Here is a 54,902-nt window from a genome sequence, read left to right as displayed (position 1 = left end):
ATGTGAGAAGTATTGATTGTAATACCACGCTCACGCTCTTCAGGAGCATTATCGATTTGTGCGAAATCTTTAACTTCACCACCGTGTACTTTAGTTAATACTGCAGAGATAGCAGCTGTTAAAGTTGTTTTACCGTGATCGACGTGACCGATAGTACCAACGTTAACATGCGGTTTTAAACGTTCAAATTTTGCTTTAGCCATTTTTCAATTACCTTAAAGTTTATTAAAAGCGCAGCCAAGATGACCGAGCTAGACTTTCACTAACTATAAGTGAGTGTCTTACGAGATTCCAAGAGATTCTGTTATTGCCGCAACTACATTCTTAGGAGCTTCACTGTATTGTAAAAATTCCATCGAATAAGAGGCGCGGCCCTGTGTTGCACTGCGTAATGCAGTAGCATAACCAAACATTTCAGACAGTGGTACTATTGCATTCACTATCTTAGAGCCAGCAGGACCTTCGTCCATGCCATCGATCATACCGCGACGACGATTTAAATCGCCAACGACATCACCCATGTTTTCTTCTGGCGTAGTTACTTCTACTTTCATCATAGGTTCTAGAAGTGTCGGCGTAGCTTTTAACGCCCCTTCTCTAAAGCCCATTGAAGCAGCAACTTTAAACGCCATTTCATTAGAGTCAACGTCATGAAAAGAACCGTCATAAAGTGTTACTTTAACATCAAGCATTGGATAACCGGCTAATACACCGCTATCCATTTGCTCAAAACAGCCTTTTTCAATGGCAGGTATATATTCTTTAGGAACAGTACCGCCAACAATTTCGTTAACAAATTCGAAACCACCACCTTCTGGTAAGGGTTCCATTTTCAACCAAACGTGACCAAATTGGCCTTTACCACCTGATTGTCGAATAAATTTACCTTCTACTTCAACCGTAGAACGAATAGTTTCACGATAAGCAACTTGTGGCTTACCGACATTACATTCGACGCCAAACTCACGTTTCATGCGCTCGACAATAATGTCTAAGTGTAGCTCACCCATACCGGAAATGATCGTTTGACCCGTTTCATCATCAGTAGCGACCTTAAACGAAGGATCTTCAGCTGATAATTTACTTAAGGCTAGGGCTAACTTGTCTTGAGAAGCAATGGTTTTTGGCTCAACGGCTATTGAAATTACCGGATCAGGGAATTCCATTTTCTCAAGTGTTATTACGTGATTGGCATCACACAGTGTTTCACCCGTAGTAACATCTTTTAAACCGATGGCTGCTGCAATATCACCAGCACGAACTTCTTTAATTTCTTGACGGTCATTAGCATGCATTTGCACTAGACGACCGAGACGTTCTTTCTTGCCTTTAATCGGATTAAAGACACTATCGCCTGTTTTTACTACTCCGGAATAGACGCGGAAGAAGGTTAACGTACCGACAAAAGGGTCAGTGGCAATTTTAAAGGCTAACGCGGAAAATGGTGCACTATCATCTGCGGCACGCGTTGCAGGTGTTTCATTTTTGTCATCACTAATACCCGTAATAGCAGCAACTTCCGTTGGTGAGGGTAAATAATCAATAACCGCATCTAAAACAGCTTGTACGCCTTTGTTTTTAAAAGCAGAGCCACAAGTACAAAGAATGATTTCATTATTAAGGGTACGTTGTCGAAGTGCTGACTTGATTTCGTCTTCTGTCAAATCGCCATCTTCAAGGTATTTATCCATTAGCTCGTCTGACACTTCAGCCGCTTCCGATATCATATTCTCACGCCATTCATCGGCAAGGTCTTGCATATCGGTAGGTATTGCTGAATAAGTAAAAGTCATCCCGTGATCGTCTTCACTCCAGTTGATCACTTTCATTTTAACAAGGTCTATAACACCTTTAAAATCTTCTTCTGAACCAATAGGTAACTGAATAGGAACTGCATTTGCTTTTAGACGTGCTTTTAGCTGACCAACAACAGAAAGAAAGTCTGCGCCAGTGCGGTCCATTTTGTTAACAAAAACAATGCGTGGAACGGCATACTTTTCCATTTGACGCCAAACAGTTTCTGTTTGCGGTTGAACACCTGAAGAGGCACATAAAACTAATACAGCACCATCGAGGACACGCAAAGAGCGTTCAACTTCAATGGTAAAATCAACGTGACCAGGAGTATCGATAATATTAATACGGTGGTCAACAAATTGACCGTCCATGCCTTTCCAGAAACAAGTTGTCGCGGCTGAGGTAATGGTAATACCACGCTCTTGCTCTTGTTCCATCCAGTCCATGGTTGCAGCGCCATCGTGCACTTCACCAATTCTGTGAGAAAGACCCGTGTAAAACAAAACACGTTCTGTGGTTGTCGTTTTGCCAGCATCTACGTGCGCACAGATACCAATGTTACGGTAGCGCTCAATAGGGGTGATACGTGCCAAAATGAAATCCTCTAATTCTTAGTCACTAATAATTAGTACTATTAAATAAATATTCGCGTAAGCGGTGAGTATTTGTTTAATACTACTGTTTAATACTTTTTGAACTGCGCAAAGCATCAGTCCGTAAAAGTTAGTATGGCTAGCAAGAGAAACTCTTGCTAGCCATGTATTTACCCTAAGCATACGCAAAGGGTAAATCATACATCCATTCAAAACTGCTAGCTTACCAGCGGTAGTGAGCGAACGCTTTGTTAGCATCAGCCATACGGTGAACGTCTTCACGTTTCTTAACCGCTGAACCTTTGCTGTCAGACGCATCTAACATTTCGTTAGCTAGGCGCTGAGCCATTGATTTTTCACCACGTTTACGAGCTGCTTCAACTAACCAACGCATGGCTAGAGCATTACGACGAACTGGACGAACTTCAACTGGTACTTGATAAGTAGAACCACCAACACGACGAGATTTAACTTCGACAGATGGGCGGATATTATCTAAAGCAGTTTCGAAAAGCTCTAAGTGAGTTTTCTCGCTGTTTTTTTCAGTTAAAATGTCTAATGCACCGTAAACAATTTTTTCTGCAGTAGATTTTTTACCATCAACCATAAGGATGTTGATGAATTTTGCTAAAAGTTCATTATGGAACTTAGGATCTGGCAATATTTTACGTTGCCCTACGACGCGTCTTCTTGGCATCTTAATTCTCCGTAGTATTCAGGATTAATCCAAAATATATAAATTTAAAAATTTCTTATTTGGCCTTACTTAACGTTTTTTTCTCTTCCTATCTATAAGGAGTTAGAGAGGAAAACTTAAGATTTAGGTCGTTTAGCACCGTATTTAGAACGGCCTTGTCTTCTGTCGCTTACACCTGAACAATCAAGCGCGCCACGAACGGTGTGATAACGCACACCCGGTAAATCTTTTACACGGCCACCGCGTATTAAAATAACGCTATGCTCTTGTAAATTATGTCCTTCACCACCGATGTATGAAGTTACTTCGAAGCCGTTAGTTAAACGAACACGAGCAACTTTACGAAGTGCTGAGTTAGGTTTTTTCGGTGTAGTTGTATACACACGAGTACATACGCCACGACGTTGTGGACAAGCTTGTAACGCTGGAACGTTACTTTTAGTTACTTGTCTTACACGTGGTTTACGTACTAATTGGTTAATAGTTGCCATTAAATAGCTCCCGATTAGTTAAACTTGTGTAAATTCCAATCAATGAGAAATTTACACCCTTATAAACGTGAAAATCCGCGACCTTAAATGCTATACATAAACAGTACAGGATATAGGGTCGCGGAATTCTATAGGTCAAGCTATGGCCTGTCAAGTAGCACAGGCCATTAACGCTATATTTTTTACTTAATCACTAGCATTTAGTGCGTCAGTTAATGCTTGTGCTGCATCGTCAGCTGAAACAGCGACTTCTTCAACAGCAGGCATTTTTGCTTGTAGTTTACGTTTAGCACGTTCCTGATGGTACGAATAACCTGTACCCGCTGGGATCAAACGACCAACGATAACGTTTTCTTTCAAGCCACGTAACTTATCTTTCTTACCTGCAACAGCAGCTTCAGTAAGTACACGTGTTGTTTCTTGGAAAGATGCCGCTGAAATAAACGATTCAGTTGCTAATGATGCTTTAGTAATACCCATCATTTGCATTTCGTATTCAGCAGGTTGCTTACCAGCAGATTCAAGCTCGCGGTTTGAAATATTAACACGCGCTACTTCTACTTGTTCGCCTTTCAAGAAATCACTATCACCCGCGTCTAAGATTTCACACTTGCGAATCATTTGACGGACGATAACTTCGATGTGCTTGTCGTTAATTTTTACACCTTGTAAACGATATACTTCTTGTACTTCGTTAACAATGTAATTAGCAACAGGTGCAACACCACGTAAACGCAAGATATCATGCGGAGACTCAGGACCATCGGCAATAACTTCACCTTTGATTACTGGCTCACCCTCATAGATATTCAAAAGACGCGTTTTAGGGATCATCTCTTCGTATACTTCACCGCTAGGTTGAGTGATTAATAAGCGCACTTTACCTTTGGTTTCTTTACCGAAAGCAACAACACCTGTTTTCTCAGCAAGAATTGCAGGAAGTTTAGGCTTACGTGCTTCAAATAAATCAGCAACACGTGGAAGACCACCGGTTATATCACGAGTTTTAGAACTTGCTTGTGGTATACGAGCAAGTGCATCACCAATGTTTACATCCGCGCCATCTTCTAGGTTAACAATTGCATTACCCGGTAAGTAGTAAAGTGCTGGGATTTCAGTCCCGGCAATCATAACTTCTTCACCGTTAGCATCAACAAGTTTCAATGCTGGGCGCATTTCTTTACCCGTTGCATTACGTTGACCTGCGTCAGTAACAATAATACTTGAAAGACCAGTCAGATCATCAGTTTGACGAACCATAGTCACGCCATCAGAAAGATCAACGAACTGAACTTTACCTGCTACTTCCGTAATAATAGGGTGAGTATGCGGGTCCCAGTTAGCGATGATTTCACCGGCAACAATTGAACCACCATCTTTCTTAGAAAGCACAGTACCGTAAGGCACTTTATAACGTTCTTTCTCACGACCTAGCTCATCAATTACCGTCATTTCAGATGAACGTGAGGTAATAACAAGATGATCTTCAGAGTTAGTTACAAACTTAGCATTTTGAAGTTTCAAAGTACCTGTGTTTTTAACTTGTACGTTGTTTTCAGCAGAAGCACGCGATGCGGCACCACCGATGTGGAACGTACGCATGGTAAGCTGTGTACCAGGTTCACCGATTGATTGTGCTGCAACAACACCAATAGCTTCACCTTGGTTGATCATATGGCCACGAGCCAAATCACGACCGTAACAATGAGCACAAATACCAAAATCGGTTTTACAGGTAATAATTGAACGTACTTTCATTTGATCAATTGAGTTTTCTTCAATGAAATCACATAAAGCTTCGTCAATTAGCGTGTTACGAGGTAATAAAACTTCGTCAGTACCCGGCTTGATAACATCTTCAGCAACAACACGACCAAGAACACGTTCTCTTAATGGTTCAACAACATCGCCACCTTCGATTAGTGGTGTCATTTGTAGACCGTCGAAAGTACCACAATCATGTTCAGTCACAACCAAATCTTGTGCAACATCAACTAAACGACGAGTTAAGTAACCCGAGTTAGCTGTTTTAAGTGCAGTATCGGCAAGACCTTTACGCGCACCGTGAGTTGAGATGAAGTATTCAGATACGTTCAAACCTTCACGGAAGTTAGCTTTGATTGGCGTTTCGATGATAGAACCATCTGGTTTAGCCATCAAGCCACGCATACCCGCTAACTGACGGATCTGAGCAGCACTACCACGAGCACCCGAGTCAGCCATCATGTAGATAGAGTTAAATGAATCTTGTTCTTCTGGCACGCCGTCACGGTTAATAACAGTTTCTTTTGATAAATTGTCCATCATCGCTTTAGAGATTTTCTCGTTGGCAGATGACCAAATATCAATAACTTTGTTATATTTTTCGCCCTGAGTAACTAAACCTTGCTCGAATTGAGTTTGGATTTCAGCAACTTCTTCTTCCGACTCTTCGATAATAGTGTATTTAGCCGCAGGAATAACCATATCATCAATACCAACAGAACAACCCGCGATCATCGCGTAATGGAAACCTGTGTACATGATTTGGTCAGCAAAAATAACCGTTTCTTTCAAACCTAAGTTACGGTAAGCGTGGTTAATTAATTTCGAAATTGGTTTTTTGCCAAGCGGTTGATCGATTAAATCGTAAGGCATACCTTTTGGACAAACCTGCCACATAATGGCTCGACCTACCGTGGTATCACGTAAAGTCGTTTTAGGAACAGTAAAGTTACCTTCTTCGTCTTTAAAGTATTCTGTGATACGAATTTTTACACGGGCGTGAAGTTCTGCAACACCTGTGCGGTAAGCTTTTTCAGCTTCTTTAGTGTCAGCAAAAACCATGCCTTCACCTAAACCATTAACACGGTCACGTGTTAAGTAGTACAAGCCTAAAACAACATCTTGTGATGGTACAATAATCGGCTCACCGTTTGCTGGTGATAACACGTTATTGGTAGACATCATTAAGGTACGAGCTTCCATTTGCGCTTCGATAGTTAACGGTACGTGTACCGCCATTTGGTCACCATCGAAATCGGCGTTGTATGCCGCACAAACTAGAGGATGCAAGTGAATTGCTTTACCTTCAATTAGAACAGGTTCAAACGCTTGGATACCTAGTCTGTGAAGTGTTGGTGCACGGTTAAGCATAACTGGATGTTCACGAATAACTTCGTCAAGTACATCCCAAACTTCAGCGCCTTCACGTTCAACTAATTTTTTAGCCGCTTTAATCGTAGTCGCTAAACCACGAGCTTCTAATTTACCGTAAATAAATGGTTTGAATAATTCAAGTGCCATTTTTTTCGGTAAACCACACTGGTGTAAACGCAGTGTAGGACCAACAGTAATTACAGAACGACCAGAGTAATCAACACGTTTACCCAATAGATTCTGACGGAAACGACCTTGCTTACCTTTAATCATATCGGCAAGAGATTTAAGAGGACGTTTGTTAGAACCGGTAATTGCGCGACCACGACGACCGTTATCAAGAAGTGCATCAACAGATTCTTGTAACATACGTTTTTCGTTACGTACGATAATATCTGGAGCAACTAAGTCAAGAAGACGTTTTAAACGGTTGTTACGGTTAATAACACGACGGTATAAATCGTTCAAATCAGACGTAGCAAAACGGCCACCATCCAAAGGTACTAACGGACGTAAATCCGGCGGTAAAATGGGTAGTACGTTCATAATCATCCACTCAGGCTTATTACCTGAAGCGGCGAATGCTTCCATTAATTTTAAACGCTTAGTGACTTTTTTACGCTTAGTTTCACTACCAATTTCAGGAAGCTCTTCACGCATTTGCGCTACTTCGCCTTCTAAATCGATTTGTTGTAGTAAAGCTAAAACAGCTTCAGCACCCATTAATGCGTCAAATTCATCACCATGCTCTTCTAAAGCATCAAGATATTCTTCTTCAGTTAGAATTTGGCTTTTTTCTAATGTTGTCATACCAGGTTCAGTAACAACATAAGATTCAAAATAAAGAACACGTTCGATATCACGAAGTGTCATATCAAGTAATAAACCAATACGCGAAGGTAATGATTTTAAGAACCAGATATGTGCAACTGGGCTTGCTAATTCGATATGACCCATACGGTCACGACGAACTTTTGTTAATGTAACTTCAACGCCACATTTTTCACAAATAACACCACGATGCTTTAAACGCTTGTATTTGCCACAAAGACATTCGTAATCTTTTACTGGACCAAAAATACGCGCACAAAATAGACCGTCACGTTCTGGTTTGAACGTACGGTAGTTAATCGTTTCAGGTTTTTTTACTTCACCAAATGACCAAGAACGAATCTGATCTGGTGAGGCTAGTCCGATACGTATACCATCGAACTCTTCTGTTTGATTTTGTTGCTTAAGAAACTTAAGTAAATCTTTCACACTTCTTCTCCTGTCGGAGTTAAACCTTAAAGAGAAAGCAGTTGCCTGCTTTCTCCGTGTACTGACTCATCAATTTGATAGTCAGCATGCAGCTTTGGAAGCTAGTCCTGATCTAATTCGATGTTAATACCTAACGAACGAATTTCTTTCAACAATACGTTGAATGATTCAGGAATGCCTGGCTCCATTCTGTGATCACCGTCTACTAAGTTTTTATACATCTTAGTACGACCGTTAACATCATCAGATTTAACCGTTAACATTTCTTGTAGCGTATAAGCAGCACCGTATGCTTCTAGTGCCCATACTTCCATCTCACCGAAACGTTGACCACCAAATTGCGCTTTACCGCCAAGAGGTTGTTGCGTTACTAATGAGTAAGAGCCAGTAGAACGTGCATGCATTTTGTCATCAACTAAATGGTTAAGTTTTAACATATACATATAGCCAACCGTTACAGGACGTTCAAATTCACGACCAGTACGACCGTCAGTTAAGATAAACTGACCGCTTTCAGGCATATCTGCAAGTCTAAACATCTCTTTGATTTCTTTCTCTGCTGCACCATCAAATGCTGGAGTAGCAATAGGAAGACCGGCACGCAAGTTATTAGCTAAACGCATCACTTCATCATCAGAGAAGCTCGCGATGTCAACAACTTGACGAGATTCACCAACATTGTAAACTTCTTGAATGAAGTTACGTAGTTTATGAATTTCTTGTTGCGCTTCCAACATACGGTTGATTTTTTCGCCAATACCACGACACGCCATACCTAGATGAGTCTCTAAGATCTGACCAATGTTCATTCGTGATGGTACACCTAACGGGTTAAGTACCACATCAACAGGAACACCATATTGATCGTAAGGCATATCTTCTACTGGAACGACGTTTGAAATAACACCTTTGTTACCATGACGACCGGCCATTTTATCACCCGGTTGGATGTGGCGTTTTATCGCTAAGTAAACTTTGATAATTTTAAGAACACCTGGAGCTAAATCAGCACCTTGTGTGATCTTACGACGTTTAATTTCAAACTTCTTATCGAAATCAGCTTTAATATTGTCGTATTGCTCAGCAATTTGTTCAAGCTCAGATTGTTGACCTTCGTCAGACAAGTTTTGAACTAACCAATTTGCACGAGACATACTATTAATGTCTGATTCGTTTAAGCCAGCAGATAAAAGAAGGTTTTTAGCACGAGCATAAATACCATCTTCTAAGATGCTAAATTCATCGCCTAAATCTTTCTTAACTTCTTTAAGTTGTAATTCTTCAATTTCAACAGCGCGCTTATCTTTTTCTACACCGTCACGGGTGAAGATTTGAACGTCGATGATAGTACCTTTAACTGAATTAGGTACACGTAAAGAGCTGTCTTTAACGTCAGCTGCTTTTTCACCGAAAATAGCACGTAATAGTTTTTCTTCTGGTGTTAATTGTGTTTCACCTTTAGGAGTAACTTTACCCACTAAGATGTCGCCACCATTAACTTCAGCACCGATGTAAACAACACCCGCTTCATCTAATTTAGATAGAGCTGATTCACCAACATTAGGAATATCAGAAGTAATTTCTTCACTACCTAATTTAGTGTCTCGTGCTATACAGGTTAATTCTTGAATATGAACAGTAGTGAAACGATCTTCTGTAGCAACACGTTCAGATAACAACATTGAATCTTCGAAGTTGTAACCATTCCAAGGCATAAACGCTATACGCATGTTTTGACCTAGGGCTAATTCACCCATGTCCGTTGAAGGACCATCAGCTAAAACATCACCACGTGTAACAGGTTCACCCATACGACACTGTGGACGTTGGTTGATACATGTATTTTGGTTAGAACGCGTATATTTAGTTAAGTTATAAATATCAATACCGGCTTCACCAGCATGCATTTCGTCTTCATTAACTTTAACAACAATACGAGAAGCGTCAACATAGCTGACTACACCACCACGTTTTGCAACAGCAGTTACACCTGAATCAACAGCTACAACTTTTTCCATACCTGTACCAACTAACGGCTTATCAACGATAAGAGTTGGTACGGCTTGACGTTGCATGTTTGAACCCATCAGGGCTCTGTTAGCATCATCGTGCTCAAGGAACGGAATTAAACTTGCTGCAACTGAAATAATCTGTTGTGGCGAAACATCCATGTATTGGACTTGTTCTGCCGAGATTAATGTAAATTCGTTTTTGTGACGACATTGTACTAAGCCGTCTACTAACTTACCTTCACTATCAACCGGAGCTGTAGTTTGGGCAATAACAAAGTTACCTTCTTCAATTGCTGATAAATAATCGATATCATCAGTGACTAAGCCATCAACTACTTTACGATATGGAGTTTCTAAGAAACCGTAATCGTTAGTACGTGCATAACACGACAGTGAGTTAATCAAACCAATGTTTGGACCTTCCGGCGTTTCGATAGGACATACACGACCATAATGGGTCGGATGTACATCTCGAACTTCAAAACCAGCACGTTCACGCGTCAAACCACCTGGGCCTAATGCGGAGATACGACGTTTATGCGTCACTTCTGATAACGGGTTGTTTTGATCCATAAACTGTGACAATTGTGAAGAACCGAAAAATTCTTTCACAGCCGCAGAGATAGGCTTAGCGTTGATTAGGTCTTGTGGCATGATAGCATCTAAGTCACCAAGACTTAAACGTTCACGTACAGCACGTTCAACACGTACTAGACCAACACGGAATTGGTTTTCTGCCATTTCGCCAACAGAGCGAATACGACGGTTACCTAAGTGATCGATATCATCAGTCTCGCCTTTACCGTCACGAATGGCGATTAAGGTTCTCATTACTGAAATAATGTCATCGTTAGATAAAATGCCACTTCCAACATCGTCTGAATTGCCAACACGACGGTTGAACTTCATTCGACCAACGGTTGATAAATCATAGCGTTCTGGAGCAAAAAACAAGTTAGTAAATAACGTTTCTGCTGCATCTTTCGTTGGTGGCTCGCCTGGGCGCATCATGCGGTATATTTCAACTAAAGCTTCTAGCTTGTTTGAAGTACCATCAACACGAATAGTGTCAGACATGTATGAACCAACATCGAATTCATTCATATATAAGGTAGAAAGAACTTTATGACCAGCTTGGCTTAGCTCTGCTAATAACTCTAATGTTATTTCAGCATTGGCTTCAGCAATAACTTCACCAGTAGACTCATCGATGTAAGCTTTAGATAAAACTTTACCTACGATGTACTCAGCTGGGACTTCTAGCTTTTCAAGATTTTCTTTCGACAATGAACGAATATGACGTGCAGTAATGCGACGACCTTGTTCTACTAATACATCACCATTTTTCAAACAAATGTCAAACGTTGCCGTTTCACCGCGTAAGCGCTCAGGGATTAAATCCATGATCAACTTATCGCCTTTGATTGAAAAGTCAGTGGTGTCATAGAACATGTCTAGAATTTCTTCAGTAGAATACTCTAAGGCACGTAAAATGATTGACGCCGGTAATTTACGACGACGGTCAATACGTACAAATAAATTATCTTTAGGATCAAACTCAAAATCTAACCAAGAACCACGGTAAGGAATAACGCGTGCGTTATATAATACTTTACCAGATGAGTGTGTTTTACCTTTATCATGATCGAAAAACACACCTGGAGAACGATGTAATTGCGAAACAATAACACGCTCAGTACCATTAATAACAAACGTACCGTTGTCTGTCATTAATGGGATTTCACCCATGTATACTTCTTGTTCTTTGATATCTTTAACTGTGCCTGCTGGCGCTTCTTTATCGTAAACTACTAAACGTAATTTAACGCGAAGCGGCGCAGAATAGGTTACACCGCGGATTTGACATTCTTTGACATCAAATAACGGTTCGCCAAGTCTGTAGCTCACATATTGTAACTCTGAGCTACCAGAGTAAGCTTTAATTGGGAAAATAGAATGAAACGCAGCCTCTAGGCCTGTTTCACCTGTTGGATCAATATCAATAAACTTACGGAAAGATTCGAGTTGGATTGATAACAAGAATGGATAATCCATTACTTGTATGCTTTTACCAAAGTCCTTGCGAATACGTTTCTTTTCGGAGTAAGAGTAAACCATGGGGTTCCTCAGCTTGCTGGTTATGGCCGATCTGCCTTTAAAATACCAATTGGACTAGACAACTTCAGTATAGCTTCATACTTTGTGTTAGCTAATCCAATTGGTATCAGACAGGATATTGCAATGATACTTAATACATTTAGTACCAATTATGCACTTTTTGGTTTAAAAAAAACCACTTTCTTTAGCGCAAAAAGGCCGGTGACTTTAAAGTCACCAGCCATTGCCTTTTCAGGCAAATAATCTGTTTAAAAACAGATTATTTGATCTCAACAGAAGCGCCAGCTTCTTCAAGAAGAGTCTTAAGAGCTTCAGCTTCAGCTTTGTCAACGCCTTCTTTAACAACGCCAAGAGCTTCAACTAAGTCTTTAGCTTCTTTAAGGCCTAAACCTGTAGCGCCACGAACTGCTTTGATTACTGCAACTTTCTTCTCACCGAAGCTAGTCATAACAACGTTGAATTCGCTTTGCTCTTCAACAGCTTCAGCTGGTCCAGCAGCGGCAACAGCAGCTGATGCAGATACGCCAAATTTTTCTTCCATTGCTTCGATTAAAGCAACAACGTCCATTACTGACATGTCAGCAACTGCGTTTAGGATATCGTCTTTAGAAATAGACATTTTAAATTTCCTGTTTTTTAATAAACAGCCTTTGGCTGTTTGAAATAACTATAAATACAAAAAGTGCGAATTGTGCTCTGCCTATGTTTAAGTAATAGCAGAGGTAAACAATTATTAAGCGGCTTCTTGTTCTTTCTGATCGCGTACTGCAGCAATCGTGCGGACTAATTTGCCTGCAGATGCTTCTTTCATTGCGCTCATTAAACGTGCAATCGCTTCGTCGTAAGTAGGTAGCTTAGCTAACACATTTACGTCTACTGAATTACCTTCAAATGCAGCTGCTTTTAAATCAAAGGCTTCGTTAGATTTAGCGAAGGCTGTGAATAAACGTGCAGCGGCACCTGGGTGATCAGATGAAAAAGCAATTAATGAAGGTCCTTTGAATACGTCAGAAACACATTCAAATTGAGTACCTTTTACTGCACGACGTGCTAATGTGTTACGGACAACTTTCATCCATACACCACTTTCACGTGCTTGCTTACGCAATGCAGTAATTGCTTCCACTCCAACACCACGGGCATCCGCGATTACAACTGAGTGAGCGCCACTAGCAGCTTCTTGAACTTCAGCAACAATTGCCTTTTTGTCATCAAGATTGATAGCCATTGGCTTTAACTCCTGGTTCACCGGTTAAATAAACCGGTATTTACTATCCCTAGTTTATATTCTTTCAAAGAAAGTAAACTAGGCCGTTACGGCGAGGACCAGAATTAGGAAATACTGGGTAATCACCATCTACGTAGGAAAAATTAAGTCTATTAAAGTAAATAATTACCTCATAAACTCCTACGGTCTTTGACGGGGTTGTTTAAACTTCTAAAAGAATAAAACAACACCTACCAAAATTTTTAAGGGCGAAATTATAGTCTATAATTTAACCCTTGTAAAGTGCAAAAAATGTGACTTTACTTAGAAACTGCTGTCAAACTAGCTTGGTTTACCGATACACCGGCGCCCATAGTAGTTGAGATAGAAAGTTTCTTAATGTACTGACCTTTAGCATTTGCTGGTTTAGCTTTCTTTAAAGCTTCCAATAAAAACTCTAGGTTTTCTTGTAATTTAGCATCGTCGAAATCAGCCTTACCAATAGTAGTATGGATGATACCGTTTTTATCATTGCGGTAACGGATCTGGCCCGATTTTGCATTGTTAATAGCGGTTACAACGTCTGGTGTTACAGTACCAACTTTAGGGTTAGGCATTAAACCACGTGGGCCTAAAATCTGACCAAGTTGACCAACAACACGCATAGCATCTGGAGAAGCGATTACAACATCAAAGTTCATCTCGCCTTTTTTAACTAATTCAGCTAAATCTTCCATACCTACGATGTCAGCACCAGCTTCTTTCGCTTTCTCAGCATTTGCGCCCTGTGTAAATACAGCAACACGAACATCACGGCCAGTACCATTTGGTAATACAGCTGCGCCACGTACGTTTTGGTCTGATTTACGAGCATCGATGCCAAGATTTACAGCAACATCTACACTTTCACGGAAGTTTGCAGTAGCAAGTTCTTTTAATAAAGAAATGGCTTCAGCAATATCATAATCTTTTAATACGTCTACTTTTTCACGGATTAGACGAGCGCGTTTCGTTAATTTAGTCATTGATTAGTCCTCTACCACTAAACCCATTGAACGAGCAGAACCCGCAATGGTACGCACTGCAGCTTCCATAGAACCAGCAGTTAAGTCAGCTTCTTTTGTCTTAACAATTTCTTCAAGTTGAGCTGTAGTAACAGTACCCACTTTGTCAGTGTTAGGACGGCCAGAACCGCTTTTGATGCCAGCTGCTTTTTTCAATAAGTAAGAAGCAGGTGGTGTTTTTGTTTCAAATGTAAAAGAACGATCGCTGTATACAGTAATAACTACTGGTACTGGAGCGCCTTTTTCTAAAGATTCTGTTTTTGCGTTGAACGCCTTACAAAATTCCATGATATTCACACCGTGTTGACCTAAAGCAGGACCAACTGGCGGTGACGGGTTTGCTGCACCAGCAGCAACTTGTAGCTTGATTAGAGCTTGGACTTTCTTAGCCATTTTTCAATACCTTTAGTTTGGGTGTTAACGCTAAAATTTAAATCAGCTCCCCGTTGTTCGATTATCCTTACTTTTTCCTAAACGACGAAGTCACTTAAAAAAAATAGGCAGCGGATTATATATTAAAAAAGCCCTTTTACACAAGACTTTAATGAAATTCTTATTTATATGACTTCTGGGGTAGTTCAACGGATTATATTGATATAACAAAAAAGGCTAGAGATTCACATCTCTAGCCTTTTCGAATTATTATTTATTACTGAGTGGTTAGCCTTTTTCGACTTGTCCGAACTCTAAATCTACTGGGGTTGAACGACCAAAGATTAATACCGATACTTTAATACGGTTTTTATCGTAATCTAATTCTTCAACAACACCGTTAAAGTCAGCAAATGGGCCATCAATAACACGAACCACTTCGCCGGGCTCAAACAATGTTTTAGGACGAGGCTTGTCGGTATCTTCTAGTCTTTGTAAAATACGGTCAGCTTCTTTTTGTGAAATAGGTGCTGGGCGATCACTGGTACCACCGATAAAACCTAAAACTCGTGGCACACTTTTAACTAAATGCCAGGCTTCAACATCCATTTCCATTTGTACTAATACATAGCCAGGGAAAAACTTACGTGAACTCTTACGCTTTTGACCAGCACGCATTTCAACGACTTCTTCGGTAGGCACAAGAATTTGACCAAACTTTTCATGCAATCCTTGAATTTCGATATGCTCAACCAATGTTTTTTGCACGCGTCCTTCATAGCCAGAAAAAGCTTGTACAACATACCAACGTAATTTCGGGTTTGTGTTAATTGCTTTTTCTTCGTTTTGTTCATTCTCTTCAGGAGATAAAATTTCTTCAGTCATGATTACACCTTCAAACCTGTAATAAAGCCAACTACCCAAAATAGCGTAGAATCAAGTCCCCACATCACTAAAGACATAATAAAAGTAGCGAACAATACGATACCTGTAGTTTGTATCGCTTCTTGGCGTGTTGGCCAAACAACTTTACGAATTTCAGTACGTGATTCTTTCGCAAATGCAACGGCGTTGTGACCTTTAACAGTTTGCATGGCGATTACACCAGCAATAACGATACCGACAACGGCACCTATCGCACGGTATAAAACGGATTCATCACCGTAAAAATAATTGGCGAAAACGACTCCGGCTAAAAGCAGGATAACGATCATCCATTTTAGCGAATCAAGAGATCCGTTTGGCTGGCTTTCTGTACTTGCATTCATAATATTGACCTGTAAATATTTGCCTATGGCATGTTAACTTCATCACTGAAGTTACTTCAAAAGTATTAAAAAATACTTTATAAAATATGGCAGGGGTAGAGAGATTCGAACTCCCAACCGTCGGTTTTGGAGACCGCTGTTCTACCAATTGGAACTATACCCCTAGTTTACTTTCCATCTAAGATGAAGAGTTACACTTTTCTGGTGAATCTTAGTTTGTTTGGGAATTTAAAGAGACTCAAGAAGTGAGGCGCCATTATACTAATGATATTACTTTTCTCAAGTGATATTTTCTTTTGTCTGCTGTTTGTTGGCTTGAAGGTTCTTTTTCTGATTATCTAGGTGAAGCACTAGTAAATTTCAGCCGATGCACGTTAATATATTACCCATTAATAAGTAGATATAAGGTCTAACAATGAAAGCAAGTGTAAAATGGATGGGTGAAGAATTATTTATGGGTACTTCGCAAAGTGGTCATACGATTGTTTTGGACGCTAACGCCGGTGCATCTGCCCCTAGCCCGCTAGAGAATGTATTGATTTCATTGGGGGCTTGTTCCTCAGTAGATGTTGTCAGTATTCTTGATAAATCTAGGCAAAACGTCAGTGGTTGTAAAGTGGATATTGAAGCTAAGCGTGTAGACTCAGTGCCGAAACTGTTTTCTGATATTCATCTGCACTTTGTGATAACAGGTCAGGAAGTTTCAGCAAAACACGTCGAGCGCGCCGTTAAGCTTTCTGCTGACAAATACTGCTCAGTGGCATTAATGTTAAATAAAACTGTAAAAATCACCCATGACTTTGAAATAGTCGAAGAGTAAATGCACGATGTGCTGTAATTTACGTTACAGCACAATTTACTACAAATCAGTCATCCAATCTAATTGCTTATTGGCGCGGTGCTTTTTCTCCATTAAATCTCTGATCAATGGTGTTAACAGTAATTCCATGGCAAGCCCCATTTTCCCACCCGGCACAACTAAGGTATTGATACGTGACATAAAGGCACCGTCAATCATCGATAAATAGTAAGGAAAGTCAACCCCGGTAGCTTCGCGAAAGCGTATTACCACAAAACTCTCATCAAGGCTTGGTATCGCTTTAGCACTAAAAGGGTTCGAGGTATCTACTGTCGGAACGCGCTGGAAGTTGATATGTGTCTTTGAAAACTGTGGTGTTATGTAAGAGATATAGTCTTCCATACTACGCACTATACTTGCTGTTACCGCTTCTCGGCTATGTCCACGTTGATTAGTATCGCGTATTATTTTCTGTATCCACTCTAAGTTAACTATCGGTACCATACCAATTAACAAGTCGACATGTTTTGCTACGTCATTTTTTTCAGTGACCACGCCGCCATGTAACCCTTCATAGAAGAGTAAGTCAGTGCCATCACCGAGTTTTTCCCAGGGTGTAAACGTACCCGGCATTTGGTTGTAGGGAACGGCTTCATCAAAAGTGTGAAGGTATCGACGCATCTGGCCTTTACCCGTTTCAGAATAAGTGCTGAAAAGTTTTTCTAAGGCGTCGAAATCGTTAGCTTCATCACCAAAATAACTAATGTTTCTTCTGTCTTCTCTCGCCTTACGCTTTTCGAGGTCCATTTCTTGTCGAGAGTACCGATGAAAACTATCTCCTTCAACCGTAGCTGGAGTGATACCCAATGAACGAAATATATGTGCAAACGACTCTATCGTTGTCGATGTACCTGCTCCTGATGATCCGGTTACAGCAATGATAGGATTACGTGATGACATAATTGATTCTCTTAAGAGTGGGGGTAAATGTTATACGGAGAATTTGAAGGTTGGTCAAGTTTACACTAGGGTTGATTATCATTATTTTTAAAAACAAAAACGGAGCCGAAGCTCCGTTTTTAATTTTAAAGCAAATTTAGCTAGGCTAAATTAAGCTTCTGCTGACTCTTCAACTTCTTCTGCAACAACATCTGATGCAGGACGGTCTACTAATTCAACATAAGCCATAGGCGCTTTATCACCAGTACGGAAACCACATTTTAAAATGCGAGTATATCCACCTGGACGTTCTTGGTAACGTGCACCAAGTTCGTTAAATAAAATACCTACTACTTCTTTATCTTGTGTACGAGCAAACGCTAAACGGCGATTTGCAACACTGTCGGTCTTGGCCAATGTAATCAGTGGCTCTACAACGCGACGTAGTTCTTTAGCTTTAGCTACAGTCGTTTTAATAACGCCGTGCTTAACTAGTGAACTTGCCATATTACGGAACATCGCTTGACGATGACTGCTATTACGGTTTAACTGGCGACCGCTTTGACGATGGCGCATAAGTTAATCCTTCTCTCAAACTATTAAAAAACGATAAACGAATTAGTCGTTATCAGCGATGCTTTCAGGCGGCCAATTTTCAAGGCGCATACCTAAAGATAAACCACGAGACGCTAAAACGTCTTTGATTTCTGTTAAAGACTTCTTACCTAAATTAGGTGTTTTAAGAAGCTCAACTTCTGCACGCTGTACTAAATCGCCAATGTATTGAATTGCTTCTGCTTTTAAGCAGTTTGCTGAACGAACTGTTAATTCAAGATCATCAACTGGACGAAGCAAAATAGGGTCAAATAAAGGTTTCTCTTCTTTTGGCTCTACTTCTTTAATATCACGCAATTCTACAAACGCATCTAGCTGTTCAGCTAAAATTGTTGAAGCACGACGAATAGCTTCTTCTGGATCCAATGTACCATTGGTTTCCATATCAAGTACAAGTTTGTCTAAATCAGTACGCTGTTCTACTCGGGCAGAGTCAACATCGTAGGCAATTCTTACAACTGGACTGAACGAAGCATCAACTAACAAACGTCCGATTGCACGATCTTCATCCTCGGCATCGCGTCTAACTGAAGCAGGAACATAACCACGTCCCATTTCAATTTTGATGCGCATGCTGATAGAACCTTCACCTGTTAAATTACAGATTACATGATTAGGATTTGCGATTGTTACATCTCCGTCATGCTGGATATCAGCTGCCGTTACAGGGCCTTCACCGGATTTAGTTAAAGTAATAACAGCTTCGTTTTTACCTTCTAAACTTATAGCTAATCCCTTAAGGTTCAACAATATTTCGATGATGTCTTCTTGCACACCCTCTTTACTACTGTATTCGTGTAGAACGCCGTCAATCTCAACTTCAGTTACAGCACAACCTGGCATTGAAGATAGAAGAATGCGACGTAAAGCATTACCTAAAGTATGACCAAAACCACGCTCTAATGGCTCTAAAGTTACCTTAGCACGAGTCGCGCTAATGGTTTCAATACCAACCAATCGCGGTCTAAGGAATTCGGTTACAGAACCCTGCATATATTTCCTCTCTTAAGTGCTACTTTACTTAGAGTAAAGTTCAACAATTAACTGTTCATTAATTTCGGCAGACAAGTCAGAACGATCAGGAACACGTTTGAAAACGCCTTCAAGTTTCTTGTTATCTACTTCAACCCAGACTGGCTTCTCACGTTGCTCAGCTAATTCTAAAGCAGCGATGATACGCGCTTGAGTTTTAGATTTCTCACGAATAGAAACTGCATCTTCAGCTTTAACATTGAAAGATGGAATATTAACAACTACGCCGTTTACTACGATAGCTTTATGGCTAACTAGTTGACGAGCTTCAGCACGAGTGCTTGCATAGCCCATACGGTATACTACGTTATCAAGACGAATCTCTAAAAGTTGTAACAAGTTTTCACCTGTATTACCTTTCAAACGAGCCGCTTCTTTGTAGTAATTACGGAATTGCTTTTCTAGTACGCCATAAATACGACGAACTTTTTGTTTTTCACGAAGTTGAATACCGTAATCAGACAAACGACCGCGACGTGCGCCGTGCTGACCTGGTATTGTTTCGATTTTACATTTAGTGTCAATTGCTCTAACACCGCTTTTAAGGAACAAATCTGTTCCTTCGCGACGACTAAGCTTTAACTTAGGACCTAAATATCTAGCCATTTTCTTTCTCCAACTATCCTAAAAAAAGTACGATTAAACGCGACGTTTCTTAGGAGGACGACAACCATTATGAGGAATAGGCGTAACGTCAGTAATGTTGGTGATTTTAAAACCAGCAGCATTTAGGGCACGGATTGCAGACTCACGTCCTGGTCCAGGGCCTTTAACGAAAACTTCAATATTCTTCAAACCAAACTCTTTTGCAGCGGCGCCAGCGCGGTCTGCAGCTACCTGAGCAGCAAATGGGGTAGATTTACGTGAACCACGGAAACCTGAACCACCTGCAGTTGCCCAAGATAAAGCATTACCTTGACGATCTGTAAGAGTTACGATTGTGTTGTTGAAAGAGGCGTGGATATGAGCCATGCCATCAGCAACTTGTTTTTTAACGCGTTTACGCGTACGTACAGGTGTTTTAGCCATTGTCTAGTTCCTCTTACTTCTTAATTGGCTTACGAGGACCTTTACGGGTGCGCGCATTAGTTTTAGTGCGTTGACCACGTAATGGAAGACTGCGACGATGGCGTATGCCACGGTAACAACCTAAATCCATAAGACGTTTAATATTCATTGAAACTTCACGGCGTAAATCACCTTCTACGGTGTATTTATCCACTTCAGCACGTAGCAAATCTATTTTTGCTTCGTCTAATTCACTGATCTTCGTTGATTCTGCGATACCTGCTGCTGCACAAATTGCTTTTGCGCGAGTCGCTCCGATACCGAAAATCGCAGTAATGGCGATTACTGCATGCTTACGATCAGGGATGTTAATGCCAGCGATACGGGCCACTAACACATCTCCTATTTAAGGTTAAAATTATCAGGTTGGAAAGCCCGTTAGGATACCCAACCCGTCTTCTTTTCTGCAAATCGAAGCGGCATTATACAGAAATCTCTGCACAATGCTACTTCTAAAAGATATTGCTGTCAGCTTAGATGAATCTAAGCTTAACCTTGTCTTTGTTTGTGCTTTGGTTCTACACAAAGAATGCGTACTACGCCTTTGCGTTTAACCACTTTACAATTACGACAAATCTTTTTTACGGATGCACGTACTTTCATTTTATACTCCGTTTACCTATTGAGTTAAGTCTAACGACCTAACCTTTTAAGTTAGCTTTCTTAAGCACATTGTCATATTGATGAGACATCATATGCGTTTGTACTTGTGCCATAAAGTCCATAATAACCACTACAATAATTAGTAATGATGTACCACCGAAGTAGAACTGAACGTCCCATGCGATGATCATGAACTGAGGTACCAAACAGATAAAGGTAATATACAACGCACCCGCTAAGGTTAAGCGTGTCATCACTTTATCTATATATTTAGACGTTTGCTCACCAGGACGAATCCCAGGAATAAACGCACCTGATTTTTTTAGGTTATCTGCTGTTTCACGCGGATTGAAAACAAGAGCCGTGTAGAAGAAACAGAAAAATATTATCGCTGCGGCAAGTAACATAACGTACAACGGCTGACCTGGAGAAATAGCAATAGATACTTCTTGTAGAAAGTCAGCAACTGCACCTTCACCTTGTCCAAACCAACTCGCTAGAGTGCCGGGGAACAAGATAATACTTGATGCAAAGATAGGTGGTATAACACCAGCCATATTAACTTTAAGCGGTAAATGCGTGCTTTGCGCGGCGAAAACCTTACGGCCTTGCTGACGCTTAGCATAGTTAACAACAATACGTCGTTGACCACGTTCTACAAATACTACAAAAAAGGTTACAGCGAATACTATGACACACATCAGCAATAATACTAATAAGTGCAATTCACCTTGACGCGCCATCTCTGCTGTTTGTGCAACAGCTGAAGGCATGCCAGCAACAATACCTGCAAATATTAAGATAGATATACCGTTACCAATACCACGTTCAGTAATTTGTTCACCTAACCACATTAAAAACATGGTACCGGTTACTAAACTTACTACAGCGGCAAAGTAGAAACCAAAACCTGCGTCCATTACTAGACCCGGCATCATTCCTGGTAAACTTCTTGCAATTGCAATTGATTGTACTGTCGCTAGAACTAACGTGCCGTAGCGGGTGTATTGACTGATCTTACGACGTCCAGCTTCACCTTCTTTTTTCAGCTCTGCCATTGCGGGATGAACCACAGTAAGCAATTGCATGATAATTGAAGCTGAGATGTACGGCATAATACCAAGTGCCAATACAGAGGCTCGCTCAAGTGCACCACCAGAGAACATGTTAAACATTTCTACGATGGTGCCCTTTTGTTGTTCAAACAACTGAGCTAATACAGCGGCGTCAATACCAGGGATTGGCACAAATGATCCTAAACGGAACACAATTAGTGCGCCGAGAACAAACCATAATCTTTGCTTGAGCTCAGACATTCCGCCTGCGCCTTTACTACCTTTTGAAGGAGCCATTCCTGGTGTAGCCATGCTGTACTATTCCTCGATTTTTCCGCCAGCAGCTTCAATAGCTGCACGTGCGCCTTTAGTAACACCTAAACCACGAACCGTAATTGGACGGTTAATATCACCAGACAACATAATTTTTGCTGTTTTGATGTTACGTGTAATTAGGTTTGCATCTTTAAGAGCAAAGATATCGACAACATCACCTGTGATGTTGTTTAGTTCATGTAAACGTACTTCAGCGCGAACTAAAGATTTACGTGACGTGAAACCAAACTTAGGTAAACGTTGTTTCAATGGCATTTGACCACCTTCGAAACCTGGACGTACACTACCGCCAGAACGAGACTTCTGACCTTTGTGGCCACGTCCGCCTGTTTTACCAATGCCAGAACCAATACCACGCCCACAGCGCTTCTTAGCTTTCTTTGCACCTGGTGCAGGAGATAAAGTATTTAAATGCATAATTAATCCTCCACCTTAACCATATAAGATACTGTGTTAATCATACCGCGTACAGATGGAGTGTCTTCTAACTCTACTGTATGACGGATACGACGTAATCCAAGACCTCTTAATGTAGCTCTATGCTTCGGTAAACGACCGATAGAACTTTTCATTTGAGTTACTTTTACTGTTTTAGCCATGCTCAATTACCCCAGTATGTCTGCAACGGTTTTGCCACGCTTAGCTGCAACACCTGCCGGCGATTTCATATTCGCAAGAGCTGAAACAGTAGCACGAACTACGTTGATCGGGTTAGTAGAACCGTATGCTTTTGACAATACGTTCTGAACACCTGCAACTTCTAGTACTGCACGCATCGCGCCACCGGCGATGATACCTGTACCTTCAGAAGCTGGTTGCATGTAAACTTTAGAACCAGAATGCTTGCCAATAATGACATGCTGAAGAGTAGTACCCTTCAAATCTACGGTTACTATGTTACGGCGTGCTTTTTCCATTGCTTTCTGGATTGCAGCAGGCACTTCACGTGCTTTACCGTATCCAAAACCAACGCGTCCAGCACCATCACCAACTACTGTAAGTGCAGTGAAACTGAATATGCGACCACCTTTAACCACTTTTGAAACGCGGTTAACGGCAATTAGCTTTTCAGCCATATCACTTTGTTGTGAGTTTTCTTGATTATGATTAGCCATTATCAACTCCTAGAACTGCAGACCAGCTTCACGAGCTGCTTCTGCTAACGCTTTTACGCGACCATGATAACGGAAACCAGAGCGATCAAAAGCAATGCTAGTGATCCCTTTAGCTACTGCACGTTCAGCAATTGCTGTACCGACTGCAGTTGCTGCGGCAACGTTACCTGTTTTATCTAACTGAGCACTGATTTCTTTGTCTAAAGTAGACGCAGATGCGATAACTTCAGAACCCGTTGGAGCGATCAATTGCGCGTAAATATGGCGAGGAGTACGAAATACAACTAAACGATTCGCACCCAACTCGCTAATTTTTGCACGAGCGCGTTTAGCGCGGCGCAAACGAGATGTTTTCTTATCCATAGTATTATCCTACTTCTTCTTAGCTTCTTTACGGCGAACATGCTCGTCACTATAACGTATACCTTTACCTTTATAAGGCTCTGGCTTACGGTAAGAACGAATGTCTGCAGCAACTTGACCAACCAACTGTTTATCAGCACCTTTCAGTATGACTTCAGTTTGACTAGGAGTTTCAACAGTAATCCCATCAGGGATTGCGTGGTTAACTGGGTGTGATAAACCTAAAGATAAGTTTAAAGACTTACCATCAGCTTTTGCACGATAACCAACACCGTTTAATAACAATGTTTTTACATAACCTGTACTTACACCTTCAACCATATTCTGGATTAAAGCACGTGTAGTACCGGCTTGAGCCCAAGCGCCTTTAACATCGGCAACGATATTAGTAATGATGCTATTTTCTTCTTGAGAAATAACAACGTCACTATGGATCGTGCGAGATAATTCGCCCATTGGACCTTTAACTATAATGTCTTGACCTGATAACGTAACAGTAACGCCAGCAGGAACAACGACAGGTGCTTTTGCAACACGAGACATATATTTCTCCTTACGCTACGAAACCGATGATTTCACCGCCGATACCCGCAGAGCGAGCAGCGCGATCAGTCATCAGACCTTTAGAAGTAGATACGATCGCAATACCCATACCTGCAAGAACTTTAGGAAGTTCATCACAGCTTTTGTATATACGAAGACCAGGACGTGAAACACGCTTGATCGTTTCAATTACTTCTTTACCTTCAAAATATTTCAAAGTTACAGATAACTCAGGCTTAACTTCGCCTGATACTGAAAACTCTGATACATAACCTTCTTCTTTAAGCAAGTTTGCGATAGCAACTTTTACTTTAGAAGATGGCATTGTAACTGCAACTTTTGCTGCAGATTGACCGTTGCGAATGCGTGTAAACATATCCGCGATAGGATCAGTCATCATAACAATTTACTCCCGTGAATTACCAACTAGCTTTCTTAAGACCTGGAACTTCACCACGCATCATTGCTTCACGCAATTTGATTCGGCTTAAACCGAATTTACGTAAGAAACCATGAGGACGACCAGTAATGTTACAACGGTTACGTTGACGACTACTTGATGAATCACGAGGTAAACTTTGAAGTTTCAATACAGCATCCCAACGATCTTCTTCAGAAGAATTATCGTTAGAGATGATTGCTTTTAATGCACTACGCTTTTCAGCGTACTGTGCTACTAATTTGGTTCTTTTAGCTTCACGAGCTTTCATTGACGTTTTAGCCATAACTCTACACCTTGTTCTTAAACGGGAAGCTAAAGGCAGACAACAATGCGTGTCCTTCTTCATTATTCTTCGCGCTAGTAGTGATAGTAATATCCATCCCACGAATTTTATCGATTTTATCGTAATCGATTTCAGGGAAGATTATTTGCTCACGTACGCCCATGCTGTAGTTACCACGGCCATCGAATGACTTAGGGTTTAAGCCACGGAAATCGCGGATACGAGGAATAGAGATCGAAATTAAACGCTCTAAAAATTCCCACATACGTTCGCCACGTAGAGTTACTTTTGTACCAATAGGATAACCTTCACGAATCTTAAAGCCCGCAACAGATTTGCGTGCTACAGTCGTAACTGGTTTTTGACCTGAGATTGCAGTAAGATCATTTGTGGCATGGTCTAATACTTTTTTATCAGCAATAGCTTCACCAACACCCATGTTAAGGGTGATCTTTTCAATCCGAGGGACTTGCATGACACTTTTGTATTCGAACTTCTTCTGAAGGTCGTTTACAACAGTATCTTTGTAAAAATCATGCAGTTTCGCCATCGTTTACTCCAATAATTAAACTAGTTCGTTGTTAGATTTGAAGAAACGAACTTTTTTGCCGTCTTCAATTCTAAAGCCTACACGATCTGCTTTACCCGTTTTAGGGTTAACAATCGCTACGTTTGAAACTTGTAAAGAAGCTTCTTTTTCAATAATTCCACCAGGCTGCTGTAACTGAGGTACAGGCTTAGTGTGTTTCTTGATCAAGTTTATGCCTTCTACAAATACTTTGCCGTCATCAACAAGAACTTTAGTGACTTTACCAGTCTTACCCTTGTCTTTGCCAGCTAGTACAATAACTTCATCATCACGACGAATCTTAGATGCCATTATCGTGACTCCTTATAGTACTTCAGGTGCAAGTGAAACGATTTTCATGAACTTTTCATTACGAAGTTCACGCGTCACTGGACCGAAAATACGAGTACCAATTGGTTGTAAGTTAGCATTTAACATTACAGCCGCGTTTTCATCAAAACGGATGGTTGAACCATCTGAACGACGAACACCTTTCTTAGTGCGCACAACTACCGCAGTCAGAACATCACCTTTTTTAACTTTGCCGCGAGGATTTGATTCCTTCACTGCAATTTTAATGATATCACCGATACGCGCGTAGCGACGGTGCGAACCACCAAGAACCTTTATACACTGTACACGTCGAGCGCCGCTGTTATCAGCTACGTTCAGTTGTGATTGCATTTGGATCATTGAGTTTTACTCCGCTATTTATCTAAACAAACTTAGATATAATTTAAGGCCAGAAATTTGACCCGTCACTGCCTTCTACTGCCCCCATAAAAACGTCAGACGAATTCGGAGGGCGCGAGATTATAACACCACCAAAATGAAAGTGATACCTTATTTAGTTAAAAAATAAACAATTGCTAAGCATTCACCCTAGTAAAATATCCTTTAACACCATTGGCATCTCATCATCAAGCCATTAGTTGTCGGCAATATTTTAAGCAAAAAAAAACCCTATCACACTGTGATAGGGTTTTTATTTAACACGTTCGTTAAAACAAATTTACAAAAAGTAAATTATGCTTTTGTAATTACAGCAACTAAAGTCCAGTTTTTAGACTTTGAAATTGGTGCAACTTCACGAATTGTTACTAAATCACCAGCATTACATTGGTTAGTCTCATCATGCACTTTCAACTTAGTTGAACGTGTAAGGTACTTACCGTAAATAGGGTGCTTAACACGACGTTCAATTAATACAGTGATAGACTTATCCATTTTATCACTGACAACACGACCTTGTAGTGTGCGGATTTTAGCTTCGCTCATTACTTACCTGCCTTTTCAGTTATGATAGTCTTTACACGTGCAATATTGCGACGTACCGTTCTTAGCAAATGAGTTTGTGCTAATTGTCCTGTGCTTGCTTGCATGCGATAGTTAAACTGTTCGCGTAATAATGCAAGCATTTCAGTATTTAGCTCTTCAATGCTTTTATCTTTTAATTCACTAGCTTTCATTACATCACCGTTCTAGTTACGAAAGATGTTTTGAACGGAAGTTTAGCCGCTGCTAAAGCAAATGCTTCGCGTGCGATTTCTTCCGATACACCTTCCATTTCATAAAGAACACGGCCAGGTAGAATTTGGCATACCCAATATTCCACTGAACCTTTACCTTTACCCATACGAACCTCAAGAGGCTTTTTAGTAATTGGCTTATCAGGGAATACACGTATCCAGATTTTACCTTGACGCTTTACGTGACGAGTCATTGCTCGACGTGCCGCTTCAATCTGACGCGCAGTCATACGACCACGTTCCATTGATTTTAAACCGAAAGTACCGAAGCTAACTGAGCTACCGACGTGTGCAAGACCACGGTTGCGCATTTTAAATTGCTTACGGAATTTAGTACGTTTTGGTTGTAACATTACTTAGCTCCTACTTAGGCTTGCGGTTGTTTTTTCTTTTAGGTTTAGCCGCTGGTACTTCTGCCTGTAGAGGCATGTTACCAATGATTTCACCTTTAAAGATCCACACTTTGATACCAATAACACCATAAGTTGTGTTACCGCGTGCAATAGCGTAATCGATGTCAGCACGTAAAGTGTGTAGTGGTACACGACCTTCACGATACCATTCAGCACGTGCAATATCTGCACCGCCTAAACGACCACTTACTTGTACTTTAATACCCTTTGCGCCTAGACGCATAGCATTTTGTACAGCACGTTTCATAGCGCGACGAAACATCACACGACGTTCTAATTGACTAGCAATACTGTCAGCAACAAGCTGCGCATCCATTTCTGGCTTACGTACTTCAGCAATGTTGATTTGAGCAGGAACACCAGCAATTTTAGAAACTGCTAAGCGTAGTTTCTCAACATCTTCGCCTTTCTTACCGATAACAACACCCGGACGAGCCGTATGAATTGTTACGCGGATAGATTTAGCTGGACGCTCAATAACTACTTTTGATAATGATGCACGAACAAGCTTCTCTTTCAAATATTCGCGAACCAAATGGTCACCGCGTAAATTTTCAGCGAAGTCTTTGTTACTTGCAAACCACGTAGACGCGAAAGGTTTCGTGATACCTAAGCGAATACCGTTAGGATGAACTTTTTGACCCATACTAATATACTCCTAAGAATCAGACACGATCACAGTAATGTGACTTGTGCGCTTAATTATACGATCCGCGCGGCCTTTTGCACGAGGACGAATACGTTTCATTGTAGGACCATCGTCAACTGTAATAGTTTTTACGATAAGTTCATCAATGTCTGCACCTTCGTTATGTTCAGCGTTAGCAATTGCAGAGTTAAGTACTTTTTTAACTAATTCAGCAGCTGATTTGTTGCTAAAAGTTAAAATTTCAAGTGCTTTCTCTACATGTAAGCCGCGGATTTGATCCACAACTAAACGTGCTTTCTGAGCAGAACCGCGGGCAAATTTATGTATAGCGATAGCTTCCATTCAATTTCCCCTATTTCTTCGCTTTCTTATCAGCGATATGACCGCGATAAGTACGAGTTGGTGCAAATTCTCCTAATTTGTGACCGATCATTTCATCAGTTACAAATACAGGTACGTGTTGACGGCCATTATGGACAGCTATGGTCAATCCGATCATCGTTGGGATGATCATTGAACGACGGGACCAAGTCTTAATTGGCTTTTTATTCCCGCTTTCCAGAGCTTTCTCTACCTTCGTCAGCAAGTGTAGGTCTATAAATGGACCTTTCTTGAGAGAACGTGGCATGGTGAATCCTCTTTATTTACCCTTCATGTTGAACTTAACTTTACCGAAGTAAACCAAGCTCAAACAATCAGAGTATTAATTAAATGTACTATTTAGTACGACGACGCACGATAAATTTATCAGTACGTTTGTTTGAACGAGTCTTGTAACCCTTAGTTGGTACGCCCCAAGGGGATACCGGGTGACGACCGCCAGACGTTTTACCTTCACCACCACCGTGTGGGTGATCAACTGGGTTCATGGCAACACCACGAACAGTTGGGCGAACACCGCGCCATCTTGAAGCACCAGCTTTACCCAAAGAGCGAAGCATGTGTTCAGAATTGCCGATTTCACCTAATGTAGCACGACAGTCAGACTCAATTTTACGCATTTCGCCAGAGCGAAGACGTAAAGTGACATATGCACCGTCTTTAGCAACTAGTTGAGCGTAAGTACCAGCAGCACGTGCTATTTGAGCACCTTTACCTGGTTTAAGTTCGATTGCATGCACAACACTACCTAATGGTGTGTTGCGTAAAGCCATAGTATTACCAGCTTTGATTGGAGCATCAACACCTGACTGGACTGTATCTCCAGCGCTTAAGCCTTTAGGGGCTAGGATGTAACGACGTTCACCATCAGCATATAATACTAGTGCAATATTAGCAGAACGGTTTGGATCATATTCCAAACGTTCAACTTTTGCAGGGATACCATCTTTATTACGTTTAAAATCGATCATGCGGTAATGTTGTTTGTGACCACCACCAATATGACGAACCGTAATACGACCGTTATTATTACGACCACCAGACTTAGACTTAGTGTCTAGTAATGGTGCGTAAGGCTTACCTTTATGCAACTCCGTGTTTACCACTTTAACTACGTGGCGACGACCCGGAGAAGTAGGTTTACATTTAACTATAGCCATTTTCGTAAACTCCTATGATTCCGCGCCGACGAAGTCGATGTCGCTGCCTTCAGCAAGAGTAACGTATGCTTTTTTCCAGTCGCTTCTGCGACCAAAACGAGCACCAGTACGTTTCACTTTACCTTTAACATTTAATGTGCGAACACCGTCTACTGAAACTTCAAAAAGTTTCTCAACAGCAGCTTTGATTTCAGCTTTAGTAGCAGTAGTAACAACTTTGAAAACAACAGTGTTGTTTGCTTCAGATGCCATAGTGCTTTTCTCAGAAATGTTCGGTGCTAAAAGCACTTTTAACAAACGTTCTTCGCTTATCATCCTAACATCTCCTCAAGTTGTTTAACTGCAGTAGCAGTCATCAAAACTTTTTCGAAACCAACCAAGCTAACTGGGTCAATACCGTCTACGTCACGAACGTCAACTTTGTACAAGTTGCGTGCTGATAAGAACAAGTTCTCATCAACTTCTGGAGTGATGATTAATACATCTTTTAACTCCAAGCCGTTTAGTTTAGCTACTAATTCTTTAGTTTTTGGTGTTTCAACAGTAAAGTTTTCTACCACTACTAAGCGATCTTGACGAACAAGCTCAGATAGGATGCTTTTAATCGCACCACGGTACATTTTACGGTTTACTTTCTGGCTGTGGTCTTGAGGTTTAGCAGCGAATGTTACGCCACCAGAACGCCAAATTGGACCACGGCTAGTACCAGCACGAGCACGGCCAGTACCTTTTTGACGCCAAGGTTTTGCACCACCGCCACTTACTTCTGAACGAGTCTTTTGAGCACGAGTACCTTGACGAGCGCCAGCTGCATATGCAACTACTACCTGATGTACTAATGCTTCGTTAAACTCAAGTCCAAAAGTTGCTTCAGAAACTTCAAGAGCACCTGCAGCGTCTTTTAATGATAATTCCATCACGAATCTCCTGGACTAAGCTTTAACAGCTGGTTTGATGATTACGTTACCGTTGATAGCACCCGGAACCGCACCTTTAATAAGGAGCAAGTTACGTTCTGCGTCAACGCGAACCAATTCAAGGTTTTGTGTAGTACAGCGCACAGAACCCATGTGACCAGACATTTTTTTGCCTTTGAAAACGCGACCTGGTGTTTGACACTGACCTAACGAACCGTTTGAACGGTGAGAGACAGAGTTACCATGAGTAGCATCTTGCATAGTAAAGTTCCAGCGTTTAATACCGCCTTGGAAGCCTTTACCTTTAGATGTACCGGTTACGTCTACTAATTTAGTGTCATTAAAAATTGAAACAGTGATTTCACCGCCCAATTCTAAACCTTCGCCTTCATTTTCGTTTAAGCGGAATTCCCACAGGCCACGGCCTGCTTGAACGCCAGCTTTAGCGAAATGCCCAGCTGCTGGTTTTGTAACACGGCTAGCCTTACGGCTACCTGTTGTAACTTGAAGCGCCGAGTAACCGTCAGTTTCTAAAGTTTTCACTTGAGAAATACGGTTGGCTTCAACTTCTAGAACGGTTACAGGTGTTGAAACGCCATCTTCAGTGAAGATACGAGTCATGCCTACTTTACGTCCAACTAGACCAATAGTCATTGTTAAAACCCCTTAACCCAAGCTGATTTGAACGTCAACGCCAGCTGCTAGATCTAAACGCATTAATGCGTCTACAGTCTTTTCAGTTGGCTCTACGATATCAATCATGCGTTTGTGAGTACGAATTTCATACTGATCACGCGCATCTTTGTTAACGTGTGGAGAAGTCAAGATAGTAAAACGCTCTTTACGTGTAGGAAGTGGAATTGGACCACGAACCTGAGCACCAGTGCGCTTTGCAGTATCTACGATTTCAGCTGTTGATTGATCAATCAAACGATGATCGAACGCTTTCAAACGAATGCGAATTCTTTGATTTGACATTAATCAAATCCCCATTTTTAAAGAACAACAAAATACATCCCATCACCTTTTATATGTAAAAGGGGGGTGTATCGCTAATAACATTCAACTCCCTATCGGAGCTGCTGTAAACCTTAACCGTAAAGGCTAAGGTGAAAATCCGCACAAAGCGTGAGCGATGTGCGGATGCGTATTATACATAACTGATAATATTTATCAAGCCTAAATATTTTTTATCACTAAAGCTCAGATGCGGTGGCGATCAGACTAAATTGATCCCGACTCACATTGCTCAGTTCTCAATGATTTTTCAATAAGCAAGGGTCTAAGGAGTTCAGTGGTAATAATTTCTGAAACAATATTTTTAGACTGTTCTTCTTCGATCCAAATGGAAATATTATCATCATCATCAAAAGAGCGGTTCAATTTATAACTCAGGCCTGCTTTTAACGTTACGTCAAATTTAACGAAGGCATTCTTTTCACGAATGCTCATGCCATTTTGGTAAATTTGCGCTTTTACCCATAATTGGTGATTACCTGCTTGATACTGCTTAGGTAGATTCCATTCAATTGGCCTTTTATACAGACACATAAGATGGATATACTCAAATTGCTTACCCCGTTCTTTTTCAAAGTTAACAAAGCGAAATTTACCTTCATCAACATCGGCTTTGATTTGATAAGCGCTACATCCAGCCAGTATTAATGATAACGCGGTTATAATTGTAAATTTATTCATCAGTTGTCTCCGTTATTGATTGTTAATATAGGTTATCTGCTTTTTAGTACAAATGGCTATCCCTATTATCAGCTTAGTTTGAACTGTTTATCCGATCCAAAGCCTGTTGGGCTTGTGCTACAGAGCTCATATCTACTGACAAGAAGAAAGCAGGAAGATCTTTTTCTTGGTAAACCGCAACGAACTCACGTTGTTCATTTTCTCTTAAAATAAGTAATGTATAGACTTCATCCGCTTTTAACTTTGCTATACCGGCTAAAAATTCACTTGGCTTGTTATTAATAAAAATGGTGTTGTTTAAAGCCAATATTTTATCTCCCGCCATCAAACCTGCCCGACTTGCCATGCTATTACTACTGACTTGTTTAACTAACAAGGCATAACCTGCTCGATAATCAGTCATCTTACCAATAAGGCCATACTTATTATCGAGCTTTTTCTCGCGGTAAATATCAACAATACCGGTGTTAATACCACTGAGCTGATAATAAGAGGCCACTTCTAACAACAATTGATCTAACTCGTACTGAAGTGAAGGCGTTAAGGTCTGACTATTTATTAAGGACTGCGTTGTTAATGGAGGCGATAAAATTGCCGATAAGACAGTTTCAGCACAATCTATTTCACTTAACGTAGCTGTTGACGTAATTTCATAAATCGACTGTTTAGACTCAGTAGATTCCTGTGCTAGCGTTAATTTATATTGCTTAGCCTGTTCAACATTTAGGGTAACATTCAGTAATGGCCGCCCCACCATTGGCTCAATGATATAATCGTCGACTATCGTACCATTGGTTCTGGCTGAATTACGATCAGTAGGATTACCGAACCAACCATTAATCGAACCTGTTCTTGTACGGATTAAGGTTTTAATACCCGCTTCACCCGCTCGGCTACCGCCCGATATTCTTGGGGCAATATCAAGGGTACTCGCCATTTGACTATTAATGGCACTAGTAGGTCGAGGAGAAAATACCGCTTGAAATCGATGAACGCCTGGCGACAGGCTTAACCTTGTTGGAGCTGAATTTCCATAAAGCTCACTCACTGACTGACCATTGTGGCTAATTATCTTATAGCCTTTTATCCCCGTGAAGTATCGACTTAACGATGCACATTGCTTATCGTCGAATGAATCTACAATGGCAGTACCATTTATTTTATAGTGGCTTTCAGGCAATATTTTTGGCTGGTAATTACCTTTTAATAGCCGTTCTTTATTATCTCGTCGAACGGTAATCTCTATATCCTCGCCAATAGCTAAACGGTTAACATAGTGTTGAAACTTCTGATTGGGTGAAGCTTTTACCGTTAAGTCACTTTTGTTGTTTAGATTTACAATCACATCACCACTGGCTAATTTTAAGGTATGGGCGACGGAGAAAGGATGAACGGTTAATACCTTCAGCGTGTCATTGTTGGTATCATTACCTTGGTCAAACGTCAGACCAAAACTCCCCATTAATCTAAGCGGCACTATATTACTTGTTGCTACTAAACCCTTAATACTTGATGAGTTCTCAAGCGCTAACTTTCCCATTAAATTATATAAGCGTATCTCAAGATCTCCGGGTAAGGAGACCGAATTTATCATCTGGGATGTTAATGGCTGATGCTTAGCTACTAACACGCTGCGAGTGTCTGGATGACAATTTTGCAGATTTTTTTCTAAGACGAGTACAGTTCCATCCTCTTCGTTTATCGGTAACAGTTGATAGTTAGCGTCGGCAACCACGGTTATTAATAGCTGGTGGTCAACAGTTTTTTTAATCAATGCCTGCTGTTTATTTATATCAATACCATTGTGGTAACTGAGATAATCGGCTGTCCGCCAAGCCCTTACCTTTAAGCTATGTTGTCCTGGAGCGATAAACACGGCTTGGTAGCTATTATCTAAATAGGCGTTGTTATCAATCGCACTATTGTTATGTGACAACAGCTGGTAGGTTATCGCCTGGCTTTGTTGATTATTAGCGGTCAGCGCTAGCGTTGCACATTCATGCGTTTGTGGCGTTGCGGCGAATAAGGGCTTTGATAAAAGCAGCACTAATAACACACCACTATACTTATTAGTGAATAAGGCCTTAAATACTAAACTCATCGTTACCTCCTTGTTGATACTCGAGCACTTGTTGCATTAATGCGCTCCTGTGTTTTAATATCGCTACCTTAACTTTCAAAGATGGTTCGTTAAGCAGCTTGGCTTCCACCGCAGAGATTTCTTGCAATAGATAGTATTGATTTACTTGTAGCTGGCTATATTCAGCGAGTTGTAATTCCATGCTTTGGTTAGTTTTTAATGCCATAACTAACTGTTGTTGTAATTGATAGTTATACCAACTCAAACCACCTATAAATAAAAATGACAAAGACGCAACCATAGCGAGTAACGGTTTTTTCTCTGTAAATATATTTGTAGATTTACTCTGCCCCCTTGTACGATGAGTTGAAGTGGCTAAACGATGATTAATTTTCTGCCAATTGAGTTCATCGGGTGTTTCTAGCGCTATTTCATCTGCCGACTGTTGCAATGCAGTTATTTCTTTACGCACCGAATCAAGGGTTAAATATGAATCAAGCTGACGCGTTTGCTCAGGTAAGTCATCACCATTTATTTTGCTAATTAGCATACTTTTTTACCTCTGCATTCGCCCTTAACTTTTGTAAACATCGACAGACAACTGATTTTGAATAACTTGGCGTTTTTCCAATAACTTCCGCTATTTCGCTATGCTTATATTGCTCTGCTATATATAGCCACATAATCAAACACTCCATTTCGGACAAACGCTCGAACAAGTAAAGTAATAAATTGCGGCTCTCATAGTCGCTTTCAATACTATTTTCCAAAGACACCGCCTCGGGTAAATGGTCAGTGCCAATTGTTAAGCGTTTATTTTTTTTTAAAAAATTAAAGGTATTATTAAAGGCTATTCTTTTTAGCCAAGCAATAAAAGGTACCTGTTGATGAAAAGAAGCTAAATTGTCAAAAGCATCTACAAAGGTATCTTGTAATAGGTCATTAGCATCATGGCGGTTTTTACAAATCTTAAGAATTGCAGTAAAGATAATAGGAGAGAGTAACCGGTAGCATTGTTCTAATGCCACCTCATCACCCTGCTTCATACTTTCCAGTAGCTTGTCATTCCATTTCGTCAAAACTGATCCCTTTTTAGCTGTCTTAATAAGTATAACAATTGGGTCGTGTAAAAGGTCGCAATTATGTTAGTTAAGGTATCATTAAAAACAGCTATCGCACCTTATCAAACAAGCTATTAAAGTCTTGGCCGTCGACAACTCGCTATAATTCGATAATTAATGCCATAAACTCACGATAAAACACCGCCAGATCAGCCCAACTTTTTATCACTGTTATTAATTAATTTTCATTTTTTATTTTTGTTTGAACTTACTAATGGTATACTCGCGCGCAAATTTTCAACAATTCCGCTTTTTTAGTAGCGACTTAAATAGAGTAAAGTAATGGCAGATTTATCTAAATATAGAAATATTGGTATCTTCGCTCACGTTGATGCTGGTAAAACCACAACAACTGAACGTATCCTTAAATTAACCGGTCAGATCCATAAAACTGGTGAAGTACATGATGGTGAATCTACCACTGACTTCATGGAACAAGAAGCTGAGCGCGGTATTACCATACAGTCTGCTGCGGTAAGCTGTTTTTGGAACGATCACCGTTTCAATGTCATCGATACTCCTGGTCACGTTGACTTCACTGTTGAAGTTTACCGTTCACTTAAAGTACTTGATGGTGGTATCGGCGTATTCTGTGGTTCTGGTGGTGTTGAACCACAATCAGAAACTAACTGGCGTTACGCGAACGACTCAAAAGTTGCTCGTATTATCATGATCAACAAACTTGACCGTTTAGGCGCTGATTTCTACCGTGTTTGTAAGCAAGTTAAAAACGTTTTAGGTGCTACGCCACTTATTATGACTTTGCCAATTGGCGAAGAAGATGACTTTGTTGGTGTTGTTGATCTTCTTAGCGAAAAAGCTTACATCTGGGATGACACAGGTCTTCCAGAAAACTATGAAATTACTGATATTCCAGCGGATATGGTAGAAAAAGCTGCTGAGTACCGTATACAGTTAATCGAAACAGCTTTAGAAGTTGATGAAGATATGTTGATGGAGTTCTTAGAAGGGGAAATGGTTCCTACTACAGAACAAATCAAAGCGTGTATCCGTGCTGGTACTCGTGATATGACTTTCTTCCCAACTTACGGTGCATCTGCATTTAAAAACAAAGGTATTCAATTAATTCTTGATGCTGTTGTTGATTACTTGCCTTCACCTACGGATGTTACTCCTCAACCACTTACTGATGAAGAAGGCACGCCTAATGGCGAATTCGCAATCGTTTCTGCAGAAGAAACATTCAAAGCGTTAGCATTCAAAATCACTGATGACCGTTTTGGTACATTAACTTTCGTACGTATCTATTCAGGTACATTGAAGAAAGGCGATACCATTCTTAACGCTGCTACAGGTAAAACTGAGCGTGTTGGACGTATGTGTGAAATGCAAGCTGATGACCGTAACGAACTTACTTCAGCACAAGCTGGTGATATCATCGCGATTGTTGGTATGAAGAGCAATGTTCAGACGGGCCACACATTATGTGATCCTAAGCACCCTATCGTTCTAGAAGCTATGGTATTTCCTAAGCCGGTAATTTCAATCTCTGTAACACCTAAAGATAAAGGTTCAACTGAGAAGATGGGTCTTGCTATCGGTAAAATGGTTGCAGAAGATCCTACTTTTAAAGTTGAAACTGATATCGATTCAGGTGAAACAATTTTATCTGGTATGGGTGAGCTTCACTTAGATATCAAAGTAGATATTCTAAAACGTACTTACGGTGTTGAATTAGAAGTTGGTAAGCCACAAGTTGCGTACCGTGAAACAATCACTACCGCAATTGAAGATTCTTACACACATAAGAAACAATCTGGTGGTTCTGGTCAGTTCGGTAAAATTGATTACCGTATTAAGCCCGGCGAACCTGGTACTGGTTTCGTATTCAGCTCTGTTGTTGTTGGTGGTAATGTTCCTAAGGAATTCTTCCCAGCAATCGAGAAAGGCTTCAAAGGCATGATGGATACTGGTGTTCTTGCTGGCTTCCCTGTACTTGACGTTGAAATTGAATTATACGATGGTGGTTTCCACGCGGTCGATTCATCTGCTGTTGCCTTTGAACTTGCTGCTCGTGGTGCTTTCCGTCAGTCAATTCCAAAAGCTGGTGCACAGTTAATCGAACCTATCATGAAAGTTGATGTGTTTACGCCTGATGATCACGTTGGTGATGTTATTGGTGATTTAAACCGTCGTCGTGGCATGATCGCAGGTCAAGACGCAGGTGTTTCTGGTGTTCGTATTAAAGCTGACGTACCTCTTTCAGAAATGTTTGGTTACATCGGAACATTACGTACAATGACATCAGGTCGTGGTCAATTCTCAATGGAATTCTCTCACTACATGCCTTGTCCTAATAACGTAGCAGAAGTTGTTATCGCTGAAGTTAAAGCAGCTAAAGAAGCAAAAGATGCTGCTAGAAAATAGTAAGCATTAAAGTAAGAAAACAAAAAAAGGACGCTTAGGCGTCCTTTTTTATTGTCTTACAAACCAAACATAATTAACGTTTAGTATAACTAAGCTTTATTTTTTAACATCATTTTCTATGTCTGTTACTGCAATAACGGTTGCCCATGGATCACCCGATTCATCGATTTCTTTTGGTAAAGCTGTTTTCGTCGACGTGGCTACCGCTGCATTAATTTCAACCATTTCCGCTGTGGTTAAATCTCGCCATTGTCCTGGTCGTAAATCACCCAGCTCGACACTCATAATACGCGAACGTTTCAGCTGTAAAACCTCGTAATCTAAATATTCACACATCCGACGAATTTGACGATTTAAGCCTTGCGTTAAGATAATACGAAAAACAAATTTACTTTCTACTTTAACAAGACAGGGTTTAGTGATGGTTCCCAGTATAGGTACACCTTTTGACATCCGTTGGATAAAGCGCTCACTGATGGGTTTATCAACCGTGACAATATATTCTTTGTCATGGGCATTTTCAGCGCGCAAAATTTTATTAACGATATCACCATCACTGGTCAAGAAAATTAGTCCTTCTGAAGGCTTATCTAAACGCCCTATCGGAAAGATCCTTTCTTTGTGACCAATAGCGTCAATAATATTACCTCTAACATGTAACTCGGTCGTACAGGTAATACCCACTGGCTTGTTATAAGCAATGTAAACCCGGTCAGATTTATTAGCCGGCATAGCACCAATTTGCTTACCATCAACAAAAACCACATCACCCGCTTGTACCTTAGTACCTAACTCAGGGGTTTTACCATTGATCGTAACTCGACTTTCTTCAATCAACTTATCAGCAGCTCGGCGCGAGCAGTAACCTGATTCACTGATAAATTTATTCAGTCTTTTTTCTTGATCGCTCACGAGATATTCCAAAGTTATGCAAAGTAATAAACGCCATTTTACCTGAACTTTAACAGACAGTGAAAAAGCATTATGGTTATTTAGCCTTATTTGACAGTTTTTGATTAATATTTACTGTAAATATCCCTCTTTGGTAACAACAACAGAGTCAGTGTTTTCATTATGGAGTTGTGAAAGCAAAGACTGTAACGTTATTTAGCTTTGTTCCACAGCTTTTGATTAATATTGACTGAAAAAAATTCTCCTGGCTGCCAACAGCGAGGAAGTAGATCTAGTTGTTTACGCTCATGGGAATTTGACACTAACAACTCTAATATTTCATGGAGGCGCTCTTTACTGATAGTAGAGAAACTTTTAGCGGTTTCAGTAAAATATAAATTAGCAGATTTTTTAATGACTATCTCTTGTCCATGACTTATGAAGGCTAAGTTGCGTGTTGCCGTTCGGCAAATAGGATAATCAGCATTTGCAGGATAAAGCTGGCTGACGATGGCATATTCATAGCGGTCGTTAATATCTTGCTCATACGGGACATAGGTAACACCATAACCTTGTGGAAAATGGCCAGTAATTTTTGTCAGTGCATTAACCACTGCTTGACAACAAGCTCCCCGCTCCGCGTTTTGATTAAGAACATAATAAACTTTCGGTAATAATTTGTAGTTATAGCTATCTTTTGTCGACAAGATAATAGAACTGTATATTTGTGGTACTTTAAGAAGGTTGCCAATACCCTTCTTTGGGTTGACGGCACTTTTGAGTAAATGCTTAATGAACAATAATTTTTTATGCTCAACGACATTGTGCTCGTCGCGATCTTTTTTTGAATTACCAATATATATACCCGCGCCAATACCATCAATAAGATACTTAACCGTTTCTCGATAATTTATTTGTAAGAGTGCTTTTCGCTCTTCAATAGGTAAGGTTCGATGGGGATCTTTTTGATAATCTGCACCACGCAAAATGACTAGCGACTCGGGGTGGTTATTACCGATATCTTGTAATAGCGCCGCCATGACCAGTGGAATTTTTACTTTCTCTACAAAGGCTTGATAGGCCTCGGGATTATCTTCAGCCAACGTTTGATATTGCTCTGCGTTGATATCCCCCAAAGCACTCTTGATATAGGGCTCAACAATATGTTGATCCATGCATAGTCGGTCAAGTAAACGCAAACATAACACGCTTTTATAAAGCGGTTTATGTTGCTCGTTGGTTAAAGCAATTTTCCGCCCCTGGGTGGGACTCACTAATTGTATGGTACCTAAAAGCTGGCTAGATTTACGATTACTGTCTTCAAAGCAATCACCCTCAGACAACTTGATGATCTCTTTACAGAGTTTATAGAGATGTTGATGACGCTCATTACGTTCAAAGCGCAATTCCTCGTAATAATTGCGTTGTTCACGTTCGAGTCTTACCCGTAAAGTTTTAGCTTTATCCGTGGCTGTTTGCCTACTAACTTTTTCAATATTTTGCTTGAGCTCATCTAACTTATGCTCAATAAAAGATTGTTTTTCATAGTACTCAATCGCACGCTCAAGAACGGAATCATTTAATTGGCTGTGGCCATAAATTCTGCTTAAAAGACTTTTTACTTGGCTGGTAAAATAGCTGTCGCTATAGGTTTTATTTTCCATGTAAATACAACTTGGTGCCTGTGCTAAGTAGCTACTTTTTTTAATTATCTAAATGCTAGTTAATAATGCGATAACAGACAAGTGTTTATTAGTATCGATTGAGAAAAAGCACAACCTACAAGTTGTGCTTTTTCTCATTTAGCGTATTAATGCCTAGTGTAGTAATAATGATGATAGCTAGATTAAGCTAATTTAACTTAGACCTTTGATTTTAACTTGGTGTTTTTTACCGGCCAGTTGCTGGCAAATACTCACTAAGTCTGAATGTAGGCCACCCGCGGTAACATCACGACCCGCGCCTGGTCCACGAATAATAAGCGGGTTATCTTGATACCAATGGCTCTTAATTAAAAAGATATTATCACCCGGAGTTAAAGAGGCAAAGGGATCATTCTTAGCAAGCGTCGCAAGATAAACCTTAGCGCTCAATTGGCCTTGTTCGTTGACACAGAATTTTGCAATATAACGAATACAGGCTTGCTGTTTAGATGCGCTAGTGAGTTGTTCAGCAAAGTAACTGTCCAAGTCTGCTGACTTTGCTAAAAATTCCGTCGTTGATAACCCTTGTAAGGATTCTGGCACTAAATTTTCGCATTCAATATCATCAAGTGATAATTCAAAACCTGCCATACGCGCTAAGATCAGTAATTTTCGTTGCACATCTCGCCCAGACAGATCTTCTCGTGGATCGGGTTCAGTGATCCCTTGAGATAAGGCATCCATTAATAAGGTTGAAAACGGTACACTGGCATCGTAGGTTTCAAATAGCCAAGAAAGCGTGCCTGAAAAAATTCCTGATATTTCCGTTATCTTATCGCCACTTTTCAATAAATCGTTAATGGCAAAGTTAACCGGTAAACCGGCGCCAACAGTAGTACTTCCTAACCATAAGCTTTTATTTTCAGCCGCGCTTAATACTAAGTCATTATAGCGAGCGGTACTGGCAGAAGCCGCCCATTTATTGGCACCAATAACATGAATACCTTCTTTAAAGAACTCACTGTACAAATCACTAAAATGTTCGCTAGGGGTGATATCGACAACAATTAATTCGTCGTAAGGATGGTTCGTTAACCACGACATCAATAAGGCATTATCACAAGGCGTAGCATCTCTTTCATAGAGCGACATTGCTTGATTAACATCGATACCATCGGTATTAAGCAGTGCTTTTTTAGAAGTGACTAAACCGACTAAATGAACGTTCTCTAACACAGAGACTCGATTGAGTTGCGCGGGTAACAAGTCTAAGAATCGTTGACCTATATTACCAAGCCCTGAAACAACAACACCTATGTGTCGAGCGTCTTTAGTCATATCATAATGAACATTATTAAGTAACTCACCGGTACAACTCTGCTGAAGAATGGCGATAATACTATGCTCACTTAACGAGTTCACCACCTGCAGTACATGAGTATGCTTGAGGGCACGTTTAAAGCGCGCTTGGATATTACCTTGATTTACCACACTATGACCAACAATCGCTATAATCGACACCGGTGTGAATGATACTTCGGTATCATGACTCGCCAGCCACTGACTCACTAATTTTTGTTGTGTTTGGTGGATAACCATAAAGCCTTGCTGAATATCACTACATATCGCAGAAAACTCATTACTGGCTTGTTCACCAAACGAACCGGCTAAACTGGTCGATTTTACCAGTAACAGATCGTTAAGCGAGGTAACCGACAGTTCCTGTTTAGCAATTTGACCAAATTTTCCTATCTCTGTACCAGAAATTTCAGGATCAAAGCTACTTGCTACATGAAGGTGTGTGCTGTGGTTAGTGAGCGGCTGTAAGGTTTTTGCATGCAGAACCGGGTTACCTAAGCGGCCCAATTCTTTCGCGACACCATTAGGTAAGCGATGTAATTTACGGGCAAGTGGTACAATACGAGGATCGGCACTATAAATGCCATCAACGTCAGTCCATAGGGTAACATTCAGCGCGCCCGACAGTGATGCAATAATTGTTGCTGAATAGTCACTACCATTACGACCTAAAGTACAGGTTTCACCTTGAGAATTTTTAGTGATATAACCAGTAATAACCGCCAACTTTCCTTTTTGTAAATTCTGCTGAAAATTTTGACTACTTTGCTGATTGTCGACTGCACAGTCTTTATCATTATTGATAACCAGAAAGTCACGCGCGTCAATAGCATAACTTGGACAAACTTTTTCACTTAACACCGCCGATAATAAACGCGCCGACCACAGTTCACCAAATGCCAGCATATCTGCATGGTGTTGGCTTGGCTGATCAGATAACCAAGCCGTTAATTGTGTTATATCATCAGACAAAACCTTGATAAGGTCTGCTGCACTGCTAGGGTTCAATAACTCACCAATTAATGTGCTTTGTGATTTCTCTAGTGTTTCAATAGCCAAAAACAGCTCGTCACTTTTTTCAAGTGCGAGTTTATAAATATTGAATAAGTCATCCGTAGTGTTTCCATTTGCCGAAACAACAACTAAATCATTTAGTTGACAGTTTTGACGAATAATATCAACCACACGTTCAATACATTGGGTAGTTGCTAAGCTACTGCCACCAAATTTGTGTACATGAATAGCATGCTTCGCCAGTTGATTATTCCCTGATGATAATTGTTCTACTGTATTTGACTGTGTCATTTTCACTCATTAATTCTTCTACTAAAAATAGTCTACAACTTTAAATTTGGCTTACCGATAAAGCTTGTTCTAAGTCATTAATAATATCACTAACATCTTCAATACCGACAGAAATTCGAATTAAAGATTGAGTGATACCTGCTGCAATTTGTGCTTCAATTTCCATACCTGCATGGGTCATCGTTGATGGATGACTGATTAAACTTTCAACGCCACCTAATGACTGTGCCAAGGTAAAGAGTGATAAGTTGTCAAAGAGTACTTTAACCGCTTCAACACCACCTTTTATTTCGAAACTCATCATAGCGCCAAAATCTTTTTGCTGACGCTTAGCAATTTCGTGTCCCGGGTGATTTTTTAAACCAGGAAAGTATACCGCGTTAATTGCTCGATGATTTTCTAAGTATTTTGCAACAGCATTAGCATTTTCTTGATGCTGTTTCATGCGCAGTGGTAAGGTTTTTAAGCCACGTAATGCCAGATAGCTGTCGAAAGGTGAGCCCGTAATACCAATACAATTTGCCCACCACGCTAGCTCTTCACCCAGTTCTTTTTCTTTTGTTACTAACACCCCACCCACAACATCACTATGACCATTAATATATTTAGTTGTCGAGTGAAAAACAATATCAGCACCTAATAATAGCGGTTGCTGTAACAAGGGAGAAAGAAACGTATTATCTACTGCCACTAAAGCACCAACAGCATGACTGGCTTGAGTAACCTTTTTTATATCAACCAGCCGTAATAATGGGTTACTGGGTGACTCAATCAAAACTAATCTTGGCTTTTGTTCAAGCGCTTGCGCTAACGCTTGATCATCGTTTTGATCAACAACAAGCACATTAAATAAGCCACGTTTTGCTAGGTGGGTAAACAAGCGATAACTTCCACCATAGCAATCATGTGGAATAACAACCGTATCTTTTGTTGTCAGTAACTGACAAATTAAGTGCACCGCTGACATTCCTGTGCTGGTAACAATGCCTACAGCACCCTGCTCTAAATCAGCGATAGCTTGTGCAAACGTGCTTCGAGTGGGGTTGCCTGTTCTGGAATAATCAAATTGGCGCTTATTGTTGAAGCCTTTTAAAGCATAAGTACTCGATAAATGAATGGCAGGAACAACCGCACCGTGATGTTCATCACTATTAATGCCGGCTCTAACAGCTAATGTTGCTGGTTTTTTGCTTGTCATTTTTTGCTCCAATCGGGCAGTAAAATCAAATAGATGTTTGGACGTCTATAACTCTAAACGCTTTACTTTTGTCGGTCAAGAACTTTAGACTTCTAAACTTCTACACATTCGTTATTGACTCAACGCCAACAACCAGTAAAATCTAACTTATAAAAAGTAATTTAGCTAAACAAAGGTAATTAAATGGCAAAGTGGAATGGCGATTATATAAAACCATACGCCGAACATGGTAAAAAAAGTGAGCAAGTTAAAAAAATCACGGTCTCAATCCCGTTGCGGGTACTGAAAGTGTTAACGGATGAACGTACTCGTCGGCAAGTTAACAACTTACGCCATGCAACTAACAGCGAATTGTTATGTGAAGCTTTTCTGCATGCTTTTACCGGACAGCCTCTTCCTGATGATGGCGATTTAACAAAAGACAATACAGAGATGCTACCTAAAAGTGTGCGCGAAGCCTTAATAGCAAAAGGTATTACCGACTTCAGTCAATTTGAAATTGAAGACGAGTAGCTTAGGGTTTTAATACACTTCCTTAAAAAGACGCTCTGGCGTCTTTTTTTATGCCCATACGGTAAGCATCTACAATAGCCAGTAACCAACAAGTTAATAGTGTATAGGTTAATGTACTCATTAAGATAGGGTCAACAATAATGGGATTTTTTGACATCTCAGCGATCAGTGCTTGGCTATTGAGCGCAACGTCACCTGATTTAACTTTATTAATAAGTGGCTGATATTGCCTCATCACTTCTTCAATATACAAATATACCGTCACTGAGAAACTTAAAATAAATAACGTAGCCCGTCGATAAGCGTGACACATTAGTTGGCCAATACCCGGGTAAACAAGTGCTGAGAGTAAAACGGCTTTCGTTGAAGTTTTCATTGTTATTCGTCCTACTCAATATTGTTATGCTTTGCCATCGGTGACATTGTCTACAGAGGTGCAAGTATTAATGATTTGTCAGGAATATAGATGACGTACAAGAGGTAACTGCTGCTGCGTTACCCTATTTCTTAATTCCTACTTTCTGCGTCCATGTAGTCACTGCACCATGACCTACTATTTGTCATGAATAAAAAAAGGAGAGTCGAGCTCTCCTTTTACAGCGTTATTAATAAATACTACTGATTATTCCATATAGTTTTCAGGTAATTCTAGGGCTGCCACTCCAGACTCAACCGCCGCTTTAGCAACGGCAAGCGCTACTCGACCACACAAACGTGGATCCATCGGCTTAGGAATAATATACTCCTTACCAAAGGTCAAACTTTTCTCACCACTAGCATCTAACACTTCTTGCGAAACAGGTTCCTTTGCTAATTCACGAATTGCATGGACAGCGGCAATTTTCATCTCATCGTTAATCGTTCTAGCGCGAACATCTAAAGCGCCACGAAAAATAAAAGGAAAACATAACACATTATTGACCTGGTTAGGGTAATCAGAGCGACCTGTAGCAATAATAAGATCATCACGAACAGCAAGCGCTAATGAGGGTTTTATTTCAGGATCTGGGTTTGAACAAGCAAAGATAATTGGATTGGGTGCCATTAATTTTACATGCTCAGCAGAAAGTAGATTAGGTCCAGAAACACCAACAAATACATCTGCGCCATCGATAACATCTTCAAGGGTACGTTTATCAGTATTATTAGCAAACATACGCTTATATTCGTTAAGATCATCACGTCGGGTGTGAATGACACCTTTAGTATCAAGCATGTAGATTTTTTCGCGCTGAGCGCCACATTTGATTAATAGTTCCATACAAGCAATCGCTGCTGCGCCTGCGCCAAGACAAATAATGTTGGCATCTTTAATACTTTTACCTTGGATTTCCAAGGCATTGATCATTCCAGCAGCGGTAACAATAGCTGTACCATGTTGGTCATCGTGAAATACCGGTATTTTACAACGTTCAATAAGTGCTTTTTCAATAGCAAAACACTCTGGTGCTTTAATATCTTCTAAATTAATACCACCAAAACTGTCAGCGATATTGGCGACCGTATTTATAAATTCTTCAACTGTCTTATGTTTAACTTCGATATCAAATGAATTAATACCTGCAAATCGCTTAAATAATAATGCTTTGCCTTCCATTACCGGCTTAGCCGCCATACCACCTAGATTACCTAACCCTAAAATAGCGGTACCATTGGTAATAACAGCGACGGTATTGCCTTTGCCCGTATATTTGTAAACATCATCGGGATTTGCCGCAATTGCGCGAACCGGTTCAGCAACACCTGGGCTATAGGCGAGTGCTAAATCACGGCTAGTTTCAGCGGCCGTGGTTAATTCAACACTTATTTTTCCAGGTGTTGGGAATTGATGGTAATCAAGTGCTTGTTGGCGAAAGTCAGTCATGATTGATCCTATGCGTTAGGTGAATTTATTGTCTTATATATGCCATTTTTCACGTTTTATTTTGTTTATATACAGCATAGTTTTATAGACTCGTTATCAATCAAGATACACCTTTGTCTGTGATCTTTAAAAAGTAACGGGTATATACTATTGTAATCTTACATTTTGTTCCAACGTTATTCTTATATAAAAAAGTGCTAGAAGCTATAACAAACATACCCTTAGCCCTTTTGTATTGCACATCATAAAACTAAATATTCGCTATACAGCTTAATCTATTCACCGTATTTTATGACCACTTTTATAAACTTCTTTGACTTAAAAAATTTAGCCATCGATTTTTCTTTTTTTCAATACACAACAACGAATTTATCGGTTAAGTTATCCAATTAATAATTAATCTTCATCAACGTTGTCACTATCGCTTATTACGTTGATTAATTGCTTTTGAATTTATATTCAATAATGGCCATTGAAATAATTTATTTTAGGTAAAAAAAAACCACCTCAGGGGTGGTTTTATTCGTCTTATTTTAGAAAAAAATTATTCGCTCTAATTACTCAGCAAACGGGTTTACTAAAATAATGGTTTCATTACGATCTGGGCCTGTTGAAATAATATCAACCGGTACACCTGTTAATTCTTCAATACGCTTAATGTAAGCGATCGCATTAGCAGGTAAAGCGTCACGAGAAGTTGCGCCAACAGTAACTTCAGACCAACCTGGCATTTCTTCATAAACAGGTGTAATTCTGTCATAACCTTCAGCAGCTGTAGGCGGTACAGTAATAATGTCGCCAGCTTCAGTGCGGTAACCTGTACATATTTTAAGGGTTTTTAAACCGTCTAAAACATCAAGTTTAGTTAAACAAAATCCTGTTACGCTGTTAACTTGAATGGCACGGTGCATAGCAACCGCGTCAAACCAACCACATCGACGTTCACGTCCAGTAGTCGCGCCAAATTCATGGCCTACAGTACCTAAATGTTCACCGATTTCGTCATCTAATTCTGTAGGGAAAGGACCAGAGCCAACACGTGTTGTGTATGCTTTAGTAATACCTAAAATATAATCTAAATGACGAGGTCCAAAACCACAACCAGTAGCAACGCCACCTGCAGTAGTGTTTGAAGAAGTTACATAAGGATAAGTACCGTGATCAATATCAAGTAAAGTACCTTGAGCACCTTCAAACATAATTGATTCGCCGTTTTTACGGGCTTGATCAAGAATTTCAGCGACATCGGCAACCATTTTAAGAATAACGTCACGAACTGATAAAGCATCAGCAAGCACAGTGTCATAACAAACGGGTGCAACTTTGTAGTAATGCTCTAAAGAGAAATTATGGTAATCAACAATTTCTTTTAATTTAATCGCAAATGACTCAGCACAAACTAAATCGCCAACACGTAAACCACGGCGAGCAACTTTGTCTTCATAAGCTGGACCAATACCACGCCCTGTCGTACCAATAGGCTTATTACCGCGAGCGATTTCTCGCGCAGCATCTAGAGCATTATGATAAGGAAGAATTAACGGACAAGCGTCACTAATAAGTAAACGTTCACGTACAGGAACGCCTTTGGCTTCTAACATTGCGATTTCTGTCATCAAGGCTTTCGGGCATAAAACTACGCCGTTGCCGATTAAACATTTCACATTGTCACGTAATACGCCCGATGGAATTAAATGAAGTACGGTTTTTTCACCGTCTATTACCAAAGTATGACCTGCATTATGGCCTCCTTGATAACGTACGACGTACTTAGCTTTATCTGTGAGTAAATCAACAATCTTACCCTTACCTTCGTCACCCCATTGGGTGCCTAGAACTACGACGTTTTTGCCCATGTTTTCAATTTCGATAAAAAATTAGGCGGGGATTTTATCAAAAATCAAATAGTAGTCCAAGTAATAAATGATGATTTTTAATGCAATTTAAAAATATTCAATTAACTAAAGGGGTTATGAAAAACTTTTATGTCATTCTTTAGTCTAATAACTCAGTAACCATAAAATAAATGTGCCTACGACGAGTAAGCTAATACCAATATTACGAATAGATAAGCTTGATTGTTGCGCTAACTTTTCCATAGTGTCGCGCCACTTATTTGGAAAAAGTGCAGGAATAAGCCCCTCAATAATCAGTACCAAAGCAAATGCCGTTAATAGTGTCTCTACCATGTTATTACTCCTCAATCACTTCTATAGGTAACTAGCAGATACGAAAAAGCCATAACGAGTCATAGCTTTTTTATCAAAAAAATTGTCGCGCCACTTATTTGGGAAAAGTGCAGAAATGAGTCCATCAGTAATCAGTACCAAAGCAAATGCCGTTAATAGTGTCTCTACCATGTTATTACTCCTCAATCACTTCTATAGGTAACTAGCAGATACAAAAAAATTGTCGCACCACTTATTTGGAAAAAGTGCAGGAATGAGTACATCAGTAATCAGTACCAAAGCAAATACCGTTAATAGTGTCTCTACCCTGTTATTACTCCTCAATCACTTCTATAGGTAACTAGCAGATACGAAAAAGCCATGACAAGTCATGGCTTTTTTATCAAAAAAGTAGACTACTTTTTAATTGTAGCGCCTTCTTTTAAGTAGTTAAAGAAATCACTATCGGGTTTAACCACCAAGATATCACTTTTACTACTAAAACTTTTTTCATATGCTTCAAGGCTACGGTAAAAACTGAAAAACTCTGGATCTTGTCCATATGAATCAGCATAAACTTTAGCCGCTAACGCATCGCCTTCACCACGCATTTCTTGTGCTTCTTTTTGTGCTGTCGCTAACATAACGGTTACTTTAGAATCTATCGTAGCACGGATAATTTCCGCTTGCTCTTGACCTTTAGAACGATGCTCTTTTGCTACAGCTGTTCGCTCTGCTCGCATACGGTCATAGATAGAAGCACTGACTTCAGCGGGTAAGTTAATCGCTTTAATACGTACATCAATAACTTCAATACCTAAGTCTTCACGACTACTTGAGGCACTTGCTAACGCTTTAGCCATAATACCGTCACGGTCACCTGAAACAATTTCTTTAATGGTGCGCGTACCAAACTCAGTACGTAAACCATTATTTACTTTTTGTTTCAATAACGCACGAGCATTTTCTACTGAACCAGAAGTACGTAAGTAGAACGTTGAAAAGTCAACAATACGCCACTTAACAAATGAGTCGACCATTAAATCTTTTTTCTCAGATGTTACAAAGCGATCAGCCGCTTCATCAAGCGTTTGAATACGAGCATCAAGTCTGCGAACGTTGTTAATAAAGGGTATTTTAAAGTGTAAACCCGGTTCATAAACAATCATTTCACCTGAATCAGCATCACGTTTAATTTTTGTAAACTGAAAAACGATACCACGTTGTCCTTCAAAAACAATGAAAACAGAAGAGACGGTTAATACTGAGAATAATACAATTAGGGCAATAATAAAGTTTTTCATTGCTTAATTTCTCCCTTCGTTAAATCTGTCTGCACGACCTGATAAATCAGGCGCAGTACTTTGGGTATTAATCGATTGGGTCGCTCGCGTTTGACTCTCAGGTAAAGTACGTTGACCAGAAGACTGATTTTGCATCATTTTATCTAATGGTAAATACATCATGTTATTGCCACCTTCAACATCAACCATAACCTTACTGGTATTAGCATAAACATTTTCCATTGTTGATAAATACATACGCTGGCGAGTAACTTCTGGAGCAGCAAGGTATTCTGGAAGTAATTTATTGAATTTAGCAACTTCACCTTCGGCATCTAATACCGTTTGTTGTTTATAAGCGATGGCCTCTTGTTCCATACGTTTTACTCGGCCACGTGCTCTTGGTTCAATACCACGGGCATAGGCTTCGGCTTCACGTAAAAAACGAACTTCATCTTCTTGTGCTGAAATAGCATCGTCAAAAGCATCTTTGACTTCTTCAGGAGGACGAGCATCTTTAAAGTTGACATCGACAACAATTAAACCAAGATTATACGGGGCAATAATGTCATCTAATTCTTTCCAGACATCTTGACGCACTTTTTCACGGCCACTTGTTAAAATATCATCCATTTTAGAGTCACCAATAACGAAGCGTAAAGCACTATCTAGTGACTGGCTTAAACTGTCATCGGCATCAGTAACACTGAAAATATAATCACGGGCATCAACAACACGATACTGTATCTGCATTTCAACACGTACCACGTTCTCATCTTTGGTTAGCATAAAACCAGATGCAGGTAAGTCGCGTGTTGTTTGCATATCTACAGGAATAATACGTTCAGCGAATGTCCATTTCCAGCGTAAACCTGGCTCAACTGTGCCATCGTATTGCCCAAAACGTAATACGATACCTTTTTCAGCTTCTTTGATAGTGTAGAAACCACTAAAAGCATACACAAGAATACCCACGATTACCGCAATAGCGATACCAACATTCGATGCGCCTTTCTTGCTGCCATCTTTTGATGATTTTCCACCAAAAATACCGCCAAACTTATTACCAATATCTTTTAGTAAGTCGTCTAAATCTGGTGGCCCTTGATTCTTATCATCTTTCTTTTTCCAGGGGTCTTTATCATTATTCCCCGGTTCATTCCACGCCATGGTCTTCTCCACTAACTATAAATTTAAATAAGTGCTAAAACTACTATTTACCCATTACGGTAATATATCAGTCTGTTTACGTTCAATAAAGCCTTCTATATCAGCTTCACTCAGTTTAATTAATCTATCCCACTCTCTTGCAGGTAATTTAATTTTCAATAAACAATTTCCATCTTCGTCATACCGTTCATCAACAATAGAATTTAATTGATAAAACACACCACGTAGTTTACCTTCGCTAGGAGGTAAGCATAAGTTATGCTTGACTATTTTCTTTCCGAGTCGTTCAGCTAGCGCTTGAAAAAGTAATTCAATCCCTATGCCTTTTTGTGCAGATAACCATACTCGTATAGGTAGACCTGTGTCGTCTCTGTCGATGCGTGGTTCAATATCGTCCAAAACATCTATTTTATTACAAATTAATAATTGTGGTACATCACCCGCTTCGATCTCTTTCAAAACCGTTTCAACCTGTTCAATATTTTCAGTTCGCCTATCATCTGAAATATCAATGACATGCAATAATAGTTCAGCTTCACGAGTTTCAGTCAATGTTGCTTTAAAAGCGGCGACTAAATCATGAGGTAAATGACGAATAAAGCCAACGGTATCAGCTAAAATGGCCCGGCCAACATCTTCAATTTCAATTTTTCGTAATGTGGGATCTAAGGTTGCAAATAATTGATCTGCTGCGTAAACGTCTGCCTGAGTAATAATATTAAACAGCGTCGATTTACCTGCGTTGGTATAACCCACTAAAGAAATTGTCGGTATTTCGGCGCGTGTTCTTGCTCTTCTACCTTGCTGGCGTTGCTTTTCAACACGTTCTAAACGTTTACGTATATTTACCATACGATCGCGAAGTAGACGGCGATCAGTTTCTAGCTGAGTTTCACCAGGCCCGCGGAGGCCAATACCACCTTTTTGCCTTTCAAGGTGTGTCCAGCCACGGATCAAACGCGTACTCATATGACGTAATTGCGCAAGTTCTACTTGCATCTTACCTTCATGTGTTCGAGCGCGCTGGGCAAAAATATCTAGGATGAGTGTTGTTCGGTCAACAACGCGGCACTCACACAATGCTTCAATATTTTTTTCTTGTGAAGGAGAAAGTGCATGATTAAAAAGTACCACATTGGCTTGATGTAACTTTACCGCCTCGGCAACTTCTTCAGCTTTACCACTACCAACAAAGAATTTAGTATGAGGTGTAGTACGTTTACCTGTAACAATTGCAAGCGCGTTAACGCCCGCAGAGCTAACAAGCATTTCAAATTCTTGTAAGTCTTCGCGCGCATTTTCATCAGGGAAATCGAGGTGAACAAGAATAGCTTGTTCACCTGCTTGATAACGATCAAACAATTGAGTATTACCTATAAACTAAATAGTTAAACCAAAAGAAACTTTTGGACACGTAATATTTGGTGTACAACCAAACTCAACGAAATCATTAATCTTGCTGTTCCTGACTATAATCACCAGTTTGTGGTGCTGGCATCGTAGAAACTGCCCGTGAAGGAACAACAGTAGAAATGGCGTGTTTATAGACCATTTGACTCACTGTATTTTTAAGTAAAATAACAAATTGATCAAAGGACTCTACTTGTCCTTGTAGTTTAATGCCATTAACTAAATATATTGCTACCGGAATGCGATCACGTCGTAAAGCATTCAAAAATGGGTCTTGTAAAGATTGCCCCTTTGCCATTGTTTGGCCCCTTTTTTGTTATTTTTAATAAATGTATGTAAGAGTTTTTTCTCTAGAAAACTAGTTACTTACTATGCAACTGTTTTTATTATACATCAAGGTTTAAAGTTTGCTTACTGAAGACATAATTAGTTTTAAATTATTTTCGTCTTCCATATGCAACCATTGTAAATTTGGCCAATTTCTCAACCAAGTTAACTGTCGTTTAGCCAGTTGTCGCGTCGCACAAATGCCTTTGAAAACCATTTCATCATGGTCGACTTCACCATCTAAATATTCCCACATCTGTCGATAACCCACACAACGAATAGCGGGTAAATTTTCATGCAAATCGTCACGCTGTTTTAACTTAACAACTTCTGATTCAAAATCTTGTTCAATCATCTGTTCAAACCTAAGCGCAATACGAGCATGTAAATCTTTACGCTCTTTCGGTGAGATAGCAAATTGTAAAACATCACCACTGAGTCGCTCACCCTTAACTTTCGTTAAGTCGGTCATACTTTTGCCCGTTAGGCGGTAAACTTCTAATGCCCGCATTAATCGTTGCGGATCATTTTTGTGAATACGTTCGGCAGAAACTGGGTCTACGCTAGCAAGTTGTTGATGAATGTTTTCCCAGCCAAATTGTTCAGCTTCGTCGGCTATGCCTTGGCGAATTTTGACATCGGCCGCCGGCAGAGGCGAAATACCCTCAATCAGGCTTTTAAAATACATCATAGTACCGCCAACCAATAAAGGTATGCGGTTATTTGCCCTGATTTTCTCAATTGCTACTAAAGCGTCACGACAAAAATCAGCGGCAGAGTAACTCTCGCTGGCATCAATTAAATTAATTAATCGATGCGGATACTTTGCTAATTCTTCTGCTGTTGGTTTTGCAGTACCAATGTCCATATCACGATAAACAAGCGCAGAATCAACACTGATAATATCGCATGGCAAGGCATCATGTAATGCCATTGCTAAGGCTGTTTTACCTGATGCAGTAGGCCCCATCAAACAAATGACTGGCGGTAATTTACGGTTTTTACTGTCAATATTGTTTGTTGATAAAGCGTCAGACATCAATTTAAGTAGCATTCGTTAACATTCTTATTGATGATGTGAGGTCTATCAATACCGAATTCAAGCGTAGCTGCTGCTCAAAGGTAGGATTTAATTGTTGCTGACTCAAACGGAGTAGGCTTTTAGCTTGTTGGTTATCGTAAGAATCAGCGGACAATAAACTTGCAAAGGCTTGTTGCCAATCACTATTTGTTAATTCTTGTCCATCTTCTAAACACAAAAGTGTTAAGAGCTTATTAACACTTAAATTTACATCTTTATTTCTTAACAAGGCCGGAAACTCTCGTACTTGTATACTGTTCTTGGATAAAACATTCGCGACAATACCTATTTTTTTCAGTGCATCAGTCTGCGCTTCAACAAAAGTAACTTGTGCTTGCGTCAACGATATCTTAATCGGCAATAGTAACGGCTGGCTAACAAAATTATGCTGCCATCTGTTTTTTACTTCGAAGAATTTAACCGCTTGCTCTATTTTGTTTAATGCCAATAAACGTAGTTCATTGTCTAACGTTATCACCGCATATTTATCATCAATAATCTTGGTTAACACTAAGTGATCATTTTCATTCACCTCATGTATTGGCAGAGCGGCACTGTCTTCATCTGACTTTCCAC

At 40.1% G+C, this 54,902-nt stretch carries 63 protein-coding genes and 1 tRNA gene (1 of these 64 running past the window's edge); 3 read left to right on the top strand and 61 right to left on the bottom strand.

Annotation, left to right across the window (positions count from 1 at the left end; all coding sequences use genetic code 11):
* The 13 genes from H4J57_RS04860 to H4J57_RS04800 all read right to left on the bottom strand — a co-directional run.
* Positions 1 to 203, bottom strand: a 203-nt coding sequence (locus H4J57_RS04860; protein ID WP_259364653.1) for a GTP-binding protein, incomplete at its 3' end; no start/stop codon positions are given.
* A gap of 78 nt (positions 204 to 281) precedes the next feature.
* The gene (gene fusA, locus H4J57_RS04855; RefSeq protein ID WP_070375044.1) at positions 282 to 2,390 is read right to left on the bottom strand and encodes an elongation factor G; all 2,109 of its coding nucleotides are present in this window, start codon (positions 2,388 to 2,390) and stop codon (positions 282 to 284) included.
* 223 nt (positions 2,391 to 2,613) lie between these two features.
* Positions 2,614 to 3,087 (bottom strand): 30S ribosomal protein S7, encoded by a 474-nt coding sequence (gene rpsG / locus H4J57_RS04850; protein WP_070375045.1) that lies wholly within the window; start codon positions 3,085 to 3,087, stop codon positions 2,614 to 2,616.
* 116 nt (positions 3,088 to 3,203) lie between these two features.
* The gene (gene rpsL, locus H4J57_RS04845; RefSeq protein ID WP_011045492.1) at positions 3,204 to 3,578 is read right to left on the bottom strand and encodes a 30S ribosomal protein S12; all 375 of its coding nucleotides are present in this window, start codon (positions 3,576 to 3,578) and stop codon (positions 3,204 to 3,206) included.
* A 186-nt stretch (positions 3,579 to 3,764) separates the two neighbouring features.
* Entirely contained in the window at positions 3,765 to 7,976 is a 4,212-nt protein-coding gene (rpoC, locus tag H4J57_RS04840; RefSeq protein ID WP_070375046.1) for a DNA-directed RNA polymerase subunit beta', read from the bottom strand.
* 101 nt (positions 7,977 to 8,077) lie between these two features.
* Positions 8,078 to 12,106, bottom strand: a complete 4,029-nt coding sequence (rpoB, locus tag H4J57_RS04835; RefSeq protein ID WP_070375047.1) for a DNA-directed RNA polymerase subunit beta — start codon at positions 12,104 to 12,106, stop codon at positions 8,078 to 8,080.
* Between the two features lie 259 nt (positions 12,107 to 12,365).
* Positions 12,366 to 12,725 carry a 50S ribosomal protein L7/L12 gene (gene rplL, locus H4J57_RS04830; protein ID WP_070375048.1) on the bottom strand — a complete coding sequence of 120 codons (360 nt, stop codon included), beginning with the start codon at positions 12,723 to 12,725 and terminating at the stop codon, positions 12,366 to 12,368.
* 114 nt (positions 12,726 to 12,839) lie between these two features.
* Positions 12,840 to 13,334 carry a 50S ribosomal protein L10 gene (rplJ, locus tag H4J57_RS04825; RefSeq protein WP_182217228.1) on the bottom strand — a complete coding sequence of 165 codons (495 nt, stop codon included), beginning with the start codon at positions 13,332 to 13,334 and terminating at the stop codon, positions 12,840 to 12,842.
* 299 nt (positions 13,335 to 13,633) lie between these two features.
* A complete protein-coding gene (gene rplA, locus H4J57_RS04820) occupies positions 13,634 to 14,338 on the bottom strand; it encodes a 50S ribosomal protein L1 (RefSeq protein ID WP_070375050.1) in 705 nt (234 codons plus the stop codon).
* A gap of 3 nt (positions 14,339 to 14,341) precedes the next feature.
* A complete protein-coding gene (gene rplK / locus H4J57_RS04815) occupies positions 14,342 to 14,770 on the bottom strand; it encodes a 50S ribosomal protein L11 (protein WP_070375051.1) in 429 nt (142 codons plus the stop codon).
* A 267-nt stretch (positions 14,771 to 15,037) separates the two neighbouring features.
* Positions 15,038 to 15,634, bottom strand: coding sequence for a transcription termination/antitermination protein NusG (nusG, locus tag H4J57_RS04810; protein ID WP_197517671.1), 597 nt, complete (start codon positions 15,632 to 15,634; stop codon positions 15,038 to 15,040).
* Positions 15,635 to 15,636: 2 nt separating this feature from the next.
* On the bottom strand, positions 15,637 to 16,017 hold the full coding sequence (secE, locus tag H4J57_RS04805) for a preprotein translocase subunit SecE (RefSeq protein ID WP_070375052.1): 381 nt from the start codon (positions 16,015 to 16,017) through the stop codon (positions 15,637 to 15,639).
* Between the two features lie 87 nt (positions 16,018 to 16,104).
* A tRNA-Trp gene (locus H4J57_RS04800) sits at positions 16,105 to 16,181 on the bottom strand.
* Positions 16,182 to 16,432: 251 nt separating this feature from the next.
* On the opposite strand from H4J57_RS04800, the gene H4J57_RS04795 reads away from it, so the two are divergent.
* Positions 16,433 to 16,837: an OsmC family protein gene (locus tag H4J57_RS04795; protein ID WP_182221535.1), complete on the top strand. Its 405-nt coding sequence runs from the start codon at positions 16,433 to 16,435 to the stop codon at positions 16,835 to 16,837.
* A 39-nt stretch (positions 16,838 to 16,876) separates the two neighbouring features.
* Here the strand turns inward: H4J57_RS04795 and H4J57_RS04790 are convergent, their stop codons facing one another.
* From H4J57_RS04790 to H4J57_RS04630, 33 genes are all read right to left on the bottom strand, one after another.
* On the bottom strand, positions 16,877 to 17,776 hold the full coding sequence (locus H4J57_RS04790; protein WP_070375054.1) for a phosphoribulokinase: 900 nt from the start codon (positions 17,774 to 17,776) through the stop codon (positions 16,877 to 16,879).
* A 150-nt stretch (positions 17,777 to 17,926) separates the two neighbouring features.
* A complete protein-coding gene (gene rplQ, locus H4J57_RS04785; RefSeq protein ID WP_070375055.1) occupies positions 17,927 to 18,331 on the bottom strand; it encodes a 50S ribosomal protein L17 in 405 nt (134 codons plus the stop codon).
* Positions 18,332 to 18,373: 42 nt separating this feature from the next.
* The gene (locus H4J57_RS04780; RefSeq protein WP_070375056.1) at positions 18,374 to 19,363 is read right to left on the bottom strand and encodes a DNA-directed RNA polymerase subunit alpha; all 990 of its coding nucleotides are present in this window, start codon (positions 19,361 to 19,363) and stop codon (positions 18,374 to 18,376) included.
* A gap of 24 nt (positions 19,364 to 19,387) precedes the next feature.
* Positions 19,388 to 20,008, bottom strand: a complete 621-nt coding sequence (rpsD, locus tag H4J57_RS04775) for a 30S ribosomal protein S4 (protein WP_070375057.1) — start codon at positions 20,006 to 20,008, stop codon at positions 19,388 to 19,390.
* Between the two features lie 33 nt (positions 20,009 to 20,041).
* Complete coding sequence (rpsK, locus tag H4J57_RS04770; RefSeq protein ID WP_070375058.1) at positions 20,042 to 20,431, bottom strand: 30S ribosomal protein S11; 390 nt, start codon at positions 20,429 to 20,431, stop codon at positions 20,042 to 20,044.
* A 13-nt stretch (positions 20,432 to 20,444) separates the two neighbouring features.
* On the bottom strand, positions 20,445 to 20,801 hold the full coding sequence (gene rpsM, locus H4J57_RS04765; RefSeq protein WP_070375059.1) for a 30S ribosomal protein S13: 357 nt from the start codon (positions 20,799 to 20,801) through the stop codon (positions 20,445 to 20,447).
* A gap of 158 nt (positions 20,802 to 20,959) precedes the next feature.
* Positions 20,960 to 21,073, bottom strand: coding sequence for a 50S ribosomal protein L36 (gene rpmJ, locus H4J57_RS04760; RefSeq protein WP_083277954.1), 114 nt, complete (start codon positions 21,071 to 21,073; stop codon positions 20,960 to 20,962).
* Positions 21,074 to 21,111: 38 nt separating this feature from the next.
* The gene (gene secY, locus H4J57_RS04755; RefSeq protein WP_070375060.1) at positions 21,112 to 22,440 is read right to left on the bottom strand and encodes a preprotein translocase subunit SecY; all 1,329 of its coding nucleotides are present in this window, start codon (positions 22,438 to 22,440) and stop codon (positions 21,112 to 21,114) included.
* Positions 22,441 to 22,446: 6 nt separating this feature from the next.
* The gene (gene rplO / locus H4J57_RS04750; RefSeq protein WP_070375061.1) at positions 22,447 to 22,881 is read right to left on the bottom strand and encodes a 50S ribosomal protein L15; all 435 of its coding nucleotides are present in this window, start codon (positions 22,879 to 22,881) and stop codon (positions 22,447 to 22,449) included.
* Positions 22,882 to 22,883: 2 nt separating this feature from the next.
* Positions 22,884 to 23,063: a 50S ribosomal protein L30 gene (gene rpmD / locus H4J57_RS04745; RefSeq protein ID WP_070375062.1), complete on the bottom strand. Its 180-nt coding sequence runs from the start codon at positions 23,061 to 23,063 to the stop codon at positions 22,884 to 22,886.
* Positions 23,064 to 23,069: 6 nt separating this feature from the next.
* The gene (gene rpsE / locus H4J57_RS04740; protein ID WP_070375063.1) at positions 23,070 to 23,579 is read right to left on the bottom strand and encodes a 30S ribosomal protein S5; all 510 of its coding nucleotides are present in this window, start codon (positions 23,577 to 23,579) and stop codon (positions 23,070 to 23,072) included.
* A 9-nt stretch (positions 23,580 to 23,588) separates the two neighbouring features.
* On the bottom strand, positions 23,589 to 23,942 hold the full coding sequence (rplR, locus tag H4J57_RS04735) for a 50S ribosomal protein L18 (protein WP_070375064.1): 354 nt from the start codon (positions 23,940 to 23,942) through the stop codon (positions 23,589 to 23,591).
* A 9-nt stretch (positions 23,943 to 23,951) separates the two neighbouring features.
* Entirely contained in the window at positions 23,952 to 24,485 is a 534-nt protein-coding gene (gene rplF, locus H4J57_RS04730) for a 50S ribosomal protein L6 (RefSeq protein ID WP_070375065.1), read from the bottom strand.
* A gap of 10 nt (positions 24,486 to 24,495) precedes the next feature.
* The gene (rpsH, locus tag H4J57_RS04725) at positions 24,496 to 24,885 is read right to left on the bottom strand and encodes a 30S ribosomal protein S8 (RefSeq protein WP_146799770.1); all 390 of its coding nucleotides are present in this window, start codon (positions 24,883 to 24,885) and stop codon (positions 24,496 to 24,498) included.
* Between the two features lie 19 nt (positions 24,886 to 24,904).
* Positions 24,905 to 25,210 (bottom strand): 30S ribosomal protein S14, encoded by a 306-nt coding sequence (rpsN, locus tag H4J57_RS04720; RefSeq protein WP_070375066.1) that lies wholly within the window; start codon positions 25,208 to 25,210, stop codon positions 24,905 to 24,907.
* Between the two features lie 4 nt (positions 25,211 to 25,214).
* Positions 25,215 to 25,760, bottom strand: a complete 546-nt coding sequence (gene rplE / locus H4J57_RS04715; protein WP_070375067.1) for a 50S ribosomal protein L5 — start codon at positions 25,758 to 25,760, stop codon at positions 25,215 to 25,217.
* 15 nt (positions 25,761 to 25,775) lie between these two features.
* The gene (gene rplX, locus H4J57_RS04710) at positions 25,776 to 26,090 is read right to left on the bottom strand and encodes a 50S ribosomal protein L24 (protein ID WP_070375068.1); all 315 of its coding nucleotides are present in this window, start codon (positions 26,088 to 26,090) and stop codon (positions 25,776 to 25,778) included.
* Between the two features lie 12 nt (positions 26,091 to 26,102).
* Positions 26,103 to 26,471 (bottom strand): 50S ribosomal protein L14, encoded by a 369-nt coding sequence (gene rplN / locus H4J57_RS04705; RefSeq protein WP_070375069.1) that lies wholly within the window; start codon positions 26,469 to 26,471, stop codon positions 26,103 to 26,105.
* Positions 26,472 to 26,804: 333 nt separating this feature from the next.
* Positions 26,805 to 27,056, bottom strand: coding sequence for a 30S ribosomal protein S17 (rpsQ, locus tag H4J57_RS04700; RefSeq protein WP_070375070.1), 252 nt, complete (start codon positions 27,054 to 27,056; stop codon positions 26,805 to 26,807).
* Positions 27,056 to 27,247 (bottom strand): 50S ribosomal protein L29, encoded by a 192-nt coding sequence (gene rpmC / locus H4J57_RS04695; RefSeq protein ID WP_070375071.1) that lies wholly within the window; start codon positions 27,245 to 27,247, stop codon positions 27,056 to 27,058. The genes rpsQ and rpmC overlap by 1 nt, the downstream gene beginning before the upstream one ends.
* On the bottom strand, positions 27,247 to 27,660 hold the full coding sequence (gene rplP / locus H4J57_RS04690; protein WP_070375072.1) for a 50S ribosomal protein L16: 414 nt from the start codon (positions 27,658 to 27,660) through the stop codon (positions 27,247 to 27,249). The genes rpmC and rplP overlap by 1 nt, the downstream gene beginning before the upstream one ends.
* Before the next feature lie 10 nt (positions 27,661 to 27,670).
* Positions 27,671 to 28,366 (bottom strand): 30S ribosomal protein S3, encoded by a 696-nt coding sequence (gene rpsC, locus H4J57_RS04685; protein ID WP_070375073.1) that lies wholly within the window; start codon positions 28,364 to 28,366, stop codon positions 27,671 to 27,673.
* A gap of 12 nt (positions 28,367 to 28,378) precedes the next feature.
* Positions 28,379 to 28,711, bottom strand: a complete 333-nt coding sequence (gene rplV, locus H4J57_RS04680) for a 50S ribosomal protein L22 (protein ID WP_070375074.1) — start codon at positions 28,709 to 28,711, stop codon at positions 28,379 to 28,381.
* A 10-nt stretch (positions 28,712 to 28,721) separates the two neighbouring features.
* Complete coding sequence (gene rpsS / locus H4J57_RS04675; protein WP_070375075.1) at positions 28,722 to 28,997, bottom strand: 30S ribosomal protein S19; 276 nt, start codon at positions 28,995 to 28,997, stop codon at positions 28,722 to 28,724.
* 88 nt (positions 28,998 to 29,085) lie between these two features.
* Positions 29,086 to 29,910 carry a 50S ribosomal protein L2 gene (gene rplB / locus H4J57_RS04670; RefSeq protein ID WP_070375076.1) on the bottom strand — a complete coding sequence of 275 codons (825 nt, stop codon included), beginning with the start codon at positions 29,908 to 29,910 and terminating at the stop codon, positions 29,086 to 29,088.
* A gap of 12 nt (positions 29,911 to 29,922) precedes the next feature.
* Positions 29,923 to 30,225: a 50S ribosomal protein L23 gene (gene rplW, locus H4J57_RS04665; protein WP_070375077.1), complete on the bottom strand. Its 303-nt coding sequence runs from the start codon at positions 30,223 to 30,225 to the stop codon at positions 29,923 to 29,925.
* Positions 30,222 to 30,827 (bottom strand): 50S ribosomal protein L4, encoded by a 606-nt coding sequence (rplD, locus tag H4J57_RS04660; protein WP_070375078.1) that lies wholly within the window; start codon positions 30,825 to 30,827, stop codon positions 30,222 to 30,224. Before rplD ends, rplW begins: the two co-directional genes overlap by 4 nt.
* Positions 30,828 to 30,842: 15 nt before the next feature.
* On the bottom strand, positions 30,843 to 31,481 hold the full coding sequence (gene rplC, locus H4J57_RS04655) for a 50S ribosomal protein L3 (protein WP_070375079.1): 639 nt from the start codon (positions 31,479 to 31,481) through the stop codon (positions 30,843 to 30,845).
* A 12-nt stretch (positions 31,482 to 31,493) separates the two neighbouring features.
* Positions 31,494 to 31,805, bottom strand: coding sequence for a 30S ribosomal protein S10 (gene rpsJ / locus H4J57_RS04650; protein ID WP_070375080.1), 312 nt, complete (start codon positions 31,803 to 31,805; stop codon positions 31,494 to 31,496).
* Positions 31,806 to 32,051: 246 nt separating this feature from the next.
* Positions 32,052 to 32,525 (bottom strand): hypothetical protein, encoded by a 474-nt coding sequence (locus H4J57_RS04645; RefSeq protein WP_182242111.1) that lies wholly within the window; start codon positions 32,523 to 32,525, stop codon positions 32,052 to 32,054.
* A gap of 73 nt (positions 32,526 to 32,598) precedes the next feature.
* Positions 32,599 to 34,626, bottom strand: a complete 2,028-nt coding sequence (locus H4J57_RS04640; RefSeq protein ID WP_182242110.1) for a hypothetical protein — start codon at positions 34,624 to 34,626, stop codon at positions 32,599 to 32,601.
* Positions 34,610 to 35,155 carry a hypothetical protein gene (locus H4J57_RS04635; RefSeq protein ID WP_182230685.1) on the bottom strand — a complete coding sequence of 182 codons (546 nt, stop codon included), beginning with the start codon at positions 35,153 to 35,155 and terminating at the stop codon, positions 34,610 to 34,612. Before H4J57_RS04635 ends, H4J57_RS04640 begins: the two co-directional genes overlap by 17 nt.
* The gene (locus H4J57_RS04630) at positions 35,145 to 35,684 is read right to left on the bottom strand and encodes an RNA polymerase sigma factor (protein WP_182242109.1); all 540 of its coding nucleotides are present in this window, start codon (positions 35,682 to 35,684) and stop codon (positions 35,145 to 35,147) included. The genes H4J57_RS04635 and H4J57_RS04630 overlap by 11 nt, the downstream gene beginning before the upstream one ends.
* A gap of 324 nt (positions 35,685 to 36,008) precedes the next feature.
* Between H4J57_RS04630 and fusA (H4J57_RS04625) the strand changes: the two genes are divergently transcribed.
* Positions 36,009 to 38,114: an elongation factor G gene (gene fusA / locus H4J57_RS04625; protein ID WP_182242108.1), complete on the top strand. Its 2,106-nt coding sequence runs from the start codon at positions 36,009 to 36,011 to the stop codon at positions 38,112 to 38,114.
* A gap of 96 nt (positions 38,115 to 38,210) precedes the next feature.
* Here fusA (H4J57_RS04625) and rluF read toward each other — a convergent pair whose 3' ends face one another.
* The 4 genes from rluF to metB form a co-directional block, all read right to left on the bottom strand.
* Complete coding sequence (gene rluF / locus H4J57_RS04620) at positions 38,211 to 39,026, bottom strand: 23S rRNA pseudouridine(2604) synthase RluF (RefSeq protein ID WP_083277955.1); 816 nt, start codon at positions 39,024 to 39,026, stop codon at positions 38,211 to 38,213.
* A 191-nt stretch (positions 39,027 to 39,217) separates the two neighbouring features.
* Positions 39,218 to 40,669 (bottom strand): hypothetical protein, encoded by a 1,452-nt coding sequence (locus H4J57_RS04615; protein WP_182242107.1) that lies wholly within the window; start codon positions 40,667 to 40,669, stop codon positions 39,218 to 39,220.
* Between the two features lie 192 nt (positions 40,670 to 40,861).
* A complete protein-coding gene (gene metL / locus H4J57_RS04610) occupies positions 40,862 to 43,312 on the bottom strand; it encodes a bifunctional aspartate kinase/homoserine dehydrogenase II (RefSeq protein WP_182242106.1) in 2,451 nt (816 codons plus the stop codon).
* Positions 43,313 to 43,352: 40 nt separating this feature from the next.
* Entirely contained in the window at positions 43,353 to 44,510 is a 1,158-nt protein-coding gene (gene metB, locus H4J57_RS04605; RefSeq protein ID WP_182242105.1) for a cystathionine gamma-synthase, read from the bottom strand.
* Between the two features lie 183 nt (positions 44,511 to 44,693).
* On the opposite strand from metB, the gene metJ reads away from it, so the two are divergent.
* Positions 44,694 to 45,023, top strand: a complete 330-nt coding sequence (metJ, locus tag H4J57_RS04600) for a met regulon transcriptional regulator MetJ (protein ID WP_070375088.1) — start codon at positions 44,694 to 44,696, stop codon at positions 45,021 to 45,023.
* A gap of 22 nt (positions 45,024 to 45,045) precedes the next feature.
* On the opposite strand, the gene H4J57_RS04595 is transcribed toward metJ, so the two are convergent.
* The 11 genes from H4J57_RS04595 to mutL all read right to left on the bottom strand — a co-directional run.
* Entirely contained in the window at positions 45,046 to 45,399 is a 354-nt protein-coding gene (locus H4J57_RS04595) for a hypothetical protein (protein WP_182221529.1), read from the bottom strand.
* A gap of 246 nt (positions 45,400 to 45,645) precedes the next feature.
* Positions 45,646 to 46,887 carry a malic enzyme-like NAD(P)-binding protein gene (locus tag H4J57_RS04590; protein WP_182217248.1) on the bottom strand — a complete coding sequence of 414 codons (1,242 nt, stop codon included), beginning with the start codon at positions 46,885 to 46,887 and terminating at the stop codon, positions 45,646 to 45,648.
* Positions 46,888 to 47,444: 557 nt separating this feature from the next.
* Complete coding sequence (locus H4J57_RS04585) at positions 47,445 to 48,743, bottom strand: adenylosuccinate synthase (RefSeq protein WP_182216102.1); 1,299 nt, start codon at positions 48,741 to 48,743, stop codon at positions 47,445 to 47,447.
* Positions 48,744 to 48,887: 144 nt separating this feature from the next.
* Positions 48,888 to 49,076 (bottom strand): DUF2065 domain-containing protein, encoded by a 189-nt coding sequence (locus H4J57_RS04580; protein ID WP_182203168.1) that lies wholly within the window; start codon positions 49,074 to 49,076, stop codon positions 48,888 to 48,890.
* Positions 49,077 to 49,097: 21 nt separating this feature from the next.
* A complete protein-coding gene (locus H4J57_RS04575) occupies positions 49,098 to 49,247 on the bottom strand; it encodes a DUF2065 family protein (protein WP_182174000.1) in 150 nt (49 codons plus the stop codon).
* Between the two features lie 224 nt (positions 49,248 to 49,471).
* Complete coding sequence (gene hflC / locus H4J57_RS04570) at positions 49,472 to 50,359, bottom strand: protease modulator HflC (protein ID WP_182174003.1); 888 nt, start codon at positions 50,357 to 50,359, stop codon at positions 49,472 to 49,474.
* Between the two features lie 3 nt (positions 50,360 to 50,362).
* Entirely contained in the window at positions 50,363 to 51,508 is a 1,146-nt protein-coding gene (gene hflK / locus H4J57_RS04565) for an FtsH protease activity modulator HflK (RefSeq protein ID WP_182174006.1), read from the bottom strand.
* Between the two features lie 54 nt (positions 51,509 to 51,562).
* Positions 51,563 to 52,870, bottom strand: coding sequence for a ribosome rescue GTPase HflX (gene hflX / locus H4J57_RS04560; protein ID WP_182174009.1), 1,308 nt, complete (start codon positions 52,868 to 52,870; stop codon positions 51,563 to 51,565).
* 88 nt (positions 52,871 to 52,958) lie between these two features.
* Complete coding sequence (gene hfq, locus H4J57_RS04555) at positions 52,959 to 53,216, bottom strand: RNA chaperone Hfq (RefSeq protein ID WP_070375096.1); 258 nt, start codon at positions 53,214 to 53,216, stop codon at positions 52,959 to 52,961.
* 102 nt (positions 53,217 to 53,318) lie between these two features.
* A complete protein-coding gene (miaA, locus tag H4J57_RS04550) occupies positions 53,319 to 54,284 on the bottom strand; it encodes a tRNA (adenosine(37)-N6)-dimethylallyltransferase MiaA (RefSeq protein ID WP_182242122.1) in 966 nt (321 codons plus the stop codon).
* 4 nt (positions 54,285 to 54,288) lie between these two features.
* Positions 54,289 to 54,902, bottom strand: partial view of a DNA mismatch repair endonuclease MutL gene (mutL, locus tag H4J57_RS04545; RefSeq protein WP_182242104.1) — the 3' portion only. The gene runs 1,294 nt beyond the window's last position; only the last 614 of its 1,908 coding nucleotides appear in the window; its start codon lies beyond the right edge, outside the window; its stop codon occupies positions 54,289 to 54,291.

It is taken from the genome of Colwellia sp. BRX8-7 (assembly GCF_014077275.1).
Taxonomy (GTDB): domain Bacteria; phylum Pseudomonadota; class Gammaproteobacteria; order Enterobacterales; family Alteromonadaceae; genus Colwellia_A.
Note: the sequence above shows the minus strand (reverse complement) of the source record. Positions and strands in the feature narration are given on the sequence as shown.

Bases quoted from the DNA above. Each gene is read 5' to 3' on its own strand.
- rplN (WP_070375069.1), bottom strand. From the start codon at position 26,471: ATGATCCAAATGCAATCACAACTGAACGTAGCTGATAACAGCGGCGCT.
- rplF (WP_070375065.1), bottom strand. From the start codon at position 24,485: ATGTCTCGTGTTGCAAAAGCACCTGTCGTTGTTCCTGCTGGCGTTACT.
- rplK (WP_070375051.1), bottom strand. From the start codon at position 14,770: ATGGCTAAGAAAGTCCAAGCTCTAATCAAGCTACAAGTTGCTGCTGGT.
- rpsD (WP_070375057.1), bottom strand. From the start codon at position 20,008: ATGGCTAGATATTTAGGTCCTAAGTTAAAGCTTAGTCGTCGCGAAGGA.
- H4J57_RS04790 (WP_070375054.1), bottom strand. From the start codon at position 17,776: ATGTCATCACGTAATCCTATCATTGCTGTAACCGGATCATCAGGAGCA.
- rplJ (WP_182217228.1), bottom strand. From the start codon at position 13,334: ATGGCTATCAATCTTGATGACAAAAAGGCAATTGTTGCTGAAGTTCAA.
- rpsC (WP_070375073.1), bottom strand. From the start codon at position 28,366: ATGGGTCAAAAAGTTCATCCTAACGGTATTCGCTTAGGTATCACGAAA.
- H4J57_RS04795 (WP_182221535.1), top strand. From the start codon at position 16,433: ATGAAAGCAAGTGTAAAATGGATGGGTGAAGAATTATTTATGGGTACT.
- fusA (WP_182242108.1), top strand. From the start codon at position 36,009: ATGGCAGATTTATCTAAATATAGAAATATTGGTATCTTCGCTCACGTT.
- rplQ (WP_070375055.1), bottom strand. From the start codon at position 18,331: ATGCGCCATCGTCAAAGCGGTCGCCAGTTAAACCGTAATAGCAGTCAT.
- H4J57_RS04645 (WP_182242111.1), bottom strand. From the start codon at position 32,525: ATGAATAAATTTACAATTATAACCGCGTTATCATTAATACTGGCTGGA.
- H4J57_RS04635 (WP_182230685.1), bottom strand. From the start codon at position 35,155: ATGCTAATTAGCAAAATAAATGGTGATGACTTACCTGAGCAAACGCGT.
- metB (WP_182242105.1), bottom strand. From the start codon at position 44,510: ATGACAAGCAAAAAACCAGCAACATTAGCTGTTAGAGCCGGCATTAAT.
- rpsQ (WP_070375070.1), bottom strand. From the start codon at position 27,056: ATGAGCGAAGCTAAAATCCGCACACTACAAGGTCGTGTTGTCAGTGAT.
- rpsJ (WP_070375080.1), bottom strand. From the start codon at position 31,805: ATGTCAAATCAAAGAATTCGCATTCGTTTGAAAGCGTTCGATCATCGT.
- rplR (WP_070375064.1), bottom strand. From the start codon at position 23,942: ATGGATAAGAAAACATCTCGTTTGCGCCGCGCTAAACGCGCTCGTGCA.
- secE (WP_070375052.1), bottom strand. From the start codon at position 16,017: ATGAATGCAAGTACAGAAAGCCAGCCAAACGGATCTCTTGATTCGCTA.
- rplV (WP_070375074.1), bottom strand. From the start codon at position 28,711: ATGGAAGCTATCGCTATACATAAATTTGCCCGCGGTTCTGCTCAGAAA.
- rpsL (WP_011045492.1), bottom strand. From the start codon at position 3,578: ATGGCAACTATTAACCAATTAGTACGTAAACCACGTGTAAGACAAGTA.
- rplB (WP_070375076.1), bottom strand. From the start codon at position 29,910: ATGGCTATAGTTAAATGTAAACCTACTTCTCCGGGTCGTCGCCACGTA.
- rplX (WP_070375068.1), bottom strand. From the start codon at position 26,090: ATGGCATCTAAGATTCGTCGTGATGATGAAGTTATTGTACTAGCTGGC.
- rpsE (WP_070375063.1), bottom strand. From the start codon at position 23,579: ATGGCTAATCATAATCAAGAAAACTCACAACAAAGTGATATGGCTGAA.
- rplD (WP_070375078.1), bottom strand. From the start codon at position 30,827: ATGGAATTATCATTAAAAGACGCTGCAGGTGCTCTTGAAGTTTCTGAA.
- hflC (WP_182174003.1), bottom strand. From the start codon at position 50,359: ATGAAAAACTTTATTATTGCCCTAATTGTATTATTCTCAGTATTAACC.
- rplE (WP_070375067.1), bottom strand. From the start codon at position 25,760: ATGGCGAAACTGCATGATTTTTACAAAGATACTGTTGTAAACGACCTT.
- H4J57_RS04595 (WP_182221529.1), bottom strand. From the start codon at position 45,399: ATGAAAACTTCAACGAAAGCCGTTTTACTCTCAGCACTTGTTTACCCG.
- miaA (WP_182242122.1), bottom strand. From the start codon at position 54,284: ATGTCTGACGCTTTATCAACAAACAATATTGACAGTAAAAACCGTAAA.
- rpsN (WP_070375066.1), bottom strand. From the start codon at position 25,210: ATGGCTAAAACGTCAATGAAAGCTCGTGAAGCTAAAAGAACCAAATTA.
- H4J57_RS04615 (WP_182242107.1), bottom strand. From the start codon at position 40,669: ATGGAAAATAAAACCTATAGCGACAGCTATTTTACCAGCCAAGTAAAA.
- rpmC (WP_070375071.1), bottom strand. From the start codon at position 27,247: ATGAAAGCTAGTGAATTAAAAGATAAAAGCATTGAAGAGCTAAATACT.
- rpsK (WP_070375058.1), bottom strand. From the start codon at position 20,431: ATGGCTAAAACACCTGTACGTACGCGTAAACGCGTTAAAAAACAAGTT.
- rplW (WP_070375077.1), bottom strand. From the start codon at position 30,225: ATGATAAGCGAAGAACGTTTGTTAAAAGTGCTTTTAGCACCGAACATT.
- H4J57_RS04580 (WP_182203168.1), bottom strand. From the start codon at position 49,076: ATGGTAGAGACACTATTAACGGCATTTGCTTTGGTACTGATTATTGAG.
- metL (WP_182242106.1), bottom strand. From the start codon at position 43,312: ATGACACAGTCAAATACAGTAGAACAATTATCATCAGGGAATAATCAA.
- H4J57_RS04585 (WP_182216102.1), bottom strand. From the start codon at position 48,743: ATGGGCAAAAACGTCGTAGTTCTAGGCACCCAATGGGGTGACGAAGGT.
- rpoB (WP_070375047.1), bottom strand. From the start codon at position 12,106: ATGGTTTACTCTTACTCCGAAAAGAAACGTATTCGCAAGGACTTTGGT.
- hflK (WP_182174006.1), bottom strand. From the start codon at position 51,508: ATGGCGTGGAATGAACCGGGGAATAATGATAAAGACCCCTGGAAAAAG.
- nusG (WP_197517671.1), bottom strand. From the start codon at position 15,634: ATGACTGAAGAAATTTTATCTCCTGAAGAGAATGAACAAAACGAAGAA.
- rpsH (WP_146799770.1), bottom strand. From the start codon at position 24,885: ATGATGACTGATCCTATCGCGGATATGTTTACACGCATTCGCAACGGT.
- rpmD (WP_070375062.1), bottom strand. From the start codon at position 23,063: ATGGCTAAAACAGTAAAAGTAACTCAAATGAAAAGTTCTATCGGTCGT.
- rpsG (WP_070375045.1), bottom strand. From the start codon at position 3,087: ATGCCAAGAAGACGCGTCGTAGGGCAACGTAAAATATTGCCAGATCCT.
- H4J57_RS04590 (WP_182217248.1), bottom strand. From the start codon at position 46,887: ATGACTGACTTTCGCCAACAAGCACTTGATTACCATCAATTCCCAACA.
- hfq (WP_070375096.1), bottom strand. From the start codon at position 53,216: ATGGCAAAGGGGCAATCTTTACAAGACCCATTTTTGAATGCTTTACGA.
- rplL (WP_070375048.1), bottom strand. From the start codon at position 12,725: ATGTCTATTTCTAAAGACGATATCCTAAACGCAGTTGCTGACATGTCA.
- H4J57_RS04575 (WP_182174000.1), bottom strand. From the start codon at position 49,247: ATGGTAGAGACACTATTAACGGCATTTGCTTTGGTACTGATTACTGAT.
- rplC (WP_070375079.1), bottom strand. From the start codon at position 31,481: ATGACTATTGGTCTAGTTGGACGTAAAGTAGGCATGACTCGTATCTTC.
- secY (WP_070375060.1), bottom strand. From the start codon at position 22,440: ATGGCTACACCAGGAATGGCTCCTTCAAAAGGTAGTAAAGGCGCAGGC.
- rplA (WP_070375050.1), bottom strand. From the start codon at position 14,338: ATGACTAAATTAACGAAACGCGCTCGTCTAATCCGTGAAAAAGTAGAC.
- rplP (WP_070375072.1), bottom strand. From the start codon at position 27,660: ATGTTACAACCAAAACGTACTAAATTCCGTAAGCAATTTAAAATGCGC.
- rpsS (WP_070375075.1), bottom strand. From the start codon at position 28,997: ATGCCACGTTCTCTCAAGAAAGGTCCATTTATAGACCTACACTTGCTG.
- H4J57_RS04640 (WP_182242110.1), bottom strand. From the start codon at position 34,626: ATGAGTTTAGTATTTAAGGCCTTATTCACTAATAAGTATAGTGGTGTG.
- H4J57_RS04780 (WP_070375056.1), bottom strand. From the start codon at position 19,363: ATGCAGGGTTCTGTAACCGAATTCCTTAGACCGCGATTGGTTGGTATT.
- rpmJ (WP_083277954.1), bottom strand. From the start codon at position 21,073: ATGAAAGTACGTGCATCCGTAAAAAAGATTTGTCGTAATTGTAAAGTG.
- rplO (WP_070375061.1), bottom strand. From the start codon at position 22,881: ATGCATTTAAATACTTTATCTCCTGCACCAGGTGCAAAGAAAGCTAAG.
- metJ (WP_070375088.1), top strand. From the start codon at position 44,694: ATGGCAAAGTGGAATGGCGATTATATAAAACCATACGCCGAACATGGT.